This is a genomic window from Paenarthrobacter sp. TAF1 (assembly GCF_052113825.1).
GTDB classification, from domain to species: domain Bacteria; phylum Actinomycetota; class Actinomycetes; order Actinomycetales; family Micrococcaceae; genus Arthrobacter; species Arthrobacter nicotinovorans.
On the sequence record NZ_JBFRDO010000021.1, the window covers coordinates 1 to 43,097 of the forward strand.

General features: G+C 62.5%; 41 protein-coding genes. 23 read left to right on the forward strand and 18 right to left on the reverse strand.

All coding sequences use genetic code 11. The annotated features are described in order from the left end of the window. Nucleotides 1–486: 486 nt before the first annotated feature. The 3 genes from AB4Y81_RS18945 to AB4Y81_RS18955 all read right to left on the reverse strand — a co-directional run bounded on the left by AB4Y81_RS18945 (nucleotide 487) and on the right by AB4Y81_RS18955 (nucleotide 2,207). On the reverse strand, nucleotides 487–948 hold the full coding sequence (locus tag AB4Y81_RS18945; protein WP_441996517.1) for a DUF3817 domain-containing protein: 462 nt from the start codon (nucleotides 946–948) through the stop codon (nucleotides 487–489). Nucleotides 949–1,013: 65 nt separating this feature from the next. Next, nucleotides 1,014–1,631 carry a hypothetical protein gene (locus AB4Y81_RS18950; protein ID WP_055975336.1) on the reverse strand — a complete coding sequence of 206 codons (618 nt, stop codon included), beginning with the start codon at nucleotides 1,629–1,631 and terminating at the stop codon, nucleotides 1,014–1,016. Nucleotides 1,632–1,700: 69 nt separating this feature from the next. Next, nucleotides 1,701–2,207, reverse strand: a complete 507-nt coding sequence (locus AB4Y81_RS18955; RefSeq protein WP_079582882.1) for a hypothetical protein — start codon at nucleotides 2,205–2,207, stop codon at nucleotides 1,701–1,703. A 208-nt stretch (nucleotides 2,208–2,415) separates the two neighbouring features. Here AB4Y81_RS18955 and AB4Y81_RS18960 point away from each other — a divergent pair, with 208 nt between their 5' ends. The 13 genes from AB4Y81_RS18960 to AB4Y81_RS19020 all read left to right on the forward strand — a co-directional run bounded on the left by AB4Y81_RS18960 (nucleotide 2,416) and on the right by AB4Y81_RS19020 (nucleotide 18,913). After that, entirely contained in the window at nucleotides 2,416–3,531 is a 1,116-nt protein-coding gene (locus tag AB4Y81_RS18960) for a thermonuclease family protein (RefSeq protein ID WP_189076748.1), read from the forward strand. Between the two features lie 95 nt (nucleotides 3,532–3,626). Then, a complete protein-coding gene (locus AB4Y81_RS18965; RefSeq protein WP_189076749.1) occupies nucleotides 3,627–5,123 on the forward strand; it encodes a type I restriction-modification system subunit M in 1,497 nt (498 codons plus the stop codon). A 5-nt stretch (nucleotides 5,124–5,128) separates the two neighbouring features. After that, entirely contained in the window at nucleotides 5,129–6,286 is a 1,158-nt protein-coding gene (locus AB4Y81_RS18970) for a restriction endonuclease subunit S (RefSeq protein ID WP_209783748.1), read from the forward strand. Continuing rightward, on the forward strand, nucleotides 6,286–7,227 hold the full coding sequence (locus AB4Y81_RS18975; RefSeq protein WP_189076751.1) for a restriction endonuclease: 942 nt from the start codon (nucleotides 6,286–6,288) through the stop codon (nucleotides 7,225–7,227). The genes AB4Y81_RS18970 and AB4Y81_RS18975 overlap by 1 nt, the downstream gene beginning before the upstream one ends. 89 nt (nucleotides 7,228–7,316) lie before the next feature. Continuing rightward, nucleotides 7,317–7,541: a helix-turn-helix domain-containing protein gene (locus AB4Y81_RS18980; RefSeq protein ID WP_167510528.1), complete on the forward strand. Its 225-nt coding sequence runs from the start codon at nucleotides 7,317–7,319 to the stop codon at nucleotides 7,539–7,541. A gap of 23 nt (nucleotides 7,542–7,564) precedes the next feature. Beyond that, nucleotides 7,565–8,830 (forward strand): HipA domain-containing protein, encoded by a 1,266-nt coding sequence (locus AB4Y81_RS18985; RefSeq protein WP_441996521.1) that lies wholly within the window; start codon nucleotides 7,565–7,567, stop codon nucleotides 8,828–8,830. 70 nt (nucleotides 8,831–8,900) lie between these two features. Further along, on the forward strand, nucleotides 8,901–12,299 hold the full coding sequence (locus tag AB4Y81_RS18990) for a DEAD/DEAH box helicase family protein (RefSeq protein ID WP_189076753.1): 3,399 nt from the start codon (nucleotides 8,901–8,903) through the stop codon (nucleotides 12,297–12,299). After that, nucleotides 12,299–13,177, forward strand: coding sequence for a GIY-YIG nuclease family protein (locus AB4Y81_RS18995; RefSeq protein WP_189076754.1), 879 nt, complete (start codon nucleotides 12,299–12,301; stop codon nucleotides 13,175–13,177). The genes AB4Y81_RS18990 and AB4Y81_RS18995 overlap by 1 nt, the downstream gene beginning before the upstream one ends. An 81-nt stretch (nucleotides 13,178–13,258) precedes the next feature. Then, nucleotides 13,259–13,987 (forward strand): FadR/GntR family transcriptional regulator, encoded by a 729-nt coding sequence (locus AB4Y81_RS19000; RefSeq protein WP_275776683.1) that lies wholly within the window; start codon nucleotides 13,259–13,261, stop codon nucleotides 13,985–13,987. Beyond that, entirely contained in the window at nucleotides 13,984–15,012 is a 1,029-nt protein-coding gene (locus tag AB4Y81_RS19005) for an asparaginase (RefSeq protein WP_374757538.1), read from the forward strand. The genes AB4Y81_RS19000 and AB4Y81_RS19005 overlap by 4 nt, the downstream gene beginning before the upstream one ends. A 13-nt stretch (nucleotides 15,013–15,025) precedes the next feature. Further along, nucleotides 15,026–16,441: an aspartate ammonia-lyase gene (aspA, locus tag AB4Y81_RS19010; RefSeq protein ID WP_189076755.1), complete on the forward strand. Its 1,416-nt coding sequence runs from the start codon at nucleotides 15,026–15,028 to the stop codon at nucleotides 16,439–16,441. Nucleotides 16,442–16,588: 147 nt separating this feature from the next. Continuing rightward, the gene (locus AB4Y81_RS19015; protein ID WP_018779954.1) at nucleotides 16,589–18,097 is read left to right on the forward strand and encodes an amino acid permease; all 1,509 of its coding nucleotides are present in this window, start codon (nucleotides 16,589–16,591) and stop codon (nucleotides 18,095–18,097) included. 144 nt (nucleotides 18,098–18,241) lie between these two features. Beyond that, the gene (locus AB4Y81_RS19020) at nucleotides 18,242–18,913 is read left to right on the forward strand and encodes a FadR/GntR family transcriptional regulator (RefSeq protein WP_039243230.1); all 672 of its coding nucleotides are present in this window, start codon (nucleotides 18,242–18,244) and stop codon (nucleotides 18,911–18,913) included. Here AB4Y81_RS19020 and AB4Y81_RS19025 read toward each other — a convergent pair. The 5 genes from AB4Y81_RS19025 to AB4Y81_RS19045 are packed head-to-tail and all read right to left on the reverse strand — an operon-like array spanning nucleotide 18,910 to nucleotide 23,635. Beyond that, a complete protein-coding gene (locus AB4Y81_RS19025) occupies nucleotides 18,910–19,779 on the reverse strand; it encodes an amidohydrolase family protein (RefSeq protein ID WP_441996524.1) in 870 nt (289 codons plus the stop codon). The two genes, AB4Y81_RS19020 and AB4Y81_RS19025, sit on opposite strands and share 4 nt — an antisense overlap. Continuing rightward, nucleotides 19,776–20,723, reverse strand: coding sequence for an aldo/keto reductase (locus AB4Y81_RS19030; RefSeq protein ID WP_441996526.1), 948 nt, complete (start codon nucleotides 20,721–20,723; stop codon nucleotides 19,776–19,778). Before AB4Y81_RS19030 ends, AB4Y81_RS19025 begins: the two co-directional genes overlap by 4 nt. Further along, entirely contained in the window at nucleotides 20,720–21,034 is a 315-nt protein-coding gene (locus tag AB4Y81_RS19035) for an L-rhamnose mutarotase (RefSeq protein WP_039243256.1), read from the reverse strand. The genes AB4Y81_RS19030 and AB4Y81_RS19035 overlap by 4 nt, the downstream gene beginning before the upstream one ends. Continuing rightward, the gene (locus tag AB4Y81_RS19040; RefSeq protein WP_441996528.1) at nucleotides 21,027–22,334 is read right to left on the reverse strand and encodes an alpha-L-fucosidase; all 1,308 of its coding nucleotides are present in this window, start codon (nucleotides 22,332–22,334) and stop codon (nucleotides 21,027–21,029) included. Before AB4Y81_RS19040 ends, AB4Y81_RS19035 begins: the two co-directional genes overlap by 8 nt. Continuing rightward, a complete protein-coding gene (locus AB4Y81_RS19045) occupies nucleotides 22,331–23,635 on the reverse strand; it encodes an L-fuconate dehydratase (RefSeq protein WP_110506079.1) in 1,305 nt (434 codons plus the stop codon). Before AB4Y81_RS19045 ends, AB4Y81_RS19040 begins: the two co-directional genes overlap by 4 nt. Nucleotides 23,636–23,774: 139 nt before the next feature. On the opposite strand from AB4Y81_RS19045, the gene AB4Y81_RS19050 reads away from it, so the two are divergent. Next, nucleotides 23,775–24,686: a fumarylacetoacetate hydrolase family protein gene (locus AB4Y81_RS19050; protein WP_441996530.1), complete on the forward strand. Its 912-nt coding sequence runs from the start codon at nucleotides 23,775–23,777 to the stop codon at nucleotides 24,684–24,686. A 10-nt stretch (nucleotides 24,687–24,696) separates the two neighbouring features. After that, nucleotides 24,697–25,449 carry an SDR family NAD(P)-dependent oxidoreductase gene (locus tag AB4Y81_RS19055; RefSeq protein WP_055975373.1) on the forward strand — a complete coding sequence of 251 codons (753 nt, stop codon included), beginning with the start codon at nucleotides 24,697–24,699 and terminating at the stop codon, nucleotides 25,447–25,449. Between the two features lie 15 nt (nucleotides 25,450–25,464). On the opposite strand, the gene AB4Y81_RS19060 is transcribed toward AB4Y81_RS19055, so the two are convergent. Further along, nucleotides 25,465–26,631: an FG-GAP repeat domain-containing protein gene (locus tag AB4Y81_RS19060; RefSeq protein ID WP_441996532.1), complete on the reverse strand. Its 1,167-nt coding sequence runs from the start codon at nucleotides 26,629–26,631 to the stop codon at nucleotides 25,465–25,467. A gap of 159 nt (nucleotides 26,632–26,790) precedes the next feature. On the opposite strand from AB4Y81_RS19060, the gene AB4Y81_RS19065 reads away from it, so the two are divergent. After that, nucleotides 26,791–28,083 carry an ATP-binding protein gene (locus AB4Y81_RS19065; protein WP_018779963.1) on the forward strand — a complete coding sequence of 431 codons (1,293 nt, stop codon included), beginning with the start codon at nucleotides 26,791–26,793 and terminating at the stop codon, nucleotides 28,081–28,083. Nucleotides 28,084–28,216: 133 nt separating this feature from the next. Then, nucleotides 28,217–29,461, forward strand: a complete 1,245-nt coding sequence (locus AB4Y81_RS19070) for a low temperature requirement protein A (protein ID WP_306878876.1) — start codon at nucleotides 28,217–28,219, stop codon at nucleotides 29,459–29,461. Between the two features lie 72 nt (nucleotides 29,462–29,533). Here AB4Y81_RS19070 and AB4Y81_RS19075 read toward each other — a convergent pair whose 3' ends face one another. Beyond that, nucleotides 29,534–30,070 carry an HD domain-containing protein gene (locus AB4Y81_RS19075; protein WP_018779965.1) on the reverse strand — a complete coding sequence of 179 codons (537 nt, stop codon included), beginning with the start codon at nucleotides 30,068–30,070 and terminating at the stop codon, nucleotides 29,534–29,536. An 84-nt stretch (nucleotides 30,071–30,154) separates the two neighbouring features. Beyond that, nucleotides 30,155–30,946: an SDR family NAD(P)-dependent oxidoreductase gene (locus AB4Y81_RS19080; protein ID WP_441996535.1), complete on the reverse strand. Its 792-nt coding sequence runs from the start codon at nucleotides 30,944–30,946 to the stop codon at nucleotides 30,155–30,157. 117 nt (nucleotides 30,947–31,063) lie between these two features. On the opposite strand from AB4Y81_RS19080, the gene AB4Y81_RS19085 reads away from it, so the two are divergent. After that, nucleotides 31,064–31,702, forward strand: coding sequence for a TetR/AcrR family transcriptional regulator (locus tag AB4Y81_RS19085; RefSeq protein ID WP_441996536.1), 639 nt, complete (start codon nucleotides 31,064–31,066; stop codon nucleotides 31,700–31,702). 26 nt (nucleotides 31,703–31,728) lie between these two features. On the opposite strand, the gene AB4Y81_RS19090 is transcribed toward AB4Y81_RS19085, so the two are convergent. After that, the gene (locus tag AB4Y81_RS19090; protein WP_441996538.1) at nucleotides 31,729–32,874 is read right to left on the reverse strand and encodes a serine hydrolase domain-containing protein; all 1,146 of its coding nucleotides are present in this window, start codon (nucleotides 32,872–32,874) and stop codon (nucleotides 31,729–31,731) included. Nucleotides 32,875–32,899: 25 nt separating this feature from the next. Further along, entirely contained in the window at nucleotides 32,900–33,787 is an 888-nt protein-coding gene (gluQRS, locus tag AB4Y81_RS19095) for a tRNA glutamyl-Q(34) synthetase GluQRS (protein ID WP_018779969.1), read from the reverse strand. Nucleotides 33,788–34,136: 349 nt separating this feature from the next. Between gluQRS and AB4Y81_RS19100 the strand changes: the two genes are divergently transcribed. The 3 genes from AB4Y81_RS19100 (at nucleotide 34,137) to AB4Y81_RS19110 (ending at nucleotide 36,806) form a co-directional block, all read left to right on the forward strand. After that, complete coding sequence (locus AB4Y81_RS19100; protein WP_026267476.1) at nucleotides 34,137–34,595, forward strand: Lrp/AsnC family transcriptional regulator; 459 nt, start codon at nucleotides 34,137–34,139, stop codon at nucleotides 34,593–34,595. 91 nt (nucleotides 34,596–34,686) lie between these two features. Continuing rightward, a complete protein-coding gene (locus tag AB4Y81_RS19105; protein ID WP_416430237.1) occupies nucleotides 34,687–36,174 on the forward strand; it encodes a WXG100 family type VII secretion target in 1,488 nt (495 codons plus the stop codon). After that, nucleotides 36,171–36,806, forward strand: coding sequence for a hypothetical protein (locus AB4Y81_RS19110; RefSeq protein WP_079582910.1), 636 nt, complete (start codon nucleotides 36,171–36,173; stop codon nucleotides 36,804–36,806). The genes AB4Y81_RS19105 and AB4Y81_RS19110 overlap by 4 nt, the downstream gene beginning before the upstream one ends. 16 nt (nucleotides 36,807–36,822) lie before the next feature. Here AB4Y81_RS19110 and AB4Y81_RS19115 read toward each other — a convergent pair whose 3' ends face one another. Beyond that, nucleotides 36,823–37,278 carry an Lrp/AsnC family transcriptional regulator gene (locus tag AB4Y81_RS19115; protein ID WP_079582911.1) on the reverse strand — a complete coding sequence of 152 codons (456 nt, stop codon included), beginning with the start codon at nucleotides 37,276–37,278 and terminating at the stop codon, nucleotides 36,823–36,825. 101 nt (nucleotides 37,279–37,379) lie between these two features. On the opposite strand from AB4Y81_RS19115, the gene AB4Y81_RS19120 reads away from it, so the two are divergent. Continuing rightward, entirely contained in the window at nucleotides 37,380–38,030 is a 651-nt protein-coding gene (locus AB4Y81_RS19120; RefSeq protein WP_110506068.1) for a LysE family translocator, read from the forward strand. Here AB4Y81_RS19120 and AB4Y81_RS19125 read toward each other — a convergent pair. From AB4Y81_RS19125 to AB4Y81_RS19135, 3 genes are all read right to left on the reverse strand, one after another. After that, the gene (locus AB4Y81_RS19125) at nucleotides 38,027–38,494 is read right to left on the reverse strand and encodes an SRPBCC family protein (protein ID WP_018779975.1); all 468 of its coding nucleotides are present in this window, start codon (nucleotides 38,492–38,494) and stop codon (nucleotides 38,027–38,029) included. The genes AB4Y81_RS19120 and AB4Y81_RS19125 overlap by 4 nt on opposite strands. Then, nucleotides 38,491–38,862: an ArsR/SmtB family transcription factor gene (locus AB4Y81_RS19130; protein ID WP_018779976.1), complete on the reverse strand. Its 372-nt coding sequence runs from the start codon at nucleotides 38,860–38,862 to the stop codon at nucleotides 38,491–38,493. Before AB4Y81_RS19130 ends, AB4Y81_RS19125 begins: the two co-directional genes overlap by 4 nt. Before the next feature lie 94 nt (nucleotides 38,863–38,956). Next, a complete protein-coding gene (locus tag AB4Y81_RS19135; protein WP_189076768.1) occupies nucleotides 38,957–39,928 on the reverse strand; it encodes a hypothetical protein in 972 nt (323 codons plus the stop codon). Between the two features lie 157 nt (nucleotides 39,929–40,085). On the opposite strand from AB4Y81_RS19135, the gene AB4Y81_RS19140 reads away from it, so the two are divergent. Then, nucleotides 40,086–40,565, forward strand: coding sequence for a DUF4383 domain-containing protein (locus AB4Y81_RS19140; protein ID WP_018779978.1), 480 nt, complete (start codon nucleotides 40,086–40,088; stop codon nucleotides 40,563–40,565). Between the two features lie 159 nt (nucleotides 40,566–40,724). On the opposite strand, the gene AB4Y81_RS19145 is transcribed toward AB4Y81_RS19140, so the two are convergent. Then, nucleotides 40,725–42,773 carry a glycoside hydrolase family 28 protein gene (locus tag AB4Y81_RS19145; RefSeq protein ID WP_189076769.1) on the reverse strand — a complete coding sequence of 683 codons (2,049 nt, stop codon included), beginning with the start codon at nucleotides 42,771–42,773 and terminating at the stop codon, nucleotides 40,725–40,727. Between the last annotated feature and the right edge of the window lie 324 nt (nucleotides 42,774–43,097).

Below are 43,097 nucleotides of genomic sequence, written 5' to 3' on the forward strand. Positions count from 1 at the left end.
GCACCTACTCCGTCAACAACGGCCCACCACTACCCATCAACGGAACCCTGGACCTGACCACACCAGCCACAACCATCCACGTCTGGAAAACACAAAGAGCACTCGTCGCCGACACCTGCCAACAAAACCCCAACTCCTGGGGCTGCCCCGGCACAAAACCAACGCACTAAGGCCTCGGAACAGTAGCTTCCTGACCCGTTTTGAACCCGAAACAGCTCGAAACCGCGGGAAAAGCGCGCTCAACGGCCTCAAACAAGGTCACAAAGCCACACCAAACGGGTGCCGACGTCGAAGTTTTGGGAAAGACCCGTGCCGCCACCACCCACTTTGACCGCCAAACCCCGGGCGACACACCCCACAGACGGCGTGTCAGACCCAACACAGATCCAAAGTAGGTCGGGGCGGCACACGCAAAGGGCGAGAACCAGGTGTTAAAGCAAGAAAAGCACCGGTCCCGAAGAACCGATGCTTCCCGCCGGCTGAATCCTAGGAGAACCAGGTACCCGGAGGGCCCATGAACAGAAGGAAGCTGAACACTGCACCCACAGCCACCAGGGTCACCACAACCGCGAGGATCGGATTGCGAAGAACCCACGCCTGGGCTTTCTCAAAGCCACCCTGAGGCTTCTCGCCCCCAGCGGCCAAACGCCACCCACCGGCCAGGAGACCCCGACGATCCAGCGACTTCTCCATCGGGATGGTGGCATAGGGAATCACAGCGGAGCCGATGGCGAACAGGCCGGTCCGCATCGTCCACTTCTGGTTGATCCAGGTGAAGGCGGCCGTCGCTGCGTAGCAAAGGAACACAAAGCCGTGGATGCCTCCGGCGATACTCACGCCGAGGTCAGTGGTCTTCGTGACGTATTTAAGGAACAGCCCGATCAGCAGCAGCGTCCATGTCACGGCCTCGGCAAAAGCGACGGTACGGAACAGGGCACGGGGCTGCATGGAAGTCCTCTGGTTGAGATCTGGAGTCACGTCCAATTTACCGTGGCGGCCGGGCTCCGTCAGAATCACCCCTGCCCAGGGAGCGCCAGTCTGTTCCGGATGCGCGAGTCGCCGAATTCAATGGCCACCGGAGCGATCTCCACGGGCGGCTCGTGTCGCGACCGCGCCCTTCCCACGGCAATGTGCGGCAACCAGCGCGGAGACCTGTAGCCCAAAGCGGGTGAGCCCAGGATGAAGTCATCGATGTTGTCGAGGCCAAGATCATCAAGAAGCACGTGCAAGCCCTGCACCAGAAGCGCTTGGTAGTCGTGAACTTCCTGGGGAACGTCCACCTCAAGCCCCATCAGCCGACCGCCACCCAGCGGGACCACTTTGTCCGACTTACCCAGAAACCCCTGCAGCACCGGCAGTTCCGTCAACCAGCTCGTAATCTCGGGCAGAACCCTCTCCGGCGTCGCCCTTCCTTTGGTCCACGCGGCAATATCATCTGCGAGTTCGTGGAGGATCCCCACGTGCAGTAGCGTCATGTGCAGCCCTTGCGGCTTGCGCAGCGAATCAACGAATCGCTTGAGGCCCTCGTAATCGGCCTGCCCGCCACCGATCCGAAGGACAGGAACCTCTACCGTGATGCGGGGTTGACCCGCGGTGCTTCCAGTGGGGCTGCCGGCCGTCATGGACGCCATTATCCGCCGATCACCCACGCAGCGGGAGGCCGACGGCGAAAGGCACCTGCCGCCGTCGGCCTCCTTGGGCTATTTCCTGGCGCGCGCCTGGACCAGATTGGCGAACGGGAGGCGTCCGTGAGCGGCAACGAACGCGGCGTGATAATCGGCTTCGGCTGCACTCAGCCCCTCCGGCGGCAGTTCCTTCCAAGCGATGACCAGGTCCAGGGCGTCGCGCAGCTGCCAAATGAGGCGCGCATCCCACACGACGGTTGGTCGCCCGCGGCCGTAATCCATGAACTCCTGGATTTGCTTGCGTAGCCCCCGGTTGCCTTGACTGCCCGCGCTGGCTTTGCCGATGTAGAGCACTGAGGCGTCTGTAAGCCACTCGGACGCGAGTGCTTCGCGCTTCAATGATGGGTCCTTCTTCTTGAAGGTCCCGGCGGTGCTCTTGTTCAGAAAGACCGGTTCAAATCCGGCCGGGCGAAGGACCACGAATATCCCGGGTCCTTGTGGGATCCGCATGGGATCGAGTTCGTCGAGTGGTCGGAATCCGGTGAATCCGTCCTCGGTGAGGGTCTTTTTGGTGAAGAGCATGATCCATTGTGTCAAGCACCCGTCACACATCCCGCTGCCACCGGCCCGAAGCCTCCTCATGACCACTTGTAGCTTAAAGTGTTCACGGCTGCTGAGCAGCCGACTCATCACTCCATTCGCATAAATAGGGGGACTATTTGCGCACCCAGAACCGGCTGTCCCACAGCCACCCTCCACTTCAAGCCCCAGTTGTGGGAGGCCATACATCATGCGGAAGCTAATCATTGGAGCTACGGCAGCAGTCGCGATCGTGACTGGCTCCCTGGTAGCGGCGGCTGCCGCAAACGCCGACAGCGGGACCGTCGTCAGGGTGGTCGACGGCGACACGGTAGTTGTATCCATCAACAACATCGATCAGACAGTTCGCCTGCTGAACATCAATACTCCGGAAACTAAGGATCCGAACAAGCCCACCGAATGCCTTGGGCCGGAGGCGACAGATCATCTTGAGGGAGTACTGCCGGTGGGCAGCAAGGTCAGGTTGGAGTTCGACGTCGAACGCCATGACAAATACGGCAGAACCTTGGCGGGGGTCTTCAATGCCAGCAACCAGCTGGTCAACGCAGAGATCGCACGCCGGGGACTGGGGGTTCCAATGGTCGTCGGAGAAAACCGAAAGTTCCTGCCTCCTGTCGAAGCCGCCTTTGAGGAAGCGCGTACTGCCAAGTCCGGGCTCTTCGCAGAGGGCATCGAATGCACCCTCCCTGCGCAACTGGCAGCTGCCAACGAAGCACTGACAGCGGCACAGAGTGCGGCGCCGGCAACGACGTCGGCCGGAGCGGGAGCATCGGCTACTGGGCTGGCGACAGCCATCGTTGCTGCCAAGGCAGCGAAAGACCTCCTGTCCGCAGCGAGAGAAACAGAGAACTCCATCCTTTGGGCGGCATACTCTGCCAGCGAATCAACCGCCAAGTTGACCGCCCTGACCGCAGTAATAACCCGGGCTGAGTCTGCACACAATCAGCTCAAGGAACAAGAGAAGACACTTGCCGCGGCCGAGAAGAAGGCAGAGGAAGAACGAGTAGCCGCTGTGGCGCGAGCGGAGGCAGAACGAAAGGCTGCTGCGGAAGCAGAGGCGGCAGCAAAGAAGGCTGCCGATGAGGCCGCCGCGGCAGAACAGGCTCGGGCAGCAGCAGCGGCTGCCGAGGCTGAACGGATACGCAACTTACCCGTACCAGCTCCCTATGTTCCGCCAGTCCAGCCGTATGTTCCGCCAGCTCAGAATTACGTACCGCCGGCGCCACCGGCCCAATCGAATCCCTACCCGGGGTACACGGGCCCCCGCTGTTACGCTCCCGGCGGCAAGTCCTGGCGTCCCTGCTGACAACCGGCTTGGCTGAAGGCCTGGTGTCCCTTAGGGACGCCAGGCCTTCTCACCGATGGGCGTGGCTCACATGAGAACGCACTAAACTCGCATGAGTGATCACAGGTGAAATCAAGTCCCAAGTAGACAAAGTCTGGAATACGTTCTGGAGCGGCGGTATCTCGAACCCGCTGGAAGTCATCGAGCAGATCACGTACCTTCTGTTCCTCAAGCGCCTGGACGAGAACCAGACTCGGGCGGAGAAGCAGGCCAACATCTTGGGCGAGCCGATCGAGAACGCGGTGTTTCCCGAGGGTGTTGACCCCCAGGGCCGCCCCTATTCGGACCTCCGCTGGTCGAACTTCAAGGACTTTGGTCAGATTGAGATGTTCACGGTCTTCCAGCAGAACATCTTCCCGTTCCTCCGAACTGAGCTGACCAAGCAGTCCAACGGCGAAGACTCCACTTATAGCCACCACATGAAGGATGCGCAGTTCAAGATCCCGAACGCGGGTGTCTTGAAGCAGGTGGTGGATGTCATCGACTCCATCAACATGGAGGGCCGCGACACCAAGGGCGATCTCTACGAGTACATGTTGTCGAAGCTGGCATCGGCGGGTACCAACGGACAGTTCCGAACCCCACGGCACATCATCGACCTCATGGTCGCGATGACAGCACCCCAGCCACTCGAAGCCATCTGTGATCCGGCCGCTGGCACCTGCGGCTTCCTGGTTCAGGCCGGCGAATACCTCCGTAAGAACAACAGCAATCTCCTCACCAATGACGAGACCAGTAAGTTCTTCCATCACGAGCAGTTCCATGGCTTCGACTTCGACTCCACCATGCTCCGCATCGGTTCAATGAACATGCTGCTCCACGGGGTCGAGAACCCGGATGTTTCCTACCGCGATTCACTTGCCGACCTGCACTCCGTCGAGGAAGAGAAGTACAACGTCATCCTCGCCAACCCGCCGTTCGCTGGCAGCTTGGACTACGAGAATGTGTCGAAAGAGTTGCTGAACGTCGTCAAGACGAAGAAGACCGAACTCCTCTTCCTGGCACTTTTCATCAAGCTGCTTAAGCCAGGCGGACGCGCTGCGGTTATCGTTCCCGACGGCGTCCTCTTCGGCTCCACCGGCGCACACAAGTCCCTCCGCAAGACACTGGTCGAAGGCCACAAGCTCGACGCCGTCGTAAAACTCCCGTCCGGCGTCTTCAAGCCCTACGCCGGTGTCTCCACCGCCATCCTCTTCTTCACGAAAACCAACTCCGGCGGCACGGATAACGTCTGGTTCTACGACGTAAAGTCGGACGGGTTCAGCCTCGACGACAAGCGCACGCCGCTTGCCTCTTCCGACCTTGAGGACGTCCTCTCACGTTGGAATCAGCGCACGACGGCGGAACTTGAGCGGGCGCGCACGGAACAGTCCTTCTGTGTTCCGCTTTCAGAGATCGTGGCGAACGACTACGACCTGTCGCTGAACCGGTACAAGGAGATCGAGTACGAAGAAGTCGAGCATGCTGCCCCTGAGGAAATCCTGGCTGCACTGGATCAGCTCGAGACTGAAATCACCGAGGGCATGAACGAGCTGCGGGAGCTGCTGAAGTGAAGCTTGTGCCACTCGTCAAGGTCGCTCGTGTCGTCTCTGGCGGGACGCCCAAGACTGCCGTCGCAGAGTACTGGGACGGGGACATTCCATGGGCAACACCCAAGGACCTAAGCAGCCTCAGGGCTGTAGAAATCCACTCAACTCCCCGGGGACTGACCCCGGCGGGTTTGAATGCTAGCAGCGCCGAGGTTCTACCCGCTAATTCGGTTTTGTTCAGTTCCCGTGCGCCAATCGGTCTGTTGGCCATCAACAGCGTTCCCATGGCAACAAACCAAGGGTTCAAAAGCTTTGTTCCCGACCCTACCCAGCTTGAGGCCCGGTATCTCTACCGCTGGCTCGAATTCAACCGGAAATGGCTACAAAGTCTTGGTGTTGGTGCGACTTTCAAGGAGGTTTCAAAAGCCACTGTTTCGCGGATTGAACTTCCTCTGCCATCCTTAGCGGAGCAGCGGCGGATTGCGGCGATTTTGGACAAGGCCGATGAGCTCCGCGGCAAGCGCCGCCAAGCAATCGCCCACCTGAACACCCTCACCCAGTCGATTTTCCACTCCATGTTCGGCGATACGGTCTCTAATAGCCTCAACTGGCCAGTCAAAGCCTTCGGCCGGGTCACTACGAGCCGCCTGGGCAAGATGCTGGACAAGAAGGCCCAGACTGGAAAGCATGGCTTTAAGTATCTGCGCAATGCCAACGTGCAATGGTTTCAGATCAATACGGATGATCTGCTCGAGATGGACTTTAGCCCCTCAGACCAAATCGAGTTCGCACTTCGCAGAGGAGACATCCTGGTGTGTGAAGGTGGGGAACCGGGCCGAGCAGCCATTTGGAAAGACCAGGCAATCGACTGTTACTTCCAGAAAGCACTTCACCGTGTGCGACCGAATCCTGATGATTTAGATCCTCAATACATAGTTCACCTGCTCTGGGCTCTGGCTCATGGCGGCGGCCTCAAAGACCATGTGACGGTTGCTACGATCGCACACCTAACCGGTGAGAAGCTCAAGCGAATGCACATTCCAGTTCCCCCGCTCGAACTGCAGCAGACCTTCGCAAACCGAATTGCCGCCGTCGAGCGTTTGAAGGAAACTTACCGCAAGCACTTGGCGGAACTGGACGCGCTCTTCGCGTCTCTCCAAAACCGCGCGTTCAAAGGAGAACTCTAGTGACCGAATCAGCGGCTCAGGCACCTTCGACCGAGGTACCGATTTGGCCAGCGCTCATCGTGCCGGTTCTCCAAGCTCTGTCTGATGGACAGACGCTCCACCGGAAGGAGCTCTTCCATCAAGCGGCGGATCAAGCCGGACTGTCGGCGGGCGCTCGCGAGGAGACCCTGAACTCGGGCGGACTGCGTTACGAGCAGCGCATGGGCTGGGTCCTAAGCCACCTGACACGGGCGGGCTGGATCGACCGTCCCGTAAAGGGGTACTACTGCATCACCGATACCGGCAGGCAGTGGCTTCTGGACAATCCTCAGGGGATCAACTACAGCCAGGCACACACAATCTTTGCGCAGTACTGGCCGAAAGCCGACGGTCAAGCCGCACCCACTCAGGCTGCGCGAGAGACCGGCCTCTCAGCTACGGAAGAACTGGAGCCAGTGGAGCAGATCGAGGACGCGATAAACCGCATCCAAGGCGAAGTAGGAGCATCGCTCCTTAAACGGCTTCACGAAGGACATCCGGACTTTTTCGAAGACGCTGTGGTGAAGCTGCTGCTGAAGATGGGCTACGGAGGTGCTGAGCAACGGGGGCGACGTATCGGTGGCACCGGTGACGGTGGCGTTGACGGGGTTATAGACCAAGACGCGCTTGGGTTGGATCGGGTCTACATCCAGGCAAAACGTTACAGCCCGGACAACGCCGTTGGCCGCGAAGCCATCCAAGCATTCGTAGGAGCGCTGCATGGCTTCTCTGCCTCCAAGGGCGTTTTCATCACCACCAGTAGGTTTTCACAAGGTGCGAGAGATTATGCAGGCAGTGTCGGCACCCGCACAATCCTGATTGACGGCGCTCGTCTAGTGAGCCTCATGATTAAATACCGGGTCGGAGTGCAGGTGAAGCAGAGCTACGACGTCGTAGAACTGGACGAGGACTTCTTCGAATAACTCGACCACTGTCGCCGTACGGCAACAAATGCTAAAGTCGGCGTACGGCGACATTCATCAAAGTTGCCGTACGGCGACAGGAGCAGCTATTGCGTACGGTCCGAGAGGCAGGGCCCTTGGTCCGGGAACTCAGGGAAGAGCGAGCCTGGTCACAGGCAGAGTTGGCCCGGCGCGCCAGCGTCTCACGCACCTTTGTCATCGATCTTGAATCCGGTAAAGCATCGGTGGAAACGTCCAAGTTCATGGATGTCTTTCAAGCCCTTGGTTTCGAGATCGCCATACGCGACAGCGAGACGGGCGCAGTTCGGTGGTGAGTGCGCGCGCTCTTGAAGTGTTCATGGACGGGACACTTTGCGGCCGGGTTGAACAGTYGTCGTCGGGGAATCTGACGTTCCGCTATTACCCCGAATACCAGGCAGCCCCCAACGCGACCCCGCTGTCACTGTCCATGCCCTTGGCCGCCACCCTCCACAAGAAGCGCAACGTCCTGCCCTTTCTCCAGGGCCTCTTGCCCGACAGTGAAGGGGCCCTCCAGACGATTGCCCGACGGTTCCGGGTGTCCCCGTCCAACCCCTTCGCCATCCTTGAACATATCGGTGCCGATGTCGCGGGTGCGCTCCAGTTCATGCGGCCGGGCACCGGATCTTCGGATGGCACCCTCGCAAGAACGGCGGTGAAGCCAGTTTCGGACAGGGATGTGGCCGAGATGCTGGACCACGTCGTGACTGAGTACAAAGACGGCACGCCCTACGACGACTCCGCAGGACGCTTCAGCCTCGCCGGGGCTCAGCCAAAGATCGCCCTGCACCAACTTCCCAACGGCGACTGGGCGGTACCGGAAGACGCTACCCCCACGACGCACATCCTCAAACCGGCAGCCGGCACATTCAGTCGCTTGGATATTGTGGAACAGCTGACCATGAGGGCAGCATCTTTTCTGGGGCTCGAGGTGGCCAAGTCCGAACTCCGCCGCATCGGCAACTGGGACGTCTTTGTGACACGTCGCTATGACCGCCAGGAAGTGGGTGGAACCTGGCGCCGCATCCATCAAGAAGACTTTTGCCAGGCATTGAGCGTTTCTCCAGCCAAGAAATACCAGCACCGTGACGGAGGGCCGGGCGCGAGCGATATGGCCGCCCTTATCCGATCGCTTCCTTTTGAAGCGGACCGCCGGGCGGCAGGAGCAGGGCTGTACCGGGCCCTTGTTTTCAACACCGTGGCCGGTTGCACCGACGCGCACGCCAAAAACTACTCCCTCCTCCTCCATGGCAGTAGAGCGCAGCTATCGCCCCTCTACGACCTCGCCACCTATGCCCCGTATTGGGACGCGGACTCAGGTATCGACTTGGCCATGAGTGTGAAAGCCGAATACAGGCTTCAGAAGATCAGCAAGCAGATGCTGGTCTCGACAAGCACTCAGTTTGGCGTTGATGCTGAAGCAGCCCGGGAAATGGTCGAACACTATTCTCGCGGCATAGTGGAAGCATTCGAAGCTGCCAGGGAAGAGCTGAAATCCCAGCTGGGATCCCTGCCGAAAATCACCGATGACACTATTGCGAAGGTACGACTGCTGCCACTCGTCGAGGCCACGGATCTGAAATAAGGCATAAACGGTCGCAGTCCCGTGATTGACTACCTTCAGGACATCGGAGCAACGGATCGGAGACGGCTGCATGGGGGCAGTTACCAGCAACTTTGGGTTCATGCTGGGCGAGTGGCCCGAGTTGGCCCAGCAAGCACGCCGGGCCGAACAATTCGCCCGGGTCGATCCACGCGCTTCCGTGTTCTACGCCCGTTACACCATCGAACGCATTGTTGAGTGGCTTTATCAAGTGGAGCCAGGGTTGGTGACCCCCTACAAAGATGACCTCAACGCGTTACTGAACGAGCCCACCTTTAAGAATCTTGTGGGCGGTCCTATTGCCAACAAGCTCACGATCATTCGCAAAGCCGGTAACAATGCGGTCCACAATTCCGTTGGCCCCACCATCCAGGGCGCTGAACTCGTGCTCCGCGAACTGCACCACGTTTGCTATTGGCTCGCGAGGAACTACGCCAAAACCGGTAGCCAGCTGCCGCCGTCGTTGGTCTTCGACGCCAGTATCCTGGCCCCAAAGCCGAAGACGCCGGCACAGCAGCAGTCGCCCGAAGAACTCCAGGCACTCGAGAGCCAACTCAAAGCCCAAAACGAGGCCCTTGCACAAGCAGCAGCGGATTCGGCAGACCTTAAGGCCCAGCTGGAGATTCTGCAGGCTGAAGTCGCGGAGGCCAAAAAACAGAACCAGACCGTCCCTGACCACCACGACTATGACGAAGCCCTGACCCGCAGGCACCTCATCGATCTTGAGCTGAACGAGGCAGGCTGGCCGCTCACCAATACAGAAGACCGCGAGTTCAAGGTAGACACCATGCCCACGGCGAGCGGCACGCTCAGCGGAGTGGGCTACGTGGATTACGTGCTGTGGGGCGCTGACGGGCTGCCCCTCGCAGTGGTCGAGGCGAAAAGGACAACCAAGGATCCCCATGTAGGGAAGCAACAAGCCAAGCTGTACGCCGACTGCCTGGAACGTCGCTATGGTCGACGACCGATCATCTACTACAGCTCCGGTTACGAGACATGGATCTGGGACGACACCATGTACCCGGAGCGCTCGTTGCAGGGCTTCCACACAAGGGATCAACTTCAACTGCTGATCAACCGCCGTCAGAGCCGAAAGCCTCTGGCTGAACAGGCAATCGACAACTCCATCGTCGAACGCCCCTACCAGCACAACGCCATCCGGGCCGTCACTGAAGCCTACGAAAAGGACTTCGAGCGCAAGGCGCTTGTAGTCATGGCGACAGGCACGGGCAAGACGCGCACCGTCGTCGCACTCGCCAAGCTCCTGCAGGAAGCCAACTGGGCCAAACGCGTTCTGTTCCTCGCGGATCGGGTTGCGTTGGTCAAGCAAGCGGCCAACGCCTTCAAGGCCCACCTTCCCGGTTCCAGCCCTGTCATTCTGGGCTCGGACGATGAAGCAGACAGCCGCATCCATGTGGCTACATATCCGACGATGATGAACCTCATCAACCGGACCGAGGGAAAGCTTGGCCAGCGGACCTTTGGCATTGGCCACTATGACCTCATCATCGTTGATGAAGCCCACAGGTCGGTCTACCAAAAATACAGGGCCATCTTCCAGTACTTCGATTCACTCCTCATCGGGCTGACAGCCACGCCACAGTCAGAGGTGGACCGCAACACCTACAGCCTTTTCGGCATCGAGGACAACGTTCCAACGTTTGCCTATGAGCTCAGCGAGGCCATCGAGGCCGGATATCTTGTGCCACCGCGGGTCGTTCCGGTTCCGCTGAAGTTTCCTGACCAAGGCATCTCGTACGAGGACCTCCCAGAGGCTGAAAAAGAGCAGTGGGACGAGCTCGAATGGGACGAAGACGGCGAGATCCCGGACTCGGTCGATTCAAGCGTTATCAATACCTGGCTGTTTAACGCCGACACAGTGGATAAGGCACTGGAAGTCCTTATGACCCGCGGCCACAAAGTCGCCGGCGGGGATCGCCTGGGCAAGACCATCATCTTCGCGAAGAACAACAGACACGCGGAGTACATTGCTGAACGCTTTGACAAGAACTACCCGGCTTACAAGGGTCAGTTTGCTCGCGTCATCACCTATCAGGTGAACTACGCCCAGATTCTCATCGACCAATTCTCGACCACCGAGAGTGATCCCCACATCGCTATTTCGGTAGACATGCTGGACACCGGCGTTGACGTGCCGGACGTCGTCAACCTCGTCTTTTTCAAGATGGTCAGGTCCAAGACCAAATTCTGGCAGATGGTGGGCCGCGGAACGCGACTCCGRCCGGAACTGTATGGGCCGGGCGAGGACAAGAAGGACTTCTTTATCTTCGACCTCTGCCGCAACGCCGAGTTCTTCAATGCGGGAATGCCCAGCAATGAAGGCTCTGTGGGTAAGTCACTCGCGGAGACTACGTTCGCTGCGCGCGTCCAGCTCCTGCAAACTTTCACTGACCTTCAATGGGACCCCCAAGCGCCCGTTGTTGCCGACCTCCGGCAAACCCTGAAACACGCAGTTGACCGGCTTCCGCTGGACAACTTCCTCGTTAAACCGGCACGCAAATGGGTGGACAGGTTCGCCGAAGAAGCAGCCTGGAAATCGTTGGCAGCCGAGGACTTCCAGGCTTTGCAAACCCAGATCGCCAGGCTCGCTACCATCGGCGCGCCTGCGGATACGGAAGAGGCCAGGCGGTTCGACTACCTGATGCTTCAGGCAGAGTTGGCGTCGCTGCAGGGATCGGCGGTTGGGCCGTTCCGGACAAAGATCCAAGCCATCGCCTCGGCCTTGCAGGACCAGCAGAGCATCCCGGCCATCGCTGCTCAGTTGCCCCTGCTGGAAACCATTCTCCACGACGACGAATGGGAATCCGTTTCGTTGGAATGGCTTGAGGACATCCGCAAGCGGCTCCGCGGATTGGTCCATCTGATCGAGAAGCGGAAGCGCAAAGTGGTCTACACAAACTTCCAGGACGAGCTCGGCGTGCTTGAGGAAGTCGAACTGGTGGGGACAACCAATGGCTTCGTCGACCTCCCTCGGTACAAAGAAAAAATGCGTTCGTACCTGGCGCAATACGAGGAGCATGCAACCATTCAACGGCTCCGGCGTAACAAGCAACTGACGGCGTTGGACCTTGCCGAGCTTGAACGCATTCTTCTTGAAAGCGGTTTGGGTTCGCTTGAAGACTTGAATCGTGCCGCCAACGATGGCCTCGGCCTCTTTGTCCGTTCCCTGGTTGGTTTGGACCGCGAGGCCGTCGAGGAAGCGTTGTCAGAGTTTGTAGCTGGTACTACGCTCACAGCCCAGCAGCTCAACTTCCTCAACGTTCTGACCAATCACCTGATGGAAAACGGAAAGGTCAGCCCGAAGGCGTTGTTCAATTCCCCGTACAACGAGCTGGCCCCGTCCGGGCCGGATGTGCTGTTCGGCGATGAAAAAATCGGGCAGCTGATCAGCATCCTCCGCTCCATTGAGAACCACGCGAAGGTTGGCTGATGTCCCTCACCCTCGCCCATGTCCTGGCCGGCGTGGGGGCTGAGCAGGTCCCGCCGGTTTCCTTGGACGATATCCACGTAATACGCCACTCATTCAGGCCGAATGACGTTGCCGCGCTCCGTGGACCTGAAGACCTGACCGAGGAACGAGTCTTGGCGTACACCCGGGAGCAGGACATTTCGCCTCGTCGTTTCCCGGCAGCCCCTCCTCGCTTTTGGGTGATACTCATAGCCGATGGCAAGAACCGCTCTCGCCTCTGGGGAACCTTCGAAAATCGTGGAGAATTGGCGACCGAACGTACTGGATCGTGCCGGTATTACGACCTCCATTCAACGGATTTCCTTGCACCCCTCAAGGATCGGCTCGTAATTGACTGGGACAATCCCCGCAGCTGGCACCGTGGCGCCAGCTCCGCCAGCGCAGCGCGGATGCAGGTAGTCGAGATCGCTGACCGGGACAAGGTTCCTTTTCCAGGCTTCGACGGTGTGCTGCTTAGCTACCCCCAACTGCAGGACCTGGTGGATGACCCACGCTACGGGGACTGGCGCGCAGCACTTTCCGAGGTCCAGGGGATTTACCTGATTACTGACTCCAGCAACGGGAAGCAATATGTCGGCAAAGCCGACGGCTCCGAGCGGATCCTAGGCCGATGGACGAGCTACGCCCGCGACGGACATGGCGGTAACGTGGCGCTCCGTGAGCTGGCGTATGACAGTGTGGGCGAAACAACGAGCATCAAAACAGACCACGCGCGGCACTTCGTTTTCAGCCTCCTCCGCGTGTTCGGCCCCAGCACGCCCTCGTCCGAAGTGAACACAGCCGAGTCCCACTACAAGGCGGCGCTCATGACCCGAAAATTCGGCCTGAACAGAAATTAAGCCAAGTTTGACCAGTCCCCAAACCGTGAAGCAAGCCTTTCAGCGTTGACAGCCTCTTGTGACCCGTGCCATATTCGAAGCGTGAACCTGTCAGACAGCCGGACAGCCGGACAGCAAGAGCCCGTGAGCGGCCAATCAGCGCATATGCCTATTTCGCGCATTTCCGCAGCTGAGGCCGTCTTTGCTGCGCTCCGGCGGGCCATCGAGGGTGGCCAGTTCGATATCGGGACCAAGCTGAGTTCCGAAGCGACGCTGGCTGCCCAGTACGGTGTCAGCCGCTCAGTCATCCGGGAAGCGCTACGGTCGTGCAACACCTTGGGCCTCACAGTCACCAAAACCGGCAAGGGCACATTCATTGTGGCCAACAAGGTTGCTAATGACCTTACCTTGGGTCAGTACAGTGCACGCGATCTCAACGAGGCACGTCCGCACATCGAGATCCCGGCAGCGGGACTCGCGGCGCAAAGAAGGACCGAGGAAGAGCTCGAACACCTCAAGGACATCGTCCAGGAGATGCTCAACGAGACCGACCCCGAATCATGGGTGAACCTGGACGCCACGTTCCACTCAGCCGTGGCCCGGGCCAGCGGAAACCGCGTGTTCGCCAGCGTTGTCTCTGACATCCGCGAGGCCTTGGCCCACCAGTCGGAAACCCTCAACCTCGTTGCTGACAGGCAGCACCGCTCGGACGAGGAACACGTCGCAGTGCTGAACGCGATTGAAGCCGGCGATTCCGAAGCCGCAAGCAGGGCGATGGCCGACCACCTCCAGGCCGTCAGCGTTGCGCTGGACACAATCCTCAACAAATGACCCACCCAAAGGACACCATGCCCGTCCCCACAGCACCGGCCCATCAGGCCGCGGCGCAGAACACCAAGGCGCCAAACCACGTCCCGCTTGTCGAAGTGACCCGCGACGGACTGGTGGAGAGCATCCACTACGGCTCGCTGATCGCACTCTCGGCAGAGGACAGCAGCCTCATCGAGGCCGGCCAGCCGGACGCCCCCATGTACCCGCGTTCGAGCCTGAAGCCACTGCAGGCTGTCGCGCTCCTGAAGGCCGGCCTGGACATCCCCGAAAACCTCCTGGCGCTCACGGCTGCCAGCCACTCCGGCGCAAAGATGCACCGCGACGGCGCCACTGAGATCCTGAGGCTGCACGGCCTCAACGACCAAGCCCTGGCCAACAGCACGGACCTTCCGTACGGCGTCGCCGAACGCGAGGACTGGCTCCGCGCCGGAAACGGCCCCACCCGGATCGCGCAGAACTGCTCCGGCAAGCACGCGTCCATGACCGCCGTCTGCGTCATCAACGGCTGGCCTGTAGAGGGATACCTGCACCCGGAGCACCCGCTGCAGGTCCTGGTCCGCGACACCATCACCGAACTGACCGGCGAGGAAGCGGCCGCAGTCAGCACAGATGGTTGCGGGACTCCGCTGTTCGCCCACTCGCTGCATGGCATGGCCCGCGCCTATGGCCGCCTGGCCGCCGCAGACCAGGACACTCTCGAAGGCAAAGTTGCGCACGCCATGCGCCGCTTCCCGGAGATGGTGGCCGGCGAAGGTCGCGACGTCACCGCCCTCATGCGTGCGGTCCCCGGCTTGCTCGCCAAGGACGGCTTCGAAGGCCTCCAGTTGGTTGGCCTTCCGGACGGCACCGGCCTGGCGGTGAAGATTTCCGACGGCGGCGATCGCGCCCGCATGCCCGTCACCGTTGAGGTGCTTCGCCGCTTGGGCGTCGACGGCGGCAGCCTGGACACGCTTCAAAGCCCACCTGTGCTGGGCGGCGGCCTTCCGGTCGGCGAGCTCCGTGCAGCCCGAATTTTCAGCAACTAAACCAAGGACAGCTATGACCACCGTCGATCAGGCGATCCCCCTCCGTTCCGAACACGACCTCCTGGGCGATCGCGATGTACCCGCGGACGCCTACTGGGGCGTCCACACCCTCCGCGCTATCGAGAACTTCCCCATCACCGGGCAGCCGCTGTCCACCAACAAGCACCTGGTCCGTGGACTGGCTGCGGTCAAGCAGGCCGCCGCCCGCACCAACCACGAGCTGGGCCTCCTGGACGCTGAGCGTGCGAACGCCATCGACCAGGCCTGCCAGGACATCCTGGACGGGAAGCTGCAGGAGCAGTTCATGGTGGACGTGATCCAGGGCGGCGCAGGAACCAGTTCCAACATGAACGCCAACGAGGTCATCGCCAACCGTGCCTTGGAAATCCTGGGGCACCCGAAGGGTGACTACGCCAAGCTGCACCCGAATGACCACGTGAACCTGAGCCAGTCCACCAACGACGTCTACCCGACTGCCGTGAACCTGGCCACGATCTTCTCGGTCAAGGAACTCCTCCTGGCCCTCGAAGAGCTTGAGCAGGCCTTCGCCGAAAAGGGCCGTGAGTTCCGGACCGTCGTGAAGATGGGCCGCACCCAGCTCCAGGACGCTGTGCCCATGACGCTGGGCCAGGAATTCGGTGGTTACGCCGTGACCATCGGCGAGGACCGTGCCCGACTGGACGAGTCCCACATGCTCATCCATGAGATCAACCTGGGTGCCACGGCCATCGGTACGGGCCTGAATGCCCCGGTTGGCTACGCGGACGCAGCTTGCCGCCACCTGGCCGAAATCACCGGCCTTCCCCTGCTGACCGCCGCGGACCTCATTGAGGCCACCCAGGATGTGGGAGCGTTTGTCCACCTGTCCGGTGTGCTGAAGCGCGTGGCAGTGAAGCTCTCCAAGATTTGCAACGACCTCCGCCTGCTGTCCTCCGGGCCGCGTGCGGGATTGGGCGAGATCAACCTTCCGGCAGTGCAGTCCGGTTCGTCGATCATGCCCGGCAAGATCAATCCGGTGATCCCGGAAGTGGTCAGCCAGGTGGCGTACGAAGTCATCGGCAACGATGTCACCGTCACCATGGCCGCGGAGGCAGGCCAGCTCCAGCTGAATGCCTTCGAACCGATCATTGTGCACAGCCTGCACAAGAGCATCTCCCACCTGGAAGCAGCGTGCCGCACCCTTACGGCACGCTGCGTCCGGGGCATCACCGCAAACACCGAGCGGCTACGGCTTACCGTGGAGCAGTCGATCGGTCTCGTCACGGCATTGAACCCCCACATCGGTTACGCCTCCGCCACCGCTATCGCCCAGGAGGCGCTGGCGACGGGCAAGGGTGTGGCAGAACTCGTGTTGGAGCACGGTCTCCTGACCGCTGCCCAGCTCGAGGAATTGCTCAGCCCGGAACGTCTGGCCAACCTGAGCAAATAGGCCAGATCAGGCCAGAGAAATCCCAGCGGCTGTAGTCAGCCGTCCCGCCCGATGAGGCATACCCCCAACGAGGCGCTGTCCTGTGTGCCCGGATCCCCGACCGGATCCACCCAGGACAACCCCAACAGGACACTCCTAAGGATTCCAATGACCAATCCCATCACTGACCACACGGTTCCGGCCCAAGCGCACGCCAGTGAGAAGGCCCTGCACAAAGAGGACTCCGGCTACCACAAGGACCTCAAGCCCCGCCAGATCCAGATGATCGCGATCGGTGGCGCAATCGGCACCGGCCTGTTCCTGGGCGCAGGTGGCCGTCTTAACGCCGCCGGCCCGTCCCTGGTGATCGCGTACGCCGTCTGCGGCTTTTTTGCCTTCCTGATTCTCCGCGCACTGGGTGAACTGGTGCTGCACCGCCCGTCCTCGGGTTCGTTCGTCTCCTACGCCCGTGAGTTCTACGGCGAGAAGGCGGCGTTCGTCTCAGGCTGGTTCTACTGGATCAACTGGGCCACCACCACCATCGTGGACATCACGGCGGCCGCTCTCTACATGAACTTCTTCGGCAAGTACATCCCCTGGATGGGCGCCGTTCCGCAGTGGGCGTGGGCCCTCATCGCCCTGGTGGTGGTGCTGAGCCTGAACCTCGTCTCCGTGAAGGTCTTCGGCGAGATGGAATTCTGGTTCGCCCTGATCAAGGTTGCTGCCCTGGTGGCCTTCCTCCTGGTTGGCACGTACTTCGTCATCTTCGGCACCCCGGTTGATGGCCAGGAAGTCGGCTTCAGCCTGATCTCGGACAACGGCGGCGTGTTCCCGAACGGCATCCTGCCCATGATCATCCTCATGCAGGGTGTGCTGTTCGCCTACGCCTCGATCGAACTCGTGGGCACGGCGGCCGGCGAAACTCCTAACCCCGAAAAGATCATGCCCAAGGCCATCAACTCCGTGGTCTTCCGCATCGCGGTCTTCTACGTCGGCTCGGTCATCCTGCTCGCCCTGCTGCTCCCCTACACCTCCTACGAAAAGGGTGTCAGCCCGTTCGTGACGTTCTTCGGATCCATCGGTGTCCAGGGCGTTGACGTGATCATGAACCTCGTGGTCCTCACGGCAGCACTGTCCTCGCTGAACGCCGGGCTCTACTCCACGGGCCGTATCCTCCGTTCCATGTCCGTGGCGGGTTCCGCTCCGAAGTTCGCCCAGCGCATGAACAAGGCCGGCGTCCCTTACGGCGGCATCGCGATCACCGCAGGTGTTTCCCTGCTCGGTGTTCCGCTGAACTACCTCGTCCCGTCCGATGCCTTCGAGATCGTTTTGAACGTGGCTTCCGTGGGCATCATTGTCACCTGGGCAACCATTGTGCTGTGCCAGATGCAGCTCAAGCGCTGGTCCGACAAGGGCTGGGTGAAGCGTCCGTCCTTCCGTTTGTTCGGCGCACCCTACACAGGTTGGTTGTCCTTGGTCTTCCTTGCCGGCGTCCTGGTGATGGTGTTCATCGAGTCCCCGCTCACCATGCTGGTGACCGCGATCGCTTGCGGGCTGATGGTCTGGGGCTGGTTCCTGTGCCGCAAGCAGATCCACGAGCTCGCCGCCACGCGTGACGGTTACACGGGCAGCGCCCCGGTGATCGCCAACCGCCCGTTGCCTGGCGGCGATAAGTAACAGCAGTACCCGTTAGCGCCCGACGGCGGCGCCCGGGTTCCGTAACAGCGGAACCCGGGTGCCGCCGTCGTTGGTTAACGCCCCCCAATTGGGTGAGGTCGCGGCGCGGGCAGACATCCGATCATTCGTGGCTACTATTGGTCCATGGCTGTCACAGACGAAGCGATCAGCAAGATCAAGGACATGCTGATCCGCGGCGAACTCAAGGCGGGCGATCGGCTTCCCCCCGAAAAGGAACTGAGCGAACGTCTTGGCCTTTCCAGGAGTTCGCTGCGTGAAGCGGTGAAGGCCCTGGAGCTGATCCGGGTGCTGGACGTGCGCCGCGGCGACGGCACGTACGTGACCAGCCTCGATGCCAAACTGCTCAACGAGGCCGTGGCGTTCGTGGTGGACCTGCACCAGGACCGTTCCATCCTTGAACTCTTCGAGGTCCGACGAATCCTTGAGCCCGCCACAGCCCAGCTGGCAGCGGGCAAGATTACCCCGGACGAGCTCCAGTCCCTGCGGGCCACCATGGACGGGATCGACGAAAACACCGACGTCGAAGAACTCGTGGCCCATGACCTCGAGTTCCACAGCATCATCACCGCAGCCGCGGGAAACGACTACCTCGGCAGCCTCCTGGAGGCCCTTTCCAGCAGCACGGTGCGTGCCCGGATCTGGCGTGGATTGACGCAGGAAAAGGCCGTGTCCCACACTTTGGCGGAGCACCGTGCCATCGCGGATGCGCTGGAGCGCGGTGATGCGGAGCTGGTGCGGGCGCTGGTGACGGTGCACATCAGTGGCGTGGAGAACTGGCTGCGCCAGGCCCTCTAGGCATCCACCAACGGGTTGGCCGCCAGCCCATAGGTGCGGATCGCAGTCCCCTCCAGGATGGAATCCTGCTCCGCGGGGCTCAGGGAGGACACCAGTTCCAGCAGGACGTCGAGGGTCCGGCCGTAAGGCGCCCCGAGGATGCTGACCGGCCAGTCGCCACCGATCATCAGGCGGCCGGCGCCGAAAGCTTCCAGCGCTGTTTCGAACAGCGGCCGCAGTGCCGCGCTGGTGTACGGCAGCCCCGGAGCGTGGAGCCCGGATAGCTTGGCTACGGTGTTAGGCTCGCGGCCCAAGGCAAGGACATCAGTGCGCCACGAGTCCATGAGCGAGGCATCGGACAGCGGCGGCTTCCCCAAATGGTCAAGGACCACGGTCAGCTCCGGGAGGTCCCGGGCAAGCCGGACGGCCGCGCCCAAATGACGGGGGAATGCGTCCGGAATATCAAAGGCCAGGCCACGTAGCGCCACCAAAGCGAGGGACTCGCGCACGGTAGGGAGGTCCAGGAAGTCCGCCCGGGGATCGTCGTGCACCAAGTGGCGCACGCCCTTGAAGACAGTTTGTGCACTGAAGCTGTCCAGCTGGGAAGCGCACTCAGCCGGCGAGTCCAACCGCACCCAGCCCACCACGCCCAGCACCCACGGATTCCGCGCTGCGACGGCCAGCATGCTGTCCGTATCGGCTATGGTGTCGTCGGCCTGGACCAGCACCGCAGCCCGGACACCCGCGGCCTCCAGGGTCTCCCCCGCCTCTTCTTCGCCAAAGCTGCGGAAGAGCGCACCGTGCTGCGGACCGAGCCACGGGTAGGGACGTTCACCGCCGGTGACGAAAGTGTCCAGCGTCCACAGGTGCAGGTGTGAATCAATCACTGCCCGGCGCCTTTCCGCAAGCCCTCCAAAGCCTGCCACAGCTCTTCGGGGAGTGGCTCGTCCATGCGGGCGGCGTTGGTGGTGACCTGTTCAGGAGAAGTCGCTCCTGCTGTCACGTTCACCACGGCCGGATGCCGCAGCGGGAACTGGAGTGCCGCCGTCGGGAGTTCGACGCCGAAGTCGCGGCAGACGGACGCAAGCGCCCGGGCCCGCTCCAGCACTTCCGGCGGCGCTTGGTCGTAGTTGTAGTGCGCGTCGTCGGGGACGTCCGGGCGGGCCAGGAGGCCCGAGTTGAAGACGCCCACATTCACGACGCCGGTGCGGCGCTCCACACAGCGGTCAAGCAGCGGAACGTCTGGCTGCTCCAGCAGGGTGTAGCGCCCGGCAAGCATCAGGAGGTCCAGGTCGGCGGCTTCGACGCACTCCAGCGCGGCTTCGGCGGAGTTGGTGCCCACGCCAATCGCCGTGACCAGGCCTTCGGAACGCAGCTTTTCCAGGGCCGGCAAGCCGTGTTCGATTCCGGCCTGCAGGTCGTGGACGTCGGGGTCGTGCAGGTACGCGATGTCCACATGGCTAAGGCCGAGCCGCTCCAAGGACTCCTCAATACTGCGACGGATGCCTGCCTCGGAGAAGTCCCAAACACGACGGCTGGTGGCAGGAACGTCGAAGCCTTCGGAATCCCGGCCTTCGGACCCGTTGGGTTCCAGCAGGCGCCCCACCTTGGTGGAGATGACGAATTCCTCCCGCGGTTTGTCCCTCAGGACAGCACCGAGCCTTTGTTCGGACAGGCCCAGTCCGTAATGCGGCGCGGTATCGAAGTAGCGGATCCCGGCGTCCCACGCCGCAAGTACCGTGGCGAGGGCTTCCCCATCAGGAAGGGCCCGGTAGAGATTCCCTATGCCCGCTCCGCCGAAACCGAGCTTGCCCAGATCAGGTGCATTCATGGCAGTTCCCATACTCTACCGATACCCCTATCAGCCCCGGAGTAATCGTCCTGGACCTCCAAAAGTTCAGCCATGCGGGCTTGCCACGGGACGTTGGCGGGGTGATCGGCGAGCGCATGCCGCATTGCCTGGTAGTCGTCCACGTCCACCACGTGGAAAAGGTCGAGCCCGCTGCGCCAGATACGCCAGTTCCGCACCCCCGCTTCCTTCAATGCCGCCACGAGTTCCGGAGGGATGTTCGCATGGGCGTCAGAGTATTCCTCCTCGGCACCGGGCTTGAGGCGGGTGTGCAGGGCGATGCTCTCAGTCATCGCGTTCACCGGCCCCCGTGGAGCCGGACTTGAGGAACAGTTCCAGCACGGGAACAGCGGCATCGGGTCGCTGCACTGGCAGCTTGATGGTCAGCGTGCCCGGCGGCTGGCCTCCGGGGGTCATGTTGGCTGGTTGCTGCCCGGGGTCCACTTCCTGCAGGAACACCTCCGAGGCATCGTTGAGCAGCTGGGCGTATTCCACTTTGCCTGCCAGGTCCGGCAGGTGCACGTATTCGAAGGGCCAGCTGAACAGGTGAACGTACAGCCTGTCCCGGCGCTGCGTGTAGCGGACGTCGGAGGGCGCGGTGAACGGCGAAGTCCCCGCCCCGTAGATGGAACGGGAGTGCAGCTGCATCCACTTCCCGATTCCCTCCAACGACTCCAGCGCCCGCGGATCAAGGGACCCCCTGCCGGTGGGGCCAACGTTGAGCAGCAGGTTGCCACTTTTGGAGACGCCATCGACCAGCATCCGGATCAGCAGGTCCACGGACTTGTAGTTTTGGTTGTCCCGGTCGTACCCCCAGCTGCCGTTCAGGGTTTGGCAGGCCTCCCAGGTGACGGGTTCGCCGTCGAGCATCATGGGGCCGGCGGGCTGGTACTGCTCCGGCGTGACAAAGTCTCCCGGGATGTCCAGGCGGTCGTTGACCACGATCCCGGGCTGCAGTTCACGGACCATGGCGAGCAGCGCCTCCGATCCCCAGTCGTTACGACCCTTGCCGCCCCAGAACTCAGCGTGGCCGAGGCCGGCGTAGGAGAAGTCGAAGAACAGGTAGTCGATGGTGCCGTAGTTGCTCAGGAGCTCGCGCACCTGGCCATGGAGGTAGTCACGGTAGCGGGCCATGTCGCGACCGGCGTTGAGGCTTTCGACGTCGGCGGCGTTGCGTTGGGGATGTACCCCGTCAATGGTGAAGTCGGGGTGGTGCCAGTCAACGAGCGAGTGATAGAAGCCCACCTTCAGCCCCTCGGCGCGGAGTGCTTCGACGTAGGGCGTGATCAGGTCCCTGCCGGCGGGCGTGTTGGTGGCCTTGTAGTCGGTCAGGGCCGAGTCCCAAAGGCAGAAACCGTCGTGGTGTTTGGTGGTGAGGACCACGTACTTCATCCCTGCCTCGCGGGCGGCCCTGGCCCACTCGCGGGGATCGTAGAGGTCCGGGTCGAAGCGACGGAAGTACTTTGAGTACTCCTCCACCGTGATCTCTTCCCGGTTCATCACCCATTCGTGGCGTGCGGGCAGGGCGTAGATGCCCCAGTGCACGAACATGCCGAAACGTGCTTCTTCGAACCAGGGGGCGTGCTGGATCAATGGGTTTCCTTCCATACCGGGCCGTCCGGAAAGCTGTATGCGGCCAGTGTTTCACGGAGCATTTCGTTGCCGGCACCAGGGGACGACGGCGGCCAGTACGCGCCGCTGTGGACGTCCACGGGTGTGACGAAGTGTTCGTGGAGGTGGTCCACGAACTCTATGGTCCTGCCCTCTTTGGTCCCGGTGACCGCCACGAAATCGAACATGGACAAATGCTGCACGGCTTCACAGAGCCCCACTCCGCCTGCGTGCGGGCATACCGGGACCCCGAACTTCGCGGCCAGCAGCAGGATGGCGATGTTCTCGTTGACCCCGGCTACGCGGGCGGCGTCGATCTGCAGGACCTGCAGCGAGCCCGCCTGGAGCATCTGTTTGAACACCACCCGGTTCTGGACGTGCTCCCCCGTTGCCACCGGAATGGGTGCCACTGCGCGGGCGATGGCGGCGTGCCCGAGGATGTCGTCCGGGCTGGTGGGTTCTTCGATCCAGGCGATGTCGTACGGGGCAAGGTGGGCCATCCAGTCGATGGCGTCCTGGACATCCCAGCGCTGGTTGGCATCAACAGCGATCCTGATGTCCGGGCCCACGGCGGCGCGGGCGGCCCGGACGCGGCGGATGTCGTCGTCCAAGGACGCCCCCACCTTCAGCTTGATCTGTGTGAATCCGTCCGCCACCGCTTCCTTGGCCAGCCGCGTCAGTTTCGCGTCGCTGTAACCCAGCCATCCCGGCGTCGTGGTGTACGCGGGGTAGCCTTCAGCGCGAAGGGCGGCCTTCCGCTGTTCCTTTCCCGGTTCTGCGGCGCGGAGGATGGCCAGGGCTTCGTCCGGGGTGAGCGCGTCCGTGAGGTACCGAAAGTCGACCAGTGCCACGATTTCTTCCGGGGCCATGTCGGCAAGCAGTTCCCACAGGGGAAGTCCCGCACGTTTGGCTTTCAGGTCCCAAAGGGCATTGACCACCGCGCCGATGGCCATGTGCATGACGCCTTTTTCGGGTCCGAGCCAGCGGAGTTGGGAGTCGTGGGCCAGGAGCTTCCACGTCGCACCCATGTCCTCCAGCAAGGTTTCAACATCGGCGCCGAGGATGTGTCCGCGCAGGGCGTTGATGGCCGCCGTTTCCACCTCATTGCCGCGCCCGATGGTGAAGACGAAACCGTGGCCCTCATGCCCGTCGGTGGCATCGGTCCGGATGACCAGGTAGGCGGCTGAGTAATCCGGATCCGGGTTCATGGCATCGGAACCATCCAGGTCCCGGGACGTCGGGAAGCGAATATCGAATGTTTCGATTTCGGTGATGATGCTCATTGGGCTCCTGGCTACGTCGTATTCTTCGATGCCAGCTAAACATCGGATGTATGCCTTGTCAATGGGTCACATTTCCGTATTATGGGGGAAAACATCACACTAGAGTTCGGATGTTAGTCCCGAACGCACGGAGGAAGCCATGACCTTGAAATTCGCCAGGCTGGGTACGGCCGGAAACGAACAACCGGCCGTCATCGCCCAGGACGCCCACGGCCTCGAAAAATACTTCAGCCTCACCACCCTCACCCAGGACATCGACGGCAAGTTCCTCGCCTCTGATGGCATCGAACGCACCCGTGCGGCCCTGGAAAACGGTGAACTCGCGGAAATTTCGGCCGAGGGGCTGCGCATCGGCGCACCCGTCGCCCGCCCCGGCGCGGTGGTTGCCATCGGCCTGAACTACACCGCGCACGCTGCCGAATCCGGCGCCACGCCGCCCGGAGTTCCCGTGGTGTTCCTGAAGCCGAGCAACACCATCGCGGGACCGTTCGACGCCGCCCCCATCCCGCCGTCGTCCGAAAAATACGACTGGGAAGTGGAGCTGGCCATCGTGATCGGCCGGGAAGCGTCATACCTTTCCTCCGTTGAAGAAGCGGAGATGTGCATCGCCGGCTACGCCGTGGCCAACGACCTCTCGGAGCGCGAATACCAGATTCCCGGCGCTGCCGGACAGTGGACCAAGGGCAAGACCCTCCCCGGCTCCACTCCCCTGGGACCCTGGCTGGTACCCGCTGCGGACATCGACGCCGCCAACCTCCGGCTCCGCACCCTGGTCAACGGCGAAGACCGCCAGGACTCAACCACCTCGGACGTGATCTTCGACCCCGCCACGATCGTCCACCACCTCAGCCAGTACATGATCCTTGAACCGGGCGATGTGATCATCACCGGCACTCCCGAAGGCGTCGCCCTGTCCGGCCGCTTCCCCTTCATCCAGCCGGGTGACGTTGTGGAACTCGAGATTGAAGGCTTGGGCCGGCAGCGCCAGGAGTTCTACCGGGCACAAGCAGGATCGGCCCGCCCTGTTTCCTTCGCCGGCACCAACGCCTGAGCGCCGCGCCATGACCGGCAAGGAATTCGACGGCCTCGCAGCCCTCGTCACAGGCGGTGCCTCGGGTATCGGGGCGGCCATTGCGGACCGCCTCGCCGCAGGCGGCGCCCAAGTGGCGGTCCTGGACCTCGCTCCGGAAACCAGCCCGCACTTCGGCGTGCACTGCAACGTGGCCGACGACGCCTCGGTGCGCACCGCCGTCGAGAGTGTCGCCCAACAGTTCGGTCGCCTGGATATCGTGATCAACAACGCCGGGATCGGCGCACAGGGTGACATCGCGGCGAACGACGACGAGGAATGGCTGCGTGTCCTCAATGTCAACGTCGTGGGCATTGCCCGCGTCAGCCGCGCGGCCTTGCCGCACCTGCGCCAATCACCGGCCGCGGCGATCGTGAATACGTGCTCCATCGCAGCGACCGCCGGCTTGCCGCAACGTGCACTGTACTCGGCGTCAAAGGGCGCGGTCCTGTCGCTGACCCTGGCCATGGCCGCGGACCACGTCCGGGAAGGAATCCGCGTGAACTGCGTCAACCCGGGCACCGTTGATACCCCCTGGGTGGGCCGCCTGTTGGATTCGGCCGCTGACCCCGCCGGCGAGCGCGCCGCACTCAATGCCCGCCAGCCGCACGGCCGGATGGTGGACCCCGCTGAAGTGGCCGGCGCCGTCGCGTATCTGGCGAGCCCGCTGTCAGGTTCGACGTCGGGCACCTCGCTGGCGGTCGACGGCGGCATGCAGGGTCTGCGGCTGCGTCCGGTGCAGTAACGGGTCGGGGTTGTTTCAGTAGAGCCCGTTGAAGATGTTCCACCCCCAGCCAACAGTCTCCACGCCCTTCCAACCGCCGCGCCCATCGCCGTAGTACATCAGCAGTTCGCCGGCGCTGTTGACCCCGTGGATATCAGCGAAGCCGTCACGGTTGAAGTCCCCGGCACTGCCGATCTTGCCCAGCACGTTCCACTCTTGGCCTACTTGCCGTGGCGCCAACCATCCGCCGCTCCCGTTACCGCCGTAGAGGAACAGACGTCCCGCCTTGTCCTTGGCGAGGACGTCTACCGTGCCGTCGCCATTGAAATCGCCTGGCGTAATGAGCAGGTCCATGACGCCCCAGCCCTGGCCAACATGGACCCGGGGAGTCCAACCACGGGCGGCTTTGGGATAGAGGTAGAGATTGCCATTGGGTTCAGCGGCCAGGAGGTCGTTGTACCCATCGCCGTCGAAGTCCCCGGGGCCAACGACCTTGTCCATGGCGTTCCAGCCCCAGCCGATCTCCGACGGATAGGCGTTCGCCGGGAAAGTTCCGTCTCCCCTGCCCCAGAACATCCAGAGCCTCCCCACTGTGTCAGTAGCGAGGAGCTCGGTTTTGCCGTCGCTTGTGAGGTCGCCGGCGCCAATGATCCTCGTGTAGGCGCCCCAGCCGGGGCCTATCAGCTGGGGCGGTTTCCATCCTTGCGTTGCGTCCTGGCCCGCATAGAGCATGAGCGCGCCATCTTGCCGACGTCCCAGAAGATCGAAGACTCCCCTGTCCGTGAATCCTTCCGCGCGCATGGGTTGGCTTTTGACCACTTCGGATTCCTTCACCACCACCTGCGCCGGGTGGCACGCCTGCGAACCCGTGACCACGGCAGAGATCCGGGTTCCGACGTCCTCGATGTCCAGGTCGTAGAACTGCGCGTATGCCGGCTCCGGCGTCACCGGCTCGCCGTCGCGAAGCCACTGGACGGAGTAGCCGTGCTGCGGGTCCGGGTCACAGGAGGAGAAGTACTCGTAGGCGCCACTGACTGACAAGCCGCTCCCGACATAGGCGGGGCCACTGATGCTGAAATCGTCCGGTTCCACGGCATTCGCAGCCGGAACCGGGACGGTGGAGGCCAGGATCGCGGCCAGGGTTGCGGCCGCTGCGGCTACTGCCCGCCGCGGCGAGGTTATGACGCCCAATGCAGAACCCACGTTGCTCCCTTGAACATGCTGAAAGTTTCCTGCGCCCATCTTAGGTTCGCCCTCCGACGCCGTAACGCAACGGGGCCGCAACGTTCGGCAGCAGTGCTTCGCCTATGCTCAACTCCAAGGAATCAACGGCGACTCACTTACTGCCCAGGAGAAGAACTCATGACCAATTGGCGCATCCGGGACTTTCACTCGTCCGATCTTGACGGGATCCTGCACCTCTGGGAGTCGCTCAAGGCCGACGGCGTGGAGCCCGTCTATGCGTTATCGGAAGTCCTTGCATCCTGCGAGAAGGACCACGCGGTGGTGGCGGTGCAGGGCGAGCAGGTGGTGGGCGCCGCCGTCGGACGTGCCGCGCACGACCAAGGCTGGATCGTTTTCCTCGCCACCCTCACCGAGTTCCGCGGGCGGGGCATCGGCACCTCGCTGCTGTCCGCCGTCGAGAACCGCATGGCCCCGCACGGCCTGAACAAGCTGTCCGCACTGATGCCGGAAACCGAAACGCGCGTGGAAGCGTTCCTGGGCCGCGGCTTCGTGGTCAAGAAGAACCTGCGGTATTTCGAGCGGACCATTCCCGTGCAGCGCCAGGAGCTCGGCGCGTTGGGTCTGCTGGGCGGGCGGATCCTGGCACGGGATCTCTGGGAGAACGTGGCGGGCATGCGCCGCGAGAAGGAACTGCTGGAGCGCCGCCTGGTCCTTCCCCTGGCCGAGGCCGACCTCGCGGACGAATACGGCGTGGTTCCTCCGCGGGCAGTGGTGCTTTTCGGTCCTCCGGGCACGGGCAAGACCACCTTTGCCAAGGCCATCGCATCGCGTTTGGAGTGGCCGTTCGTGGAAGTGTTCCCATCTAGGCTGGCCTCGGATCCCAAGGGCCTGGCCGGTGCACTGCGGGAGACCTTCCTGGAAATCGCCGAATTGGAGCACGCCGTGGTGTTCATCGACGAGGTGGAGGAGATTGCCTCCCAGCGTGCCGGAGATCCGCCGTCGCCGCTGCAGGGCGTCACCAATGAACTCCTCAAGATCATCCCCGCCTTCCGCGAACAGCCCGGCCGTTTGCTGGTCTGCGCCACCAACTTCATCCGCGCACTCGATACCGCGTTCCTTCGCCACGGGCGCTTCGACTACGTCATTCCCATCGGGCTGCCGGACGTCCACGCCCGTGAGGCCATGTGGCAGCGCTTCATTCCGGCGTCGGTGGTGGATGCCGTGGACATCCCCCAGTTGGTGGAGCGGACGGAAGGCTTCTCGCCGGCGGACATTGAGTTCGCGGCGCGCAGCGCCTCCCAGCGTGCCCTGGAGAAAGCCGTATACGACGACGGTGCTGCCGCCCCCAACGGACGGAAGGGTCCGGTCACGCAGGACTACCTCGACGCGATCGCCGATACCCGGACGACCGTGAGCGCCGAAGTGCACCAGGACTTCCTTGAGGATATCGACGTCCTGGGCCGCGTGTAGGCTTCTGGCCGCGGAATCGCCGGACCCGTGCGGGAACGCTGGAGCCGTGCGGGAACGCCGGAGCCGTCCAGCGATCTGGACGCGAACCGGCGATCTGGACGCAATCCGGCGATCCGCCGGTAATCTTTGAGCCATGTCCACGAATCCCCTTCGCCATGCCCTCTCCCGGATGGGCGGCCGTGATCCCCACGAGAAGCACCGAACTGCCACCCCGCTTGAGCTGTTCTTCGACCTGACGTTTGTCATCGCTTTCGGCGTCGCCGGTAACCAGTTCGCGCATGCCGTGGCTGAAGCCCATGTTGGGCCGGGTTTGCTCGGATTCTGCTACGCCATGTTCGCGGTGATCTGGGCATGGGTGAACTTCACGTGGTTTGCCAGCGCCTATGACACCGACGACTGGGTCTTCAGGGTGGTCACGATGGTCCAGATGGTGGGGGTCCTCATCCTCGCCATGGGCATCGAACCGATGTTCCATTCACTGGTGGAGGGTGACCACGTCAATAACGTGGCCATCCTCATCGGCTACATCATCATGCGCGTTGCCCTGATCTTCCAATGGCTGCGTGCGGCCCGCCAGGACCCCGAACGCCGTGAGACCTGCCTCCGCTACGCCAAGTACCTGGCGCTGGTGCAGGTGGGTTGGGTCGTAGCGTTGGTGATCGAAACCGATGTGCTCACCACGTTCCTTTTGGCCGCACCCTTGTTCGTCCTGGAGATGTCCGTCCCTGGGCTTGCCGAACGCAAAGCCCGCACGCCTTGGCACGCGCACCACATTGCCGAAAGGTATGGCCTGCTCGCGATCATCGCCCTGGGCGAATGCCTGGTGGGCGCCATTGAGACGCTCCGAGCCATCGTTGCCTTGCACGGTTGGACGCTGGATGCCGCGCTGGTCGGCTTCAGCGGCACGGGGCTGGCGTTCGCCATGTGGTGGATCTACTTCATCCTCCCGTCAGGCCCCGCGCTCCATTTCCAACGGCACCGCTCCTGGGTGTTCGGCTACGGGCACATGTTCATTTTCGCTGCGATTGCCGCCACGGGTGCCGGGCTGCACATCGCCGCCTACTTCATCGACCACGAGGCCAACATCAGCGGAGCAGCGGCCGTGGCCTCTATCGCCATCCCCATCATTTTGTTCAAGGTTTCCCTGACCACGCTCTACGGCATCATGCTCAATCCGGACCGGGAGCTGCTCTGGAGCACAGCTGCGGTGGTTCTTGGCCTGGCGGGAAGTATCGCCATGGCCGCAGCAGGCGCATCCGTGCCTCTGTGCATGCTGGAAATGATGCTGGTGCTGGGCCTGTCCATCGCATACGACGAACGGCGTGGGCACAAGGGCCGTGCCGCGGCACTTCGCCGGCTGGAAGCTGCGGCCGGCTAGGGCAAGCTACCCGGGGGGGCTTAGGGCGGGCACGGGTGCGCCCCCGGCCCGCCCCGCCACGCAGCTACTCAGCTACTCAGGAACGATCTCGTCCAGTTCCGCAAGCAGGTGCGGGTTGATCCGCTCAAGGATCTGCTGGACTTCCTCGCGCGGAACTGCCGAATACAGCACCGGGCGGGCATCGGCGTAGCGGGTTACCGGGGGTTTGTCCGGCCACTTCTCCGCGAGGGCCCGGACCCGTTCCGGCAAGGAGTTATGGGCGTTGTCCGCGATCTTTACCAACGTGGCGTCGTGGTCCTCCGCAACGTAGCGGATGCCGGCGTCGTAATCATCGGGATCGTCGTGGAAGCGGCGGGTGACGCGCTCGATAATGGCCAGTGCCCGCTCTGACACGCCCATCTCCAGCAGCGCTTGCCGGGTGATGGGCGTGTCCTCGGCGATGTCGTGAAGGTACCCCGCAATCCGGATATCCTCGTCAAAATCGGCAAGGGCATCGCCGACAGCCAGGACATGCTCCCGGTACGGGCGCTTCAGTTTGTCCTTCTGGCGGTTGTGGGCCACCTCCGCCAGGACCTTGGCTGTCTCTACGGTGAAGCGTGGTTCGGTCATGCTGGCCTCCGGATTGGCAACGGACCTGCGGGGACAGGTCCTTTTACTCAGGCTATCCGCTGTTGCCGCGCCGGAAGTACCGGCCTAGGAGTCCTGGACGGCCCGGGCGGCGATCGCAACGGTCACGGCCCTGGGCAACCGCTGGGCGAAGGCAGCGCCTACCCGGTTCATCCACCCGGAGACAACGCTGCCGGGAGTGACCTTGCGGTCCAGCGCCTTGATGGCCGTCTCCACCACCTGGGCGGAGGTCTGCATCCTGCCCACCGCCGCGGACTGGCTGCCCAGGACATCGAAGAACTCCGTGCGTGTGGCCCCCGGGCAGAGGGCCAGGACATTGAGCCCCGAATCCCTGGTTTCATGGGCGACGGCTTCCGTGAAGCTCAGCACGAAGGCCTTGGTTGCGCCGTAGACCGCCATGCCGGGAATCGGCTGGAAAGCAGCCGTGCTGGCCACATTCACCAGCGCGCCCTTGCCCGACTCAAGCATTCCGGGCAGGAAGGCCCGCGTGATATCCACGAGGGCAGCTACATTGAGCGAGATCTCGGAGGCAATAACGGCCGGGTCTTCCTCCACCAACAGGCCATGGGTGCCGAAGCCGGCATTGTTGATCAAGGTGTCCACGGTGATGCCGCGTCCGGCCAGTTCCTTGAAGAGCTCTGCGCCTACGCCCGCCTGGCCCAGATCCATGGGCAGCACTGTCACCGTGATGCCGTGCTCGCTGCGCAGTTGCTGCGCCAAATCTTCCAGGCGGTCAACACGACGGGCAACCAGGACGAGGTTGGAACCCCGGGCAGCGAAGCGCTGCGCGAATTCGGCGCCGAGCCCGGAACTGGCTCCCGTGATGAGCGCGGTGGTGTCGGAGTAGGTCATGGTCATGATGGGGTCCAATCGTCGGGGCGGGAAATGCTGGGGCGGGGACTGATGTAGTCGCTGTCTACATGGTAGGCAGTGGCTACATTGTTGTCAATGCCTACATTGGCCTAGACTTGACCCATGATCGAACAGCCATACCACCACGGCAAACTTCGGGAAGCCCTCTTGGAGCGCGCCATGGAAACAATCGAGGAGGCCGGCGTCGAGGGACTTTCCCTCCGCCAACTCGCCCGGGACGTGAACGTCAGCCACGGGGCCCCAGCCAAGCACTTCCGTGACAAGCAGGCGTTGATCGACGCCTTGGCGATGGCAGGCTTTGAATCGATGAACCACCGCATCCGCACAGCCGCGGAGTCCGGCGGCACCCTCCAGGAGCGCTTTGTCAGCGTCGCGAAAGCCTACGTCGGATTCGCGGTTTCCCGGCCCGCCCTGCTGACCGTCATGTACTCCACCAAGCATCACCCGGATTCAAGCGCCGAGCTTCGAAACACCGGTGGGCAGGGAATCGAAATAGCCCAGGCAATGATCATCGAAGCCCAGGATGCCGGCGAACTGGCCCCCGGCGACCCCCAAACGTTGGCCATGGTGTGCTTCGTCAGCCTTCACGGCGCGGCGCTGCTCGCGGCCGGCAAGCACCTGGAGGGAACGACGGTGGATGCCATGGTCTCCGCCACCACCGACACTCTCTGGGCAGGCATGGCTGCGGGTGTGCCCGCAGCCAAAATCACGCAGGCAAGCCAGACAGGGCAGCGCAACTAGTTCAGCGCAACAGCCCTGCGCTGGATCTACGGCGTCAGGCCGGCGATGGCTTCCCGCACCGCGGAGCTTAGCTGGAAGTTACGGCAGCCCACTCCCCCTGGCTCGGCCTGCTGCGGCACGTAGCCAAAGCCGAGCTCATACACAGGGTCCGCAAACCCCAAAGACGCGCTGGCGCCGTCGTGCCCGAACGCCCGGTAACTGCCAAACGGCATCCGGCTGTGCGACTTCATGAAAACGGTCCCGAAGCAGCCGGTCTCACCGAAAACCCGGTCAATGCCGAAGACTTGCTCAGCGGTCACGGCGCGGATGGTCTCTTCAGCCAGCAAGGGCGCGACGGCGGTTTGCCCGCCGCCCAGGGCCTGCCCGGGTTCGCCGGCCAGGCCCGTTGAAGCCGCCGCATAAATCCTGGCCACGCCATCGGCACTGGACACGCCTGCCGCCGAGCTCAGTCCCGCGGCACGGACTTCGCGGATATTGGGCAGGTCCAGGATGTCGCCAACGGCGGCATTGGCGGCAAGACCGAAATGGCTTGCCGGGTCCACCCATGGCCAGGAAGGATCAGCTGCCCATCGGAAGGGTGCAAAGCGGGACTCCTCGGATTCGGGGAGCCCAAGGTAAAAGTGCGCACCGGTCACGGCCCGGATACGGCGTTCGAAAAGCTCCTGGAGCGTCGAGCCTGTGATCCGACGACATAACTCCTCCATGAAGATTCCGATGCTGAGCGCGTGGTAGCCGAACGCTGCACCGGGCTTCCACAGCGGGGGCAACGCGGCGAGCCTCGCCGCAGCCAGCGCAGAGTTGTTGACCTCGTCCAGGGTCAGGCCTCCCTCGGGCCCCAACAGTCCGGCCTGATGTGACAGGAGCTGCGCAACCGTGATCGAGTCTTTGCCTTCGACGCCGAATTCGGGCCAGTACTTAACCACCTCGGCGTCAAGGTCCAGCTGGCCGTCCTGCACCAGCAAGGCCATGACCAGGCCCGCCATACCCTTGGAACAGGAGAACACTCCCGTGACGGAGTCGGGGCGGATATGCGGTCCCCCACTCAGGTCCAGGACTTTGACGCCGCGATGATACGCGGCCACCTGGGCGGAATACTCCGGATCCTGCTCCAGGAAACGGCCGAAGAGTTCGGCGACGGATTCGAAACCGGGGGCGACCATCTGTGAATGCATCCAGCCAGCCTACGTGGTGCCCTCCTCAGACCTGGGGAGTTATCCACACCCAGGGCTCTTTGGGCAGCCTCGACGGATCGAATTCCGCCAGGGCGTCCTGCAGTGATCCACCGGGCAGGCCGAGCGATTCCAGCATCAGGCCGCGGACTCGCGCGGCGGGAATCCCGACGGCGGCGAGGTCGTCCAGCGTTACGGCACCGTCGCGCTTTGCCAGCCTGACGCCGTCGTGGTTCACCACCAACGGAACATGCGCATATACGGGAACCGGCAAGCCCAACAGCGTCGCCAAGTACGCCTGCCGCGGGGTGGAGGGAAGGAGGTCGTCACCGCGAACCACCTGGTCGATTCCCTGGGCGGCGTCGTCCACCACCACGGCCAGGTTGTAGGCAGTGACGCCGTCATTGCGACGCAGCACAAAGTCGTCCACCACGCCCTCAAACGTGCCGTGCAACTGGTCCTCTACAGGCCACCCGCCAACCCCGGACCGCAGACGAATCGACGCCGGGCGTGAGGCGCGCCTGATCTCACGCTCGGCGTGGGACAACCGCCGGCACGTCCCGGGGTAGGCCCCCTGCGGAGCGTGCGGGGCGGAAGGCGCTTCCTGGATCTCACGTCGGGTGCAGAAACACTCGTAGGTGCGCCCCTCCGACGTCAGGCGCTGGATCGCAGCGTCGTAAAGTGCCGCGCGCTCAGTCTGGCGCACCACATCCGCATCCCACGTGATGCCGATGGCCCGCAGATCACGGAGCTGCCCGGTTTCCGCGCCGGACCTGGCACGGTCAAGATCTTCCACGCGCAGCAGGAAATCACGGCCAGTGGACTTCGCGAACAGCCATGCGAGGATGGCCGTGCGGAGGTTGCCAACGTGCAGCTCGCCGGACGGGCTGGGGGCAAATCGCCCTGCGGAAGTCATGCACCAAGCCTATGTGCCATCCCTGCACAGCCGGGCAACACAAGAGCCCCTCAGCTACCGCAACGATCCGGTGGCTCAGGGGCTCTTGCTGTGCTGTCCGCATCAGCGGACGAGTGCAGAATGACAATGCTGTGAACAAGAGTCAATCAGCGGCTGCTTCCTTGCGGGAAACCTGTACAGGGCTCCGGGTGGTGTTCCGGGTGCCTGGTGCCGGCGGGCTTCGGCGGTAGCCTCGTCCTGCTTCGTTGTCATCATTTCAACAGGGGGCATACAGTAGGTGCAACAGGAAGTCATTTCCTTGATCGATCTGACTACTCCAGAAACAAAAATCCGACAGGAAGTGGTCATTTTGCAGGAACTCGACGCGACCGACCGCAGAATCCTCGCTGCGCTCGACGACGATCCCCGCGTTCCCATCATGGTCCTGGCCCAGAAGCTGCACCTCGCGCGAGGGACGGTCCAATCCCGCCTGGAACGCATGACGACCTCCGGCGCCCTGCGTGCCAACAGCAGCCGCGTCCTGCCATCCGCCCTGGGGCGTGGCGTGGCTGCGGCGGTCAGCGCAGAGCTCGACCAAAGCCACCTGAACGAGGCCATCGCGGCCTTGCGCGAAATCCCGGAAGTCCTGGAATGCCACGCACCCGCCGGCGATACCGACCTCATCATCAGGGTGGTGGCCAAGAGCCCCGACGACCTCTACCGGGTGTCGGAGGAAATCCGGCTGTGCCCCGGTATCGTCCGGACCTCCACCAGCATGTTCCTCCGTGAGGTGATTCCGTACCGGACAACGGGCCTGCTTCTGGAGTAGTTCTGCACATAGGGAAGTTGTCCCCATGTGCCATGCTCCGCAGGCGGCCTAGGATGGGGCCAGATCATCAGCACACAACAATGGGGGCGACGTGGCGGGTAACTTCTATGGCTCAGACGTCGCACAGCTGCGTCAGCTGGCCAAGGAACTGGCCCGCAATGCGGACAGCCTCACCACCTTGGGACAACAGTTGTCGGGGTCCATCACCAACAGTCCCTGGCGGGGGAACGACGGCGACCGGTTCCGTCACGAATGGAACAGCTCGCACTTGCGGGCCCTCCAGAGCGCGGCTTCCGGCATCAAGGCCGCTTCCCGGAGCCTGTTGAAGAACGCCGACGAACAGGCCGCCGCGAGCAATGGCGGGGCCGGCGGATCCGGCTCCGGCGGCGCTGGCGGAACCGGCGGCTCCGGCGGAAACGGCCAGGAGCTCACGGATCTGCTGAACGGAATGACGCCCGAAGAGCGGGCACAGTACCTTCGAAGCGACGAATTCAAGAAGTGGGCGCTCGAACATCCCCAGGACGCCAAGGCCGCCATGGATGCCGCAGCCGACTCGGGCCTGATCGAGAAGAAATCGCCCGAGTACTCCCAGTTCCTCAGCGATTACTGGAACCAACAAGCCATGCGGGAGATGGGGATCGACCCGTCCACGTGGGACACCAGCAAGGGTACCGAGTACAACTGGGAAACCATCAAAAAGGTCTACGACTTCTACGGGCAGGCTTTCCTGTCCAACCCGGACCTTCAGTGGGCCGGCATGGCGAATATGATCGGCCCTTCCTTCGCCGGCGGGTTCAAGGACATGGCCATGCTCCGCGATCTGGCACAGCAGATCGCCGACAATCCGGCGTCGGACATCCCCATCCCGGTTCTCGACCAGATCGAGCAGCTTGCCGGCATGACCGACGCCGAGATCAAGTTCTACGAAACGTCCATGCTGGACATGAACAAAGAGATCTTCCTGGACCAGGCCCGGCAGCACGAGGCCTACATGAACGGTGGAATCGACGAAATCAACCGCCTCCGGGACTCTGGTGCGATCGACCCGGAAACAGCGAAGGCTTGGGCCCAGATTGATTCCGGCGATCCCGCACAGGTCAAGGAAGGCAACACGGCCCTGTTGTACCGGGAGCAGAACGAAATCATCGCCGACGATTACACTGACATGCGCAACCATCCGGGAGGGGAAGCCGTGACGTACATGGTCACCCTCGCCGGCGAGCCTTCGATTCCCGGCGCGAAAAGCTACCCGGAAGTCTTCCCCTACAAGTTCAGCGTGGAAAGCCCCGGCCCGGAGAACCTGCCCTTCACCAACTGGGACAACCCGACGCAGTTCCGGACGGACTTCACCACCGGCTTCCCGGACGGCAACATCGCCGACGCCGAGCAACGCTGGGCCCTCATCAAGCAGGACACCCTCCCCGCTTACCAGGACCTGCTGGCCAACAATCCCCAACAGGCCCGGGACATCATCGGTTCGGATTTCAACGACCGCGTTGAACAGTACAGACCCACCAACAACATTCCGGGAATCATGGACCGCTTCCTGGACGGCTTCGATGCCGAGGTTCACCAATGACCCGGACCAAGTGGCTTTCGCGGCTGGCAATCGCCGTGGCGGCTGGCTTGGGAATTCTCACCACCACCGCATGCCAGTTATCCGTCCCCGCTTCTCCATCAACTTCCCAAGGGAGCACAGTGATTACCTCGGAATTCTCCACGCTTGATGCCGCAGGTGTCGACCGGATCAGGACCGACAAGCAAGCGCGCCTGGACATGAGCAGCGGCAGCCTGCAGAAATCGGCTGTGCGTGTATCCGAGGACAGCTACGGCCCGGAAATCAACACCCAGGACTCCGGGAAGATCAACCTGGCCATTGTCGGCCCCAGCGGAGAGATCACCGCACAAACGGACCGGATCCGGTTCAAGACCACCGATTCACGCCCTGATTTCACCGAGGTCACGTACTTCCTCACTGCAGCTTCCGCGGAGGAATTCAACGCCCTGATCCGCGAGGGAGTGGACAAGTACGGCATCGACGCCGACGACGCCGAACGCTGGATTTCCTCCACCAGCCAAGACCCCTCTGCCAAGAGCGATTACTCATTGACGTCGGGGACCAGCACCGGGCTGGAGGTCAATTACGACCTCCGCTTCGACGGCTCCAAAGACACCCAAGTCATCATCGTGCACGTGAGCCCGGCCAGCTGAACGGCCCGCGGGCAGGCTAAACCGGCGGCCCGATGTTGGTCTTCAGGTTCTTCATGACCAACGTTGACGTCAGCCGCTCCACTGCTGGAAGGGCCGCAAGCTCGTCGTCGTAGAAACGCTGATAAGCGGGCAGGTCCGCGGCAATGACCTTCAACAGGTAATCGGGCGAACCAAACAGGCGCTGGGCCTCCACGATGTTGGGGCTGGCGGTGACCCTGGCCTCGAAGGCGGCCATCGTTCCCCGGTCCACTTGGCGCAAAGTCACGAAGACGATCGCTTCGAAACCAAGCCCCACGGCGGCGGGGTCGATGTCCGCGCGGTATCCGCGGATGACCCCTGTCGCTTCCAGGTCGCGGAGCCTTCGATGGCAAGGAGCGACGGTTAAACCGACATTGGAAGCCAGCGCTGTGGCCGTCATCCGCCCATCCTCTTTAAGGTGGCGCAAAATACTTCTATCGATACCGTCAATCACGCAATTATCTTACCGAGAATCAGCTCTTCAGAGCTAAAAACGGGAACACTTATGGGCGCTTTTTACCTAGAGTTTTCGTACCAACTAACTCTGGAGAGATCGTGAACCCGCAGCTGTTCCTCGCCTTCGTCCTCGTGGCAGTCACCCTGGCCTGCACACCGGGAGTCGACTGGGCGTACTCGATTTCGGCGGGCCTGCGTCAGCGCAGCTTCGTTCCCGCCGTCGCCGGCCTCTGCAGCGGTTACGTGATCCACACGCTCCTGATGGCTGCCGGACTCGCTGCACTCCTGGCCGGCGTTCCCGGGCTCCTCGGGTGGCTGACCATCGCCGGTGCGGCCTACCTGCTGTGGCTTGGCATCGGCACCATCCGCTCGTGGCGAGGCGCAAGCTTCAGTGCGGAAGACGGCGTCGTGAATTCCGGAAACCAGATCCGCACGTTCTTCCAGGGCATGGGCACCAGCGGCATCAACCCCAAGGGGCTCCTGTTCTTCGTGGCCCTGGTGCCGCAGTTCGTCAGCCCGGATGCGGCGCTGCCCGTCCCGGTGCAGTCGGGCTTGCTGGGGTTGACCTTCGTGATCCTTGCAGGAATGGTCTACACCGCTGTGGCCCTGACCTCCAGGAAGCTGCTGGCCTCCCGGCCCGGCGCCGCACGGGCCGTCACCCTGACCAGCGGGATCGTCATGATCGGGCTGGGGACGGTGCTGTTGTCGGAGCAGGTTCTTCCACTCGTGCTGCGCTTCCAGGCGTTCTAGGTGGCGAGCAGTTCGTCCAGGCGCTCATACCCCTCCACCACTCCGTAGTTCATTCCGGTCGCCAAGGCCATGTCGCGCGCTTCAACCGTTGGGTAGACCTCGTGCGCCACGATCCGGGTGCGGCCGTCGATTTCCTCGAAGGTGGTGCTGCTAATGCCGACCTGGTTGGGGGCTCCATCGAATTCGAACGTCATGATGATCAGCTCATCCGCGTCCACTGTGTGGAAGATGCCGTGGAAGCCAAACATCTCGTCGCCATGTCCGCTTTCGTAGTGCCAGCTGCCGCCGGTGGTCGCGTCGTACTTTGTGACGTTCAGCTTGGCGTCCCGAGGCCCCAGCCACTTGGCCAGGAGGTCCGGATCAACGTGGGCTTTGAAAACCGCACTGACGGGGGCGTCGAATTCCCGCACGGTATCGACGAAGGGGACGCCGTCGTCTGCGGTGATGGTGGTTTCGTTGCTCATTGCAGTTCCTCTTTCTTTGCTTGTTCCTGTGGGGAGGTGTGGGTGGCGAGCAGCTGGTCGAGCCGCCGGAAGCGGGACTCGGCGATCAGGCGGTACTGATCAATCCACGCCGTCAGGCGTTCCAGTGCTGCGGCGTCCAGGTGGACGGGCCTGCGCTGGGCATCCCGGGAGCGGGTCACCAGGCCTGCATGTTCCAGGACCTGGATGTGCTTGGAAACCGCCTGCTTGGAAATGGCGAACGGTTCCGCGAGCTCGTTGACAGTGGCATCTCCCCGGGAAAGCCGGGCAACGATGGCCCGCCGGACCGGATCCGCCAGCGCCATGAAGGCCTTGTCCAGGGCGTCTTGGCCTGGAGCATCCTGTGTCATTTACCAGCAAACCTTCCATAATCAACCAATCGCTTGATCAATCAATTGGTTGATTAAGAGAATACGCCTGCACCCCTTCGTGTGCAACGGTTTTTTACTCCCCGCCCAGTTGCCTGAAGTCGTTCTCCCACAAGCGCCGCATCTCGGCGTCCTTGCGGATAACCTCCACCGCTTCAAGCTCCGCCGGCGGGGCAGCCCGTCGGGACCACGGCGTCAGCGTCCGGCGTCCCTGGTCCAACGCCAAGAGGGCCCTGTCAGTGAGGGCATCATTCTTCAATGCCAAGTTGGTTTTCCTGCGGCGAAGGACTTCCCTCAACGCCGCCTGGGCAGACTCATAGTCGCCCCGCGCCCGCTGGGAACGCGCCCTGATCAGCAACAACGCGGCCGAGAGGTCGTCCGTGTTCAGCAGTCCCTCTGTCCAGACCACCACATCGCGGTGGCGTTCCAAGGAGAACGCAGCCGTGCACCGCGCCAAGGCCGAAGGCAACGACGGCGGCAAGGCTGCCACAGCTTCGAGGGCGGCTTCGGTCATCCCCATTTCCCGCAGACAGTGGGCCAGCGCCAGGAACACCGACTCTTCGCTGAACAGCACCGGCACCTCGATGCGTTCGGCGACCTCAACCCGGGTGACCACCTGACCAAGGTACATGGCCGAGAACTGGCTGGCGTCGTCGTCGATCCTGGTCGTCAACCCTCGCTGCAGCAGTTCCGACGCCCGCAAGAACCCGCCGTGCTTATAGACAAGCAGGCCTGCCATGATGTGGCACAAGCCCGCCCAGCCCGGGTTCATCCGGGCGAACGCAAGGAGACGGTCCGGATCGGTGGAGGAGAACACAGCCTCATGCATGGCCTTCGCGGGCTTGGAGGACAGCATCTTCAGCCTGGGAACACTGCCCACGAGGGACAAGCGCGCGTGGTCCCGGCCGCTGAGGACACCGGAAAGGACTCCATTTACGCCGTCGGCGAGTCCGCGCACCGGCGTCCGTACGTACCCTTCCCGGAAGGGCGTCAGGTCCCGGACGTCATGAAAAATCGTGTGCACCCGACCATTCGGCACTTGGCTCATGAATCCATGCTAACCGCCGCCTGAACTGCGCTCATCCCCCTGCTATCCAGAGCAATTCAGGAGTATTATGGCGGCGTCGGCAAGGTTTGGCGACACCCCTTGCCGCAGGTCGGCTCTCCAGGAGAAGAGCCGGATAACCGCGTGAAAGGGAGGACTGATGACCACCGCTTCGCACCCCGCCGAACACCACCACATGATGGGGTTGACACTTCGCAACACCGCCATGGGCGTTGGCATTGTATTTCTGCTGGTAGGCGTCCTGGGCTTCATCCCGGGAATCACCACCAATTACGGCGCCATGACCTTTGCGGGACATGAATCCGGCGCCATGCTGCTTGGAGTCTTCCAAGTGTCCATACTCCACAACATCGTTCACCTGCTGTTCGGCGCGGCCGGACTGGCCATGGCAAGGAACGACCGCATGGCCCGCCTGTTCCTCCTGGGCGGCGGTGCTGTGTACATCGTTCTTTGGATCTACGGCCTGGTCATCAACCAGGAAACGGGCGCCAACTTTGTCCCGTTCAACACGGCCGATAACTGGCTCCACCTGATCCTTGGCGTTGCCATGATCGGCCTTGGTGCATGGCTCGGCAGGGACGTCATGGACGAAACCAGCGCTACGCGAAGGAAGATGTAACCCTTCGACGCCGCTTGGCAGAACAACGACGGCGGCCGCCCCCTTCCCGGGGACGGCCGCCTTTCCTTGTCCCGGGATGCCATTCGATGGCAATGTTTGCGCCCGGGATTGTCATCAAATGCCGACCCGACGGCGGATTGGCGCCTGCAGCGGCGGGCGCTACCGGGCCGCCGGCATGGGATGGACATCCGTGAACGTGTTTCCCGTGGAGTACTGGTCCAGGCGCCAGGGATTGGCGTTGTTCCGCACGCTCTGGAACGTCACGCCGTCAAACGTGGAGTCCCGCAGGCCTTTGATGTTGGCGGGGTTGGCGTTCCGGAACACCACGTCCTGGAAAGTGAAGGCGCTGAGGGTGGCCGTTCCTTCGCCGAGGGACGGCCCTGCCTGGATATCGATCACCGGTTTGCTGTCGGATACAGCCATGCCGCAGGTGGGCGAGTTGTTGCCGTCCACGGAAATGTTCCGTATCACCACGTCCTTGAACGTGGCCGATTCAGCGGCGACATATCCGGACGGTGACTGGTTATAGCTGAGCGACATGATGAAAGCACTGCTGCCCATGCAGGCCATCGCGGTGTCGCGGAAGAGAAAGTCCCGGCCGCCTCCGGCCATGTCCGAGGTACTTTTCATCCGGAGGCCGCCGGTTTCAACTTTGTACATGACGTTGTCCTCAGCGAGGACCCGCTGCACCCAGGCTGCCGTGTTGGAACCGACAGCGACTCCCCCGTGGCCCATGCGCATGTAATTGTTGAAGATCCAGACGTTCTCGCTCGGCCGGCCCTGCGCCCCGTATTTGCCCTGCCCGGCCGCAAAGTTGACTTGGTCGTCTCCGGTGTCGAAGAAGTTGTTCACGACAATGCCATTGTTTGCACCGCCGAACTCCAGACCGTCACCGTTGTTGGCGTTGAACGTGGTGTGCCGCATTCCGTTCACCGTGCTGTTTTCCGTGTCCAGGATCATCACACCGTGGAACGCGGGGTTGTCCGCTGTGACTCCCTCGATGTACAGGTTTTTTACTCCCATGAAGGTCATCAAGCTGGAGCGGTATTGGCCGTACAGTACGGAGTCATCCAGGGTTTCCGGCCTGTTGATCACCCCGATGAGGGATTCCGGGCGCTCCTTGGCCCTGCGGAACTGGTCAGCCGCCAACAAGCCATCGTCCAGGACCTTGCCGGCGGAGCTTGCCGCGTATTGCGGAAGTTCGTTCCCCGCCTCATCCACTACCGACCCCTCGGCAGTGCGCTTCCACCCGTTTCCGTCCACCACGCCTTTACCGACGATGCGGACATTGCTGGCCACAGCGCCAGGTTCGCGTCCCGCCGTCGAGCGGCCGTTGTCGTCCGGAAGGACATTAAGGAGCGACGGCGGCCGACGGTAGTTCCGGTATTCGGCCTCGGCGGGGAGGGGCTCAGGTACCGGGTAGAGGTAATAGCCCTTCTCCAAGGGGTAGTCCTCCGCCTGGTCGGAGCCGAGCAGGCGTGCGCCCTCCTGGAGTTCCAGGGTCATGTCCGAGTGCAGGAAAAGTGCCCCCGTTTTGAAGGTACCTGCAGGAACCACCACGGTGCAGCCCGGTGTTCTACAGGTATCGATGGCCTTCTGGATTGCCTTGGTGTTGAGGGTCTTTCCATCGCCCACAGCCTTGTACGCGGGATTGGTGATGGTGACTTGGTGCCGTTCGGGCGTGGTGGTGACGGTGATTGGCCCACTCGCCGGAGACTCGGTTCCGTCTTTCCTCACAGCGGTCACGCTGAACTGGTAGCTGGTGCGCGGCGACAAGCCGGTCACCGTGAAGTTGTGGGCCACAGTCCGGACGTGGAATCCATCCTTGTCGGCGGCCCGGAACGCGTCCACGTATTTCTGGGCCGGTGAAAAGATCCGCGCATTCTCCTCCGCGGTTCCCAGCGCCCTGTTGTTCATGTAGACGCGGTAGTCCACGACGTCGTCGTAAACGTCCGGCTTGTTCCACACCAGCAACGTCTTGTCACTGCCGGTGGCTTGCGCCGGGACACAGAGGTTTTGTGGGGCCCTGCCGTTGCCTGAATCAAGGTGGATGCTGGAGCTGGAACATGCCGGGCTGTCGGCTTTGCCTGCGGGAGCCGCAGTGGCCGGCGGGCCTGCGGCCACAACACAGCCCAACCCGATCACTGCTGCCAACGCGAGGCCGCCCAGGCTTTGGCGTATTTCCGGTTTTCTTCGGGTCGATCGCATGGATGATCCTTCCCGGGGCACAACGGCGTGCCCCAGTACTTGGAGGCTAAGGGCTCTCCGGGAATGTTTGGGAAACAGCAAGAAAACGTTTTCTCAGAACACCCTAGGAAGGTTTGGGGGCGGGGTCAAGCACTTGGTTGCGCGCCGAGATGCCATTTGATGACAATGTTCGCGCGGCAAAGTCATAGGGTCGTTGCAACGCTCTGATTGATGGAGCGTTTTATGGTCAAGTTGTTCCCCAAGGCTGCGCGTACTGAGTTTCTTGATTTGGTGTGTGCGGGGATGCCTGTTCGTACTGCTGCCCGGCGTGTCGGGGCGGTGCAC

Excerpts from the sequence above, each read along its gene's own strand:
- AB4Y81_RS19035 (WP_039243256.1), bottom strand. The coding sequence starts at position 21,034 with ATGACTGAGAGCATCGCCCTGCACACCCGCCTCAAGCCCGGTGCCGAG.
- AB4Y81_RS18995 (WP_189076754.1), top strand. The coding sequence starts at position 12,299 with ATGTCCCTCACCCTCGCCCATGTCCTGGCCGGCGTGGGGGCTGAGCAG.
- AB4Y81_RS19030 (WP_441996526.1), bottom strand. The coding sequence starts at position 20,723 with ATGAATGCACCTGATCTGGGCAAGCTCGGTTTCGGCGGAGCGGGCATA.
- AB4Y81_RS19065 (WP_018779963.1), top strand. The coding sequence starts at position 26,791 with ATGACCAATTGGCGCATCCGGGACTTTCACTCGTCCGATCTTGACGGG.
- AB4Y81_RS19050 (WP_441996530.1), top strand. The coding sequence starts at position 23,775 with ATGACCTTGAAATTCGCCAGGCTGGGTACGGCCGGAAACGAACAACCG.
- AB4Y81_RS19080 (WP_441996535.1), bottom strand. The coding sequence starts at position 30,946 with ATGACCATGACCTACTCCGACACCACCGCGCTCATCACGGGAGCCAGT.
- AB4Y81_RS19020 (WP_039243230.1), top strand. The coding sequence starts at position 18,242 with ATGGCTGTCACAGACGAAGCGATCAGCAAGATCAAGGACATGCTGATC.
- AB4Y81_RS19110 (WP_079582910.1), top strand. The coding sequence starts at position 36,171 with ATGACCCGGACCAAGTGGCTTTCGCGGCTGGCAATCGCCGTGGCGGCT.
- AB4Y81_RS19090 (WP_441996538.1), bottom strand. The coding sequence starts at position 32,874 with ATGCATTCACAGATGGTCGCCCCCGGTTTCGAATCCGTCGCCGAACTC.
- AB4Y81_RS18955 (WP_079582882.1), bottom strand. The coding sequence starts at position 2,207 with ATGCTCTTCACCAAAAAGACCCTCACCGAGGACGGATTCACCGGATTC.
- AB4Y81_RS18950 (WP_055975336.1), bottom strand. The coding sequence starts at position 1,631 with ATGGCGTCCATGACGGCCGGCAGCCCCACTGGAAGCACCGCGGGTCAA.
- AB4Y81_RS19085 (WP_441996536.1), top strand. The coding sequence starts at position 31,064 with ATGATCGAACAGCCATACCACCACGGCAAACTTCGGGAAGCCCTCTTG.
- AB4Y81_RS18945 (WP_441996517.1), bottom strand. The coding sequence starts at position 948 with ATGCAGCCCCGTGCCCTGTTCCGTACCGTCGCTTTTGCCGAGGCCGTG.
- AB4Y81_RS19045 (WP_110506079.1), bottom strand. The coding sequence starts at position 23,635 with ATGAGCATCATCACCGAAATCGAAACATTCGATATTCGCTTCCCGACG.
- AB4Y81_RS19015 (WP_018779954.1), top strand. The coding sequence starts at position 16,589 with ATGACCAATCCCATCACTGACCACACGGTTCCGGCCCAAGCGCACGCC.
- gluQRS (WP_018779969.1), bottom strand. The coding sequence starts at position 33,787 with ATGACTTCCGCAGGGCGATTTGCCCCCAGCCCGTCCGGCGAGCTGCAC.
- aspA (WP_189076755.1), top strand. The coding sequence starts at position 15,026 with ATGACCACCGTCGATCAGGCGATCCCCCTCCGTTCCGAACACGACCTC.
- AB4Y81_RS19055 (WP_055975373.1), top strand. The coding sequence starts at position 24,697 with ATGACCGGCAAGGAATTCGACGGCCTCGCAGCCCTCGTCACAGGCGGT.
- AB4Y81_RS19070 (WP_306878876.1), top strand. The coding sequence starts at position 28,217 with ATGTCCACGAATCCCCTTCGCCATGCCCTCTCCCGGATGGGCGGCCGT.
- AB4Y81_RS19140 (WP_018779978.1), top strand. The coding sequence starts at position 40,086 with ATGACCACCGCTTCGCACCCCGCCGAACACCACCACATGATGGGGTTG.
- AB4Y81_RS18960 (WP_189076748.1), top strand. The coding sequence starts at position 2,416 with ATGCGGAAGCTAATCATTGGAGCTACGGCAGCAGTCGCGATCGTGACT.
- AB4Y81_RS19125 (WP_018779975.1), bottom strand. The coding sequence starts at position 38,494 with ATGAGCAACGAAACCACCATCACCGCAGACGACGGCGTCCCCTTCGTC.
- AB4Y81_RS19130 (WP_018779976.1), bottom strand. The coding sequence starts at position 38,862 with ATGACACAGGATGCTCCAGGCCAAGACGCCCTGGACAAGGCCTTCATG.
- AB4Y81_RS19135 (WP_189076768.1), bottom strand. The coding sequence starts at position 39,928 with ATGAGCCAAGTGCCGAATGGTCGGGTGCACACGATTTTTCATGACGTC.
- AB4Y81_RS19145 (WP_189076769.1), bottom strand. The coding sequence starts at position 42,773 with ATGCGATCGACCCGAAGAAAACCGGAAATACGCCAAAGCCTGGGCGGC.
- AB4Y81_RS19005 (WP_374757538.1), top strand. The coding sequence starts at position 13,984 with ATGACCCACCCAAAGGACACCATGCCCGTCCCCACAGCACCGGCCCAT.
- AB4Y81_RS19075 (WP_018779965.1), bottom strand. The coding sequence starts at position 30,070 with ATGACCGAACCACGCTTCACCGTAGAGACAGCCAAGGTCCTGGCGGAG.